This window comes from Aliikangiella aequoris (assembly GCF_053709105.1).
This window is the reverse complement of record NZ_CM132298.1, coordinates 665,001-722,671: the sequence shown is the minus strand read 5'-3', so window position 1 is coordinate 722,671 and position 57,671 is coordinate 665,001. Positions and strand designations below refer to the sequence as shown.

The 57,671-nt window shown below is 39.9% G+C and carries 43 protein-coding genes and 2 rRNA genes (2 of these 45 cut by a window edge); 18 read left to right on the top strand and 27 right to left on the bottom strand.

Annotated elements, in window-relative coordinates; translation table 11 throughout:
• A protein-coding gene (locus ACUR5C_RS03225; protein WP_454466912.1) for a M14 family metallopeptidase crosses the window boundary here: on the bottom strand, positions 1-754 show its beginning. 1,844 nt of this gene lie to the left of the window's left edge; only the first 754 of its 2,598 coding nucleotides appear in the window; its start codon is at positions 752-754; the stop codon falls past the left edge of the window.
• A gap of 398 nt (positions 755-1,152) precedes the next feature.
• Between ACUR5C_RS03225 and nfuA the strand changes: the two genes are divergently transcribed.
• From nfuA to ACUR5C_RS03205, 4 genes are all read left to right on the top strand, one after another.
• Positions 1,153-1,728 (top strand): Fe-S biogenesis protein NfuA, encoded by a 576-nt coding sequence (gene nfuA, locus ACUR5C_RS03220; protein WP_454466911.1) that lies wholly within the window; start codon positions 1,153-1,155, stop codon positions 1,726-1,728.
• 261 nt (positions 1,729-1,989) lie between these two features.
• Positions 1,990-2,244: a hypothetical protein gene (locus ACUR5C_RS03215; protein ID WP_454466910.1), complete on the top strand. Its 255-nt coding sequence runs from the start codon at positions 1,990-1,992 to the stop codon at positions 2,242-2,244.
• 58 nt (positions 2,245-2,302) lie between these two features.
• A complete protein-coding gene (locus tag ACUR5C_RS03210) occupies positions 2,303-3,268 on the top strand; it encodes a VanZ family protein (protein ID WP_454466909.1) in 966 nt (321 codons plus the stop codon).
• 54 nt (positions 3,269-3,322) lie between these two features.
• Positions 3,323-4,390 carry a mechanosensitive ion channel domain-containing protein gene (locus ACUR5C_RS03205; protein ID WP_454466908.1) on the top strand — a complete coding sequence of 356 codons (1,068 nt, stop codon included), beginning with the start codon at positions 3,323-3,325 and terminating at the stop codon, positions 4,388-4,390.
• Between the two features lie 22 nt (positions 4,391-4,412).
• Here the strand turns inward: ACUR5C_RS03205 and ACUR5C_RS03200 are convergent, their stop codons facing one another.
• The gene (locus ACUR5C_RS03200; RefSeq protein WP_454466907.1) at positions 4,413-5,324 is read right to left on the bottom strand and encodes a LysR family transcriptional regulator; all 912 of its coding nucleotides are present in this window, start codon (positions 5,322-5,324) and stop codon (positions 4,413-4,415) included.
• 232 nt (positions 5,325-5,556) lie between these two features.
• Between ACUR5C_RS03200 and ACUR5C_RS03195 the strand changes: the two genes are divergently transcribed.
• The 4 genes from ACUR5C_RS03195 to ACUR5C_RS03180 all read left to right on the top strand — a co-directional run bounded on the left by ACUR5C_RS03195 (position 5,557) and on the right by ACUR5C_RS03180 (position 8,585).
• Positions 5,557-5,949 carry a DoxX family protein gene (locus tag ACUR5C_RS03195; RefSeq protein WP_454466906.1) on the top strand — a complete coding sequence of 131 codons (393 nt, stop codon included), beginning with the start codon at positions 5,557-5,559 and terminating at the stop codon, positions 5,947-5,949.
• A gap of 42 nt (positions 5,950-5,991) precedes the next feature.
• Positions 5,992-6,573 (top strand): FMN-dependent NADH-azoreductase, encoded by a 582-nt coding sequence (locus ACUR5C_RS03190; protein ID WP_454466905.1) that lies wholly within the window; start codon positions 5,992-5,994, stop codon positions 6,571-6,573.
• 114 nt (positions 6,574-6,687) lie between these two features.
• Positions 6,688-7,560 carry a pirin family protein gene (locus ACUR5C_RS03185; protein WP_454466904.1) on the top strand — a complete coding sequence of 291 codons (873 nt, stop codon included), beginning with the start codon at positions 6,688-6,690 and terminating at the stop codon, positions 7,558-7,560.
• 38 nt (positions 7,561-7,598) lie between these two features.
• Entirely contained in the window at positions 7,599-8,585 is a 987-nt protein-coding gene (locus ACUR5C_RS03180; RefSeq protein ID WP_454466903.1) for a glutathione S-transferase family protein, read from the top strand.
• A 519-nt stretch (positions 8,586-9,104) separates the two neighbouring features.
• On the opposite strand, the gene ACUR5C_RS03175 is transcribed toward ACUR5C_RS03180, so the two are convergent.
• The 6 genes from ACUR5C_RS03175 to ACUR5C_RS03150 form a co-directional block, all read right to left on the bottom strand.
• A complete protein-coding gene (locus ACUR5C_RS03175; protein WP_454466902.1) occupies positions 9,105-11,270 on the bottom strand; it encodes a S46 family peptidase in 2,166 nt (721 codons plus the stop codon).
• A 199-nt stretch (positions 11,271-11,469) separates the two neighbouring features.
• Entirely contained in the window at positions 11,470-11,661 is a 192-nt protein-coding gene (locus tag ACUR5C_RS03170) for a DUF3185 family protein (RefSeq protein ID WP_454466901.1), read from the bottom strand.
• Between the two features lie 29 nt (positions 11,662-11,690).
• Positions 11,691-12,323, bottom strand: coding sequence for a PqiC family protein (locus ACUR5C_RS03165; protein WP_454466900.1), 633 nt, complete (start codon positions 12,321-12,323; stop codon positions 11,691-11,693).
• Between the two features lie 3 nt (positions 12,324-12,326).
• Positions 12,327-13,976 (bottom strand): intermembrane transport protein PqiB, encoded by a 1,650-nt coding sequence (pqiB, locus tag ACUR5C_RS03160; protein ID WP_454466899.1) that lies wholly within the window; start codon positions 13,974-13,976, stop codon positions 12,327-12,329.
• Between the two features lie 98 nt (positions 13,977-14,074).
• On the bottom strand, positions 14,075-14,683 hold the full coding sequence (locus tag ACUR5C_RS03155; RefSeq protein WP_454466898.1) for a paraquat-inducible protein A: 609 nt from the start codon (positions 14,681-14,683) through the stop codon (positions 14,075-14,077).
• Positions 14,671-15,360 carry a paraquat-inducible protein A gene (locus tag ACUR5C_RS03150; RefSeq protein ID WP_454466897.1) on the bottom strand — a complete coding sequence of 230 codons (690 nt, stop codon included), beginning with the start codon at positions 15,358-15,360 and terminating at the stop codon, positions 14,671-14,673. Before ACUR5C_RS03150 ends, ACUR5C_RS03155 begins: the two co-directional genes overlap by 13 nt.
• Before the next feature lie 97 nt (positions 15,361-15,457).
• Here ACUR5C_RS03150 and alkB point away from each other — a divergent pair, with 97 nt between their 5' ends.
• The 5 genes from alkB (at position 15,458) to ACUR5C_RS03125 (ending at position 21,434) form a co-directional block, all read left to right on the top strand.
• On the top strand, positions 15,458-16,093 hold the full coding sequence (gene alkB, locus ACUR5C_RS03145; protein ID WP_454466896.1) for a DNA oxidative demethylase AlkB: 636 nt from the start codon (positions 15,458-15,460) through the stop codon (positions 16,091-16,093).
• A 253-nt stretch (positions 16,094-16,346) separates the two neighbouring features.
• Positions 16,347-16,931 (top strand): hypothetical protein, encoded by a 585-nt coding sequence (locus ACUR5C_RS03140; RefSeq protein ID WP_454466895.1) that lies wholly within the window; start codon positions 16,347-16,349, stop codon positions 16,929-16,931.
• Positions 16,932-16,935: 4 nt separating this feature from the next.
• A complete protein-coding gene (locus tag ACUR5C_RS03135) occupies positions 16,936-18,711 on the top strand; it encodes an OmpA family protein (protein WP_454466894.1) in 1,776 nt (591 codons plus the stop codon).
• A complete protein-coding gene (locus ACUR5C_RS03130; RefSeq protein WP_454466893.1) occupies positions 18,704-19,210 on the top strand; it encodes a Rab family GTPase in 507 nt (168 codons plus the stop codon). Before ACUR5C_RS03135 ends, ACUR5C_RS03130 begins: the two co-directional genes overlap by 8 nt.
• A gap of 10 nt (positions 19,211-19,220) precedes the next feature.
• The gene (locus ACUR5C_RS03125; protein WP_454466892.1) at positions 19,221-21,434 is read left to right on the top strand and encodes a putative bifunctional diguanylate cyclase/phosphodiesterase; all 2,214 of its coding nucleotides are present in this window, start codon (positions 19,221-19,223) and stop codon (positions 21,432-21,434) included.
• A gap of 45 nt (positions 21,435-21,479) precedes the next feature.
• Here the strand turns inward: ACUR5C_RS03125 and nosR are convergent, their stop codons facing one another.
• The 3 genes from nosR to ACUR5C_RS03110 form a co-directional block, all read right to left on the bottom strand.
• Positions 21,480-22,802 carry a response regulator c-di-GMP phosphodiesterase, NosR family gene (nosR, locus tag ACUR5C_RS03120; protein ID WP_454466891.1) on the bottom strand — a complete coding sequence of 441 codons (1,323 nt, stop codon included), beginning with the start codon at positions 22,800-22,802 and terminating at the stop codon, positions 21,480-21,482.
• A gap of 93 nt (positions 22,803-22,895) precedes the next feature.
• Positions 22,896-23,315: an oxidoreductase gene (locus ACUR5C_RS03115; RefSeq protein WP_454466890.1), complete on the bottom strand. Its 420-nt coding sequence runs from the start codon at positions 23,313-23,315 to the stop codon at positions 22,896-22,898.
• 50 nt (positions 23,316-23,365) lie between these two features.
• The gene (locus ACUR5C_RS03110) at positions 23,366-24,805 is read right to left on the bottom strand and encodes a sensor histidine kinase (RefSeq protein WP_454466889.1); all 1,440 of its coding nucleotides are present in this window, start codon (positions 24,803-24,805) and stop codon (positions 23,366-23,368) included.
• Between the two features lie 231 nt (positions 24,806-25,036).
• On the opposite strand from ACUR5C_RS03110, the gene ACUR5C_RS03105 reads away from it, so the two are divergent.
• Positions 25,037-25,408 (top strand): group I truncated hemoglobin, encoded by a 372-nt coding sequence (locus tag ACUR5C_RS03105; RefSeq protein WP_454466887.1) that lies wholly within the window; start codon positions 25,037-25,039, stop codon positions 25,406-25,408.
• Between the two features lie 238 nt (positions 25,409-25,646).
• Positions 25,647-26,216 (top strand): HNH endonuclease, encoded by a 570-nt coding sequence (locus ACUR5C_RS03100; RefSeq protein WP_454466886.1) that lies wholly within the window; start codon positions 25,647-25,649, stop codon positions 26,214-26,216.
• A 50-nt stretch (positions 26,217-26,266) separates the two neighbouring features.
• Here ACUR5C_RS03100 and ACUR5C_RS03095 read toward each other — a convergent pair whose 3' ends face one another.
• Together ACUR5C_RS03095 and ACUR5C_RS03090 are read right to left on the bottom strand one after the other, a co-directional pair.
• Positions 26,267-27,724, bottom strand: a complete 1,458-nt coding sequence (locus ACUR5C_RS03095; protein WP_454466885.1) for a S8 family serine peptidase — start codon at positions 27,722-27,724, stop codon at positions 26,267-26,269.
• Between the two features lie 29 nt (positions 27,725-27,753).
• Complete coding sequence (locus tag ACUR5C_RS03090; protein ID WP_454466884.1) at positions 27,754-28,614, bottom strand: hypothetical protein; 861 nt, start codon at positions 28,612-28,614, stop codon at positions 27,754-27,756.
• A 343-nt stretch (positions 28,615-28,957) separates the two neighbouring features.
• Between ACUR5C_RS03090 and ACUR5C_RS03085 the strand changes: the two genes are divergently transcribed.
• Entirely contained in the window at positions 28,958-30,295 is a 1,338-nt protein-coding gene (locus ACUR5C_RS03085) for a S8/S53 family peptidase (RefSeq protein WP_454466883.1), read from the top strand.
• A 384-nt stretch (positions 30,296-30,679) separates the two neighbouring features.
• Here ACUR5C_RS03085 and ACUR5C_RS03080 read toward each other — a convergent pair whose 3' ends face one another.
• A complete protein-coding gene (locus ACUR5C_RS03080; RefSeq protein WP_454466882.1) occupies positions 30,680-32,647 on the bottom strand; it encodes a S8 family peptidase in 1,968 nt (655 codons plus the stop codon).
• 531 nt (positions 32,648-33,178) lie between these two features.
• Positions 33,179-33,385, bottom strand: a complete 207-nt coding sequence (locus ACUR5C_RS03075; RefSeq protein WP_454466881.1) for a cold-shock protein — start codon at positions 33,383-33,385, stop codon at positions 33,179-33,181.
• 443 nt (positions 33,386-33,828) lie between these two features.
• On the opposite strand from ACUR5C_RS03075, the gene ACUR5C_RS03070 reads away from it, so the two are divergent.
• Positions 33,829-35,169, top strand: coding sequence for an HD-GYP domain-containing protein (locus ACUR5C_RS03070; RefSeq protein WP_454466880.1), 1,341 nt, complete (start codon positions 33,829-33,831; stop codon positions 35,167-35,169).
• A 63-nt stretch (positions 35,170-35,232) separates the two neighbouring features.
• On the opposite strand, the gene ACUR5C_RS03065 is transcribed toward ACUR5C_RS03070, so the two are convergent.
• Both ACUR5C_RS03065 and proB read right to left on the bottom strand, forming a co-directional pair.
• Positions 35,233-36,480: a glutamate-5-semialdehyde dehydrogenase gene (locus tag ACUR5C_RS03065; RefSeq protein ID WP_454466879.1), complete on the bottom strand. Its 1,248-nt coding sequence runs from the start codon at positions 36,478-36,480 to the stop codon at positions 35,233-35,235.
• A 49-nt stretch (positions 36,481-36,529) separates the two neighbouring features.
• Positions 36,530-37,621, bottom strand: a complete 1,092-nt coding sequence (gene proB, locus ACUR5C_RS03060; protein WP_454466878.1) for a glutamate 5-kinase — start codon at positions 37,619-37,621, stop codon at positions 36,530-36,532.
• A gap of 787 nt (positions 37,622-38,408) precedes the next feature.
• Here proB and ACUR5C_RS03055 point away from each other — a divergent pair.
• Positions 38,409-39,215, top strand: coding sequence for an NlpC/P60 family protein (locus ACUR5C_RS03055; RefSeq protein ID WP_454466877.1), 807 nt, complete (start codon positions 38,409-38,411; stop codon positions 39,213-39,215).
• Between the two features lie 7 nt (positions 39,216-39,222).
• Here the strand turns inward: ACUR5C_RS03055 and ACUR5C_RS03050 are convergent, their stop codons facing one another.
• The 10 genes from ACUR5C_RS03050 to ACUR5C_RS03005 all read right to left on the bottom strand — a co-directional run.
• Positions 39,223-39,882, bottom strand: a complete 660-nt coding sequence (locus tag ACUR5C_RS03050; RefSeq protein WP_454466876.1) for a sortase — start codon at positions 39,880-39,882, stop codon at positions 39,223-39,225.
• A gap of 19 nt (positions 39,883-39,901) precedes the next feature.
• Positions 39,902-42,010, bottom strand: coding sequence for a marine proteobacterial sortase target protein (locus tag ACUR5C_RS03045; RefSeq protein ID WP_454466875.1), 2,109 nt, complete (start codon positions 42,008-42,010; stop codon positions 39,902-39,904).
• Between the two features lie 123 nt (positions 42,011-42,133).
• Complete coding sequence (ltaE, locus tag ACUR5C_RS03040; protein WP_454466874.1) at positions 42,134-43,153, bottom strand: low-specificity L-threonine aldolase; 1,020 nt, start codon at positions 43,151-43,153, stop codon at positions 42,134-42,136.
• Between the two features lie 40 nt (positions 43,154-43,193).
• Positions 43,194-44,192, bottom strand: a complete 999-nt coding sequence (locus ACUR5C_RS03035) for a cytochrome d ubiquinol oxidase subunit II (protein WP_454466873.1) — start codon at positions 44,190-44,192, stop codon at positions 43,194-43,196.
• A gap of 16 nt (positions 44,193-44,208) precedes the next feature.
• Positions 44,209-45,600: a cytochrome ubiquinol oxidase subunit I gene (locus ACUR5C_RS03030; protein ID WP_454466872.1), complete on the bottom strand. Its 1,392-nt coding sequence runs from the start codon at positions 45,598-45,600 to the stop codon at positions 44,209-44,211.
• 120 nt (positions 45,601-45,720) lie between these two features.
• Positions 45,721-46,260: a GbsR/MarR family transcriptional regulator gene (locus ACUR5C_RS03025; protein WP_454466871.1), complete on the bottom strand. Its 540-nt coding sequence runs from the start codon at positions 46,258-46,260 to the stop codon at positions 45,721-45,723.
• Positions 46,261-46,552: 292 nt separating this feature from the next.
• Positions 46,553-47,464 (bottom strand): GGDEF domain-containing response regulator, encoded by a 912-nt coding sequence (locus ACUR5C_RS03020; protein ID WP_454466870.1) that lies wholly within the window; start codon positions 47,462-47,464, stop codon positions 46,553-46,555.
• 52 nt (positions 47,465-47,516) lie between these two features.
• Positions 47,517-54,473 carry a PAS domain S-box protein gene (locus tag ACUR5C_RS03015; RefSeq protein WP_454466869.1) on the bottom strand — a complete coding sequence of 2,319 codons (6,957 nt, stop codon included), beginning with the start codon at positions 54,471-54,473 and terminating at the stop codon, positions 47,517-47,519.
• 462 nt (positions 54,474-54,935) lie between these two features.
• Positions 54,936-55,051: ribosomal RNA gene (gene rrf / locus ACUR5C_RS03010) — 5S ribosomal RNA — on the bottom strand.
• Positions 55,052-55,206: 155 nt separating this feature from the next.
• Positions 55,207-57,671, bottom strand: a 23S ribosomal RNA gene (locus ACUR5C_RS03005); it runs 427 nt beyond the window's last position.

Sequence of the window (57,671 nt, the reverse complement as noted above, 5' to 3'; positions counted from 1 at the left end):
TAGTGCCCATTTCATGAAAGTCAGTTAACACATGCGGGCGCCATCGATGAAACTGAGTAACTCGCGCTACCGATTCTGGGTGCTGCAACAACAACCAGTCTCGGTTTAAATCAAACCAATAATGGTTAGTTCTGCCGTAGGGCCAACTTTCATTATGTTCCGCATCTAATGGGTCTGGATTGGGGTTTTGGCTCTTATACATATTGGTCCAATGAGCAAAACGAGCTAGTCCATCGGGATTAAGCATAGGATCAATGATAATCACTTGGTTATTAAGCTGTGCCAGGGTCTTTTTATCTTGCGCAGCTGCTAAATGATAAGCAAATAGCAAAGAGGCATTGCTACCACTTGCTTCATTACCATGGACACTATACCCCATCCAAGTCACAATCGGTGAACTAGCGCTTGGCTCTCGCTCAAGGTGCCGCTGCCGAATTGACTCTAAGTTTTTAATGTTTTCCGGTGAAGAGATATAAACAAGCATGAGGGGGCGGTGCTCGTGGGTATAACCGGTAATTTCTACTTTCACCCGGCTAGATTCTTGCGCTAATCGCTGCATATACTGCTGGATTTGCTCTGGCCGTACATGCCAATCACCAACTTGATAGCCTAATACGGTTTCTGGCAGCGTAATTTTAGCGTCATATTGAGCCGAATGAGGTAAGTAGTAGGCAAGCTCGGTTTTAGCGTCCACAAGACTAGCTAAAAATAACTGCATTGAAACGGCAACTAAAACAATAATTCTTCGGTTCACATTAATCCCCTAAAACACAATATTTGGTAAAGCAATTCACTTTTTTTAGTTTTATTGACTTAAAATCAACAGACAAATCACACCATCTTATTATCACTCAGGCCTTGTCTGAAAGTTCAGACCACACCGATATCAAGCGACTAAGCGATTTATCCTTTAAATCTAAGCTGAGAATAAGTACTTCAACTACTAAAATCAATCACAGAAGGATTTTGTTACTAATTAACCGCAGGTAGGTCGATGGCAGAGTAAGCTTTATTGTTAAAGCCTATTTTAACAATCGCTAGAATCAATGGTTATGTATAACTTAGTAAAATAGTTGGGTATTCCCCCTTGAAATTCTGTTAAACTACACCCAATTCGTACAGTAACTCAAAGCCTTACAAACTATAAAATTTATGATTAATATTACTCCTTCAGCACAAGAGCACTTTCAAAAACTACTCGCAACTCAAGAAGCCGGTACAGGTATCCGCGTATTTGTGGTTAACCCAGGCACACCACATGCCGAGTGTGGCGTTTCTTATTGCCCTCCAGACGCTGTAGAGAAAGATGATCACAAATTTCAGTTTGGTGAATTAACCGCCTTTGTTGATGAAGAAAGTGGTCCTTACTTAGAAGAAGCTGAAATTGACTACCAAACCGATGATATGGGAGGTCAACTCACTTTAAGGGCTCCAAACGCCAAAGCAAGAAAAGTTGACGACGACGCTCCTGCGGTCGATAGAATCCGTTACATTATAGAGTCTGAAATAAATCCACAATTGGCCAACCATGGTGGCCAAGTTGCGCTTGCCGAGTTAACTAAAGAAGGCATAGCCGTACTCCAATTTGGTGGTGGCTGCCAAGGCTGCGGCATGGCGGACGTCACACTTAAAGATGGAATAGAAAAAACTCTACTTGAAAAAGTGCCGGAAGTAACCGGTGTCCGTGATGTAACTGAACACCAAAAAGGCGAGAATCCCTATTATTAATGCCTTAACGGGCAACTTTATTTAACTCCCATTGCCGTTATTTACGTTACAAAAGCTTTAGTCTCAGCAACGGCTAAAGCTTACTCTGTTGGCGAAGCATCACTTATATTTTTTAGCCTTGGCTACTCCAGCGGTTAAACAGCGTTAGTGATTTACATGCCCCCTCAAGGTCAGGCTTTATCTCTGCTGTAAAGAGGCGAGACTTAGTGCTAATATTCACCCAAGATAACTCGATTAAAGCCTAAATAATTTGTTGTGCCAATGAATTTACAGTCTATAAAAGCGCACTTTAGAAATATGGCATTAACGCCAATAACTCAATTAAAGCGATTAGCAATAGGCACTTTGTTATCATTGATTTTCAGCGCCACACTGATTTTATTTGCAGAAGCATTGACTGCTTGGCTTTTTTACAGTTTAGCGCTAGCACTTATATTAAGCGCTCTTTATGCGCTACCCGGCTATTTTGGGATTTGGCTATGGCGAATGCGAAAGTTTCTATTTGACTTAGATTAATATTCGCTCAAGCCGCTAGTAACACACTTAACACAAAGGATTGCGAGTTCACTAACTTATGGGAAATTTCAGCTCATTAAAGCCTGCATTTTTAGCCGCTCGTAACTACTGGGGGCTAATTTTAGTGACTTTTGCATCTCCCCTACTGCTGTTTAGTCGCCTGCCTAGTTCCGAAAATCGAATACTTAACCAAGTGCTTCAACTTGGACACTTTTTCTTATTTGCCGTGTTTTGCTATCTACTTTGCCAGCTTTTTGAGCGTCGCTCCAATCGCCCACAAATTATTTTTGTTGTTCTTGTCGGTAGTTTTTTAAGCTTGATCAGTGAGCTACTCCAACCACTTTTTCAAAGAAATTTTGAAATCCAAGATATTTTTAACGATTTGCTTGGCGTTTTTTGTGGGGTGTGTCTTTATTTGGCTAATAGCGCCCGCAAACAAAAACAAGCTTACCGACAGCTGGCATTTTGGCGAAGCGCAATTTTAGCCTTTGCTATTATGTTGATAGCCTCTCACTCGTTTATTTCACACAGTCTCGACCAATGGTATATAAATCAAACCCCCAACGTTATTGCTAGTTTTGAGCGCAATAGCGAAGCCTTACGCTGGGAAAATAACAGAACTCGCACTGAGCTAACGAAAATATCACAGCACTCAGTACTTAAAGTTGAATTTTTACCGGCTCATTACCCCACCGTTACTTTAAAATACTTTAATTCAAACTGGGAAAAATTTAGTGCTTTTAAATTTCGAATTTTCAATCCTAATCAAACTAAGGTTGAGTTGGTGACCAAAATTTACGATGAATTACATACCCAAAAAGGCTTTAAGTTTAGCGACCGCATGAATAAAAAAATAACCATCGTCCCTGGTTGGAATCAGTTCGAAATTCCCATAGCAGAAATAAAGAACTCCCCCCAACATAGATTAATGGCAATGGATAACATTGCGTCATTAAGTTTTTTTTTAGTAGACAACAAAGCCAGTCTATCATTATATTTTGATAGTTTAGAGCTAGCGCCGTAAGCACTAGACTAAAATGATTGGACTTACATTATAAAAATAACAGGAACCTATTCAATGTCGATAGACTCCCTTCATCATATCGCCGAAAAACTGCCATTTCAGTTTTTGGATTACACCGTTATTGGCTTAAACTTATTTGTTTTTCTGTTTGCTGGTTATATTATTCGGCGCTCAGCCAAAGCTTCAACCAGCGAAACCTTGCGCAACAGAATGCTCGGTTTACGCGCAATCAACTTAGCTCTTTTTTTAATTTACGCCATCGCGGGTATTGTAGAAAGTGTTTTTAGTATTGCCATAAGCCAGTTACAACAAATTTCACAAACCGGCTTAACTATTTTAGTTGGCTATATTGTTATGCACTATATTCAAGGCTGGATAGTAGTCCGCTTTGGTAAACAAAAAGAAATTGATGGCGAATTAGTCAATGGTGAATCATATGCCAGTGAAATCATTGGATTAATTGCCCTCATACTGGTTTCGTCAATTGCGTTTTTGGTCATTATTAACATTTGGGAGCTGAATAATTGGTTGCAAGCGACATCGGTGATCGGCGGCGTTTTACTACTACTCTTCGCCGCAAAAGACTATTTCTTAGGTGACATGATTTCTGGCTTGATCATGCACTATAACAGCTCGGTTGAGGCGGGAAGTGTTATCCGCGTAAAAGAACTCAACTTATTGGGTGTTGTTATGCAAATTACACTTTCACAAACCATTGTAAGAGACTTAGTTCAAAAGCACGAAATAACTATTCCTAACGATAAGTTGCGTAACTCAACCGTAGAAACTCTTTCTAATTGTGCAAAAAATGGCGTACGCGATTTTTTAGATTTTAAAATTGCATACGAACATTCACCTAAACAAGTAGAAGAGTTTCTTCTATTAGTTTGGAAAACAAGTGTTCAAAGTGAAAATGCTATAAACGCAGAAGCCAAGCCCAAGATTGCCGTAGTTGAAAACGGTGATCACGCGGTCACCTGGCGGCTGCTTTACTATGTAAGAAACCCTTATCGAATAGTAGATGCAAAATCGGCAATACAAACTTGTGCTTTGGCGATTAGCAAACAAAAATCCATTGGCTTAAATACGCCAGTAACGCATCAAATATTAAGCCAAGAATAGAGTGTGAAAACTTTTGCCGCAATTAACTGGAAACACGCCAGTAAGGTGTGTCACCAAAATAGTCGGCTAAATAATTAATGAATCGTCTTACCCTAAGCGATAAGTGACGGTTGTGTGGGTACACCGCATAAGCATTAATTTCATTGTCTATTAAATGATTTGCAAGTAATGTTTTTAACTGCCCAGACTTCACTGGTTGGTAACAGACAAAGTCGGGCGTTAGCGTAATGCCTTGCCCATCAATCGCAGCCTGACATAAAAAATCACCATTATTAGCCGCGATACTTGTAGCGACTTTTAGCAATAATGGTTCACCCTTGCTGTCTTTGAAACGCCAAGTTTCTGGCGCACCGGTATAGTGCAGCTTGACATGACCATGGCGTAAATCTTGCGGCTTCTCAGGTGTGCCATATTGGGCAAGATAGCTAGGGCTTGCGCACAACATGAGTTTTATACTCGTTATTTTTTTGGCAATAAAACTAGAGTCTTTTAAATTTGCGATTCTAATGGCAACGTCAAATCCTTCTTCTACAATGTCAACTTGGCGATCATTAAAATCGACTTCAAAGGTGATATCGGGATGAGCTTCTTTAAACTGACGTAAAGGCGCACTTAAATGCGCTAAGCCAAAAGATAATGGTGCTGCCACTTTTATTCTTCCGGCCAAGGCGCAACGCTCATTCTTTATTTCAGCTTCAACTTCAGCGACATCTTCAATAATGCGTAAACACTGCAAGTAATAGCTTCGCCCTGCTTCCGTTAATACTTGTTGACGAGTTGTTCTGGTTAAAAGAGAGGTTCCTAGTCTTTGCTCAAGCTGATTTAGGCGTCGACTAACTGCTGACTTAACCATGTTAAGTTGCTCAGCAGCTTTGGTAATGCTACCAGCCTCGACAATCCGCACAAAAGCTTGCATATCTTCAAACTGGTTCATTCTATGACTAGCTCCTTTAACCGCTTAGTAAACCTAACATGATTCGCATTGAGTGGCGTCATAGCTGAATGAGAGCTCCGCCTTAACTCGAATAATCGCCCACGCAGCTTATTGTTCTAATAAAGTGAACAGTGATTTCAAATTCTGCCTGTTTATCTAATTTTAATCAAGCTTATAATCAATTCATCAATTCAATTAAATAATTTTAGAAAATAACCGACTGGAAATGACGATGAACCGATTCAATCAATACAGCGCTTTAACTGGCCGAATTCTGATTAGTAGTATCTTTTTAAGTGCCGGCATCAACAAAATTGTTCATTACTCTGCGACTGCGACTTATATGGAGTCAATGGGTGTTCCCGCTCAATTACTGCCCGCGACAATTGGGTTAGAAGTTTTTGGCTCGCTAGCACTTATTTTGGGCTACTACACAAGATTTTCTGCTTTTCTGTTAGCTGGCTTTAGCATTTTATCTGGACTGCTATTTCACTTTGATTTGAGTAATTCAATGCAAACTTCGATGCTACTTAAAAACTTTGCCATTGCTGGTGGCTTTTTATTTTTAGTTGCGCGCGGTCCAGGTGAAATATCTCTTGACCATCGTTTAACTAAAGCCGAGTAACCCTAACACTTAAACTTAGCCAATCCTAGGCGAGGAGTTTTTATGTCACAATCTATATTGTTAATTAATTCAAGCGGCCGCTATGCTAATTCTGTTACTAGAAATGTGGCGCAACAAGTAAGCGAAACTTTAAGCTTACAAAATCCAAACGCTACGCTTGTTAAAAGAGACACAGCAGCAGGATTACCTTTTGTCAACGAGCAATGGATAAGCGCTAACTTTACCCCACAACAAGAACGCACTGAGCAAGACTTACAAACACTGTCACTTTCTGATCAGTTAGTCACCGAACTGAAGAGTGCGCAGCATCTTATAATCGCGTCTCCTATTTATAATTTTAGCATTCCAGCCTCGCTTAAATCTTGGATAGATTTAATTGCGCGTGCACGGCTAACTTTTCGCTATACTGAAAATGGTCCCGAGGGTTTACTTAAAGGTAAAAAAGCCTATTTGGTCATGGCGTCTGGCGGCGTTCCAATTGAAAGTTCGTTAGACTTTGCAACGAATTACTTAAAGCAAATTATGAACTTTATAGGAATTGAAGATGTTACCGTCATTGACGCAAATCAATTTAATGCAGAGCAATTTGCAAACCAAGAACCAGAGTCAAGCCTAACCAATTAAACAAAACGCAAAAAACAGGCGGGAACGGTAAAAGCATTGACGATTTTACCGTCTTACAATACTTTGCCTTCACTAAAACTGAAGTTGTTATAAAAAATGTTTAAGGTGGTCAACATGAAGCAATTTAGACAAATTGAGAAAGTCATTAAAGGCAATTTAGCCTCAGATGGCGATGGTGTAAAGTTAACTCGATTGATTGGCTCACCGCAACTCAATCAGCTAGATCCTTTTTTACTTTTTGATGCATTCGGTTCCGATAATGCAGCTGATTATATTGGCGGATTTCCAGCGCACCCCCACCGAGGTTTTGAAACAGTGACTTATATGCTGGCAGGAAAAATGCGCCACCAAGACAGTACAGGCAATGAAGGGGTTATTGGTCCTGGCGGCATTCAGTGGATGACAGCAGGTAAAGGTATTATTCATTCAGAAATGCCAGAACAAGAAGCAGGCTTGCTAGCAGGTTTTCAACTTTGGGTTAACCTACCTGCATCACACAAGTTGACAGCCCCCAAATATCAAGAGTTAGATCAATCAAAAATTCCTGTAGAGATATTGGCTGAAGGCGGAAGCATTAAAGTTATTGCCGGACAGACTCAAGCTGGGACACAGGGCGTTATTGAAAACCTTTTAGTCTCACCAACATACTGGGACGTAACGCTACCACCAAATGGAATACTGAGTGAAAGCCTAAACGAAGCTCACAATGCATTTATGTATTTGATCGAAGGCGAAATTAGCACGCTTTCTGCCATACCGATTTCTGCAGCGCCGCAGGCTCACAACAAATTACTTGCAGGCGAACTTGGGGTACTAACCAAAGGTGCAAACATTGCCATTCAAGCACAACAAAAGAGTCGCTTTTTAGTCATAGCAGGTAAACCTTTAAATGAATCCGTTGCGCGTGCGGGACCTTTTGTTATGAACACTCGCGAAGAAATCAATCAAGCTTTTAGCGACTATCAAAACGGCCGCTTAACTGATTAATTGGAATATACACTAGGCCAAGCATTATAGGAGGCAAAATGGGTTTATTAGTAAACGGTGAATGGCAAGATAAATGGTACGATACAAAGCAAAACGGCGGTCATTTTAAACGCTCAGAATCGCAGTTTAGAAACTTTATTACGGCAGACGGCTCTGCTGGCCCTACAGGTAAAGCAGGTTTTAAAGCAGAAAAAGATCGTTATCACCTGTATGTTTCACTCGCTTGCCCTTGGGCTCACCGTACCCTAATAATGAGGCAGCTAAAAAAGCTCAACGAGTTTATTAGTGTTTCGGTGGTTCACTATGCGATGAAAGAAAACGGTTGGGAATTTCGGCCCGCTAACCAACAACTTAAAGATCACCTTTTTAATTTTGACTATTTATATCAGGTTTATACCCAAGCCGATCCAAACTATAGCGGCCGCGTTACAGTACCGACTTTATGGGACAAGAAAAATGCCACCATTGTAAGCAATGAATCGGCAGATATTATGCGAATGTTTAATAGCGCCTTTGATAGTTTAGGGGCCGAGCCGGTAGACTTCTACCCAGAACAGTTACAATCAGAAATTAACCAAATCAATCAGCGTGTTTATAACGACATTAATAATGGAGTTTACAAGGCAGGTTTTGCCACGACTCAATCGGCCTATCAAGATAGTGTTTACCGTCTTTTTGAAGCGCTTGAATGGGTAGAAAAAATTCTAGCTCAACAGCGATATTTAACCGGCAGCAGTATTACTGAAGCTGATTGGCGATTATTTACAACTTTGATCAGGTTTGACGCCGTTTATGTAGGACATTTTAAATGCAACTTAAAACGAATCGAGGACTTTCCTCATATTGCCAGTTACTTGCGCGATTTATTTCAACAGCCTGGAATATCGGAAACCGTTAATATGGAACATATAAAGTCACACTACTATATGAGCCACCCAACAATTAACCCTAACGGCATTGTCGCTGCGGGCCCAGAGATCAATTTTCTTGCCCCTCACGATAGAAACAGAACCAATAAAGATTAATCTAGCAAGGCTTGAACTAAACTAACTCAAAAGTTTTGCTGCATAACATTTAGCCCCTGCTCTTAATACAATAGTTGTGGGGGTTTTGATAATGCTATGGCTTATATGTCACTTGAATTATAGCGATATTGGAGACTAATTTGGTAACATAGCAAGATAGTGATCACATCGAAAATAGATCTCTAAATCGTTAGAGAAATATACACTTGTGATTCTTCCGTTTAAATCTTCCTACAATTCTTTTGATCGCTCTTCGATATTCAGACAATTAACAGCTCATTCTAGGCAGTAAATCTCATATGCAAAAAAGGCTTTTGCGTCAAAAATAAATAATTTAAATCAGCCACTTAAAAAAGCGAAAGTTTCACGTTCAAACCCTGCTGATTAATTAAACCTGCCATCTGTAGACTAGAACTTATTGATTCCCCCCTTTATAAGGGGGGATGTTAGCGTTTTGAGTAGTTTATGATTGATTTGAGTACTTTATGATTAATACTCAAACTTATTTGGCAAGCTTTATTATTTTACGATATCCATTTCTTTAATTAAGTTGCTCGCGCCGTCAATATGCTCCATCACCCAAAGCATATAACGAGAGTCAACATGGATTGAGCGGTTCAACGAAGGATCATAATCCCAGTCACCAATAATACTTTCGTAAACGCCGTCAAAGACTAAACCAACTAGCTCGGCCTTGTTGTTTAAAGTAGGTGAACCAGAGTTTCCACCGGTTATATCTAGAGTGCCTAAGTAATTAACCGGAACTGAGCCCAACTTTTTATCGGCATACTTGCCGTACTTCTTTTGCTGAATTAATTCGAGCTGCTTTTTAGGTGAATTAAATGGCCAAACCCCAGTGTCTTTTTGAGTAATACCTTCTAAAGTAGTAAATGGTACAGCTTGCATTCCATCAACTGGAGAATATCCTTTTACGTTACCGTAAGTGATCCTTAAAGTACTGTTAGCGTCGGCATAAACTGGCAGGTTTTTCGACTGGTTATAAGCAATAATCGCTTCCATGTATTGTGGTCTTACCGCGTTAAACTGACCTGACTCTTCTTTTGCTTGTTTCTCAAGCTCTTGACGCGCTTCAAAAGTTTTCACAGCGTACTGAATAAAAGGATCACTGCTGTTTTCAAACGCTTCAACCGATTTATTCATCCAAGCTAAACGAACCGACTCATCATCTAAGTCAGTCTTCTCATACATAGTCACTAGTTTAGATTTAAGTTGCTTAGGGTTGTAACCATCGTCAAAACCAAAAAAACGATCAATTTCTGCGATACGCTGCTCACTAGGTAACTGCGCATAACGGTCTACCAAGTTAAATAGCATGGCTACTTCAACTTTCGCATCAAAACGTCGGTTAATCCGCTTCATTCCTTGAGTAAAGCGATTCATATCACGTTCTTGATAACCACTTTCTCGCTGCATGTCATCTTTTTGTTTTTCAATAGCTAAACGGTGCAGGCGCGTCGCAGTAGTCATCATTTGCGAAGCATATGCCATATAACTAAGCAGTGTGTCTCGCTTAGCGGTTATTTGTGACTGCTTAACTAGCGCATCAAGTTTTTCGACAGCATCGCCATACTGCGCTTTACGCGCTGGGTTAACATTAATCCATTCTCGCAGATCATTACTCAGCTTTAATTTACGCGCTTCGGTAGTTCCCTTATGGTAACTTTCCATCATACTGCCACGGTTTTTTTCGTAATTGGCGAGACCCGCAAGCATGCTTTCATATTTAATTCTGGCATCACTTCCTTCGGCAGAGTTATCTTTAATATTTTGAATCATTGACCCCATTAATTCCTTTGATAAAGGATAGCTTTGGGTAAATGAGTGAATGACTTCTGCTGCGGTGCGGTATCGGTTAGTGCTTCCGGGATACCCCAAAACCATAATATAGTCGCCTTCATTAACGCCTTTCGCATTAACTTTTAAGTGATGCTTAGGCTCATAAGGTACATTATCTTCACTATAATCAGCAGGTTTGCCATCTTTGCCAACATAAGCTCTATAAAAAGCGTAGTCTCCAGTATGGCGTGGCCACATCCAGTTATCTATATCACCTCCATATTTACCTACGCTTTTTGCTGGTGCATGAACTAAGCGGACATCACGAATGGTTAGCTGCTTAAAAAGATAGTACTCAAGTCCACCATGAAAATTAACGACTGAACAACGATATGCTTTGTCACTTTCACATTCAGCGACTAATTTTTTAGACTGAAGATCAAGCTGTTGATAGCGCTGATTTCCGGTCATTTGGGCAGTTAACCCAGACTTCATTTGTTTGGTCACGTCGCTAATACTTTCGGTCACATAAACTCTGCTACCTGGTGCAGCCTGAAGCTCTTCTGGATAGGCTTTAGCTAAAAAGCCATTTTCTAGCAAATTGTTGTCTTCCGTTGAGTTATATTGAATTGAGCCATAAGCACAGTGATGGTTAGTGACGACCAGTCCTTTGTCCGATACAAAAGATGCCGTACAACCCCCTAAAGAAACAATTGCTCCCATAGGAAACCCGGTTAGCTGAGTTAGGTCCTTAGGATCTAGCTTTAGCCCAGCTTTTTTAAGCTGTTTAGCAATGCTAGGTAACTGATGAGGCTGCCACATCCCCTCGTCGGCAAAAGACAGAGTACTCACAAGAGCAGCTGCTAGTAGACTAAGTAGTTTTTTCATAATAGGTTCTTCTGTTATTTAAATTATTTTAGCAAAAAGGCAACTATAAAAGTTGCCTCAAGTTTCGTGCATTGGCTTAATGCAAAAAGTGTCGCCACAAAGGATATTTGAACATATGTATTGACTTTTTTTGGGGATTAAATTGTAACATCTTGCTATCAAAATTTTAACTCATAGCAATATTAAGCTTTAAGTTAGCTTACTTTAATTTAAATAAACCAACGATAATGACAATAGCTCCACCAACCAGCCCAACCCAAGCTTCTATTGGCGTACTGCCGCTCAATGCCCTTTCTATCTGTGACATAGCCGCATCATAAACATTATAACCCCACCAAGCCAAAGCAACACCCACTACAATTAACATAACGCCAATAATTTTATTACTCACAAGCTCTCTCACTTTTTAATTTTCATATTTTATTGCTTAGTTTCAAACGCTGGCTCTGCGGCAATTGACTTAACCACCTGAGCAAGCCCAAAGTTTAACTTTTCTACCGTATGTAAATATCCATCTTGGGTTAATTCATTCGCCAAGTGAAAAGACTGCTTTGTTACCAATTGCTGCTCTCGGTCAAAAATCCAATAAGTGCCGCTAACTAAGGCTTGATTGGCATGATTTGCTTGAAAGCCGTCAATCGCCAACTCAATTCGGTAAAACGCGTGTTGCTCCCCATATGCTGTCGCATTTTCAACCAACCAATTAACCGAGCTCGACTCTGCCAAGCTAGCTTGCAGTAAGGCTTGAAATGCACGATTTATATTTTGCTCAAGTGGCTCTGCCCATAAGTGCTGTTGTGAAATAAAGTATTGATAAGGCGCAGTTTGAAGCACCAAACCTTTTTTTCGCAAAAACTCAGCTAGCTTAACTGGCGCGATATAGATGACAGGACGATCTTTAGCAAGGTCGGCTTTTATCTCAGCAAATGAGTGCACTACTGCACTTTGTAGCCCGTAAAATTGAATTAATTTAGGCTCGCTAACGCACCCATTTATAAGCAAGCAAATAAAGACAGATAAACTAAAACCTAAAAGGCTATTTCTTGGTGGCATTTATCACTCCTTATTTTTAGCTTTGGGTTGTGGCTCTTGTTTTTTAGAACCACTAAAGATCAAACTATTGGGTTGCGATTGCAACTGATGTAAAACTGGCGAAAGGTCTTTCAACGCTTGCTCTAAAGCATTCAACATATTGCCTAAGTCTTGTTGAGTTTTTGAGCCATGGGCGTAGTCCTCTGCAACCTGAGATAACTTTTGCAGTGCTTGGTTAATATTTCTAATTAAGTGCTGAGATTCTGGCTGATGCAACATTTGGCTTAAGCCTTCTCCAGCTCCAGCAAATGAGTCTGCGGTAGAACCAATTTTTTGCAAGGTTTGCGAGGCATTTTCGAGTAACTCGTTTAACGGCAATTTTTCTAGTTTGCTCAACACATTATTCATACTTACAAGTAAATTATCGAGTTCGCTAGCAGCCGTTGGTATTACGCTTATATCACCAAAGGTTTGTAAACTGTTTACCGCCCCATCGACAAATTGAAGCTCGATATATTTACTGCCCGTCAATAAACTTCCAGTGCTTAAAAACCCATGTAGGCCTTTACCTATTGATGATTCAATTTGGGTAATAACTTTACTCAATTCCTCGCTACTATCTTTTAAGCCGAGGCGCGCAGGTTCAAGTTTGATTTGCACAGGAATTAAAGCATTCTGATCTAATAGATCACCCATTTCTGGATAATTAATATCCGTGCGTACGACACTGCCTAAACGAATCCCTTTATATTCCACTGGAGCACCAGGTTTTAGCCCTCGAATAGACTGTTTAAATAGTAAAATAAAGGGTTGTGCATTTCGATACTGCTGCTCTCTAACGGCGTCTTTATTCGGGTAAATTGTAAAATAAGCTCGCTCTGTAACAACCTCTCCTCGCGGCAAATTTGCTGGCACATCAAATGCCACCCCGCCACCTAGCATTGTCTCTAAAGTGCCGGTTTGCATTTTAAAACCATCGGCCGACATATCTAGTTCAACACCATTTATTTCCCAAAACCTTGTATTCTTAGTAATCAGTTTGTCATACGGGCTTTCTATAAAGGTATCGTAATAAACGACTCTTTCCTCTGGATTAAAGTGCACATATTCAATTTGACCAACTTGGATCCCTTTAAAAAGAATAGGGTCACCTACGTCCATAGCTCTTAGCCCGTCGCTGTCTAAAGTAATATGCAAACCAGGCGTTCCTGCTGGCGTGACTGGTGGGTGCTCCAGCCCTTTAAATATTGTTTGGTACTCACCTTCAGTGCCTGGCGTTAATTCAATATAAGCGCCAGAAAGTATGGTAGTTAGTCCAGATATTCCCCCTCTTGCGACTCTTGGCTTAACCACCCAAAACTGCGTATCAGACTTTAATAACTTGTCAGTGTCTTTATTTAATCGAGCGGTTAAAATAATTTGGTTAAGATCAGGGGCTAGCTCTAAATCGGTTACTTTGCCTACCGTAATATCTCTTAGTTTAATTTTAGTTGTGTCTATTTCAATTCCTTCGGCTGTATCAAAAGTAATTTTTATTTCAGCGCCTCGAGTTGCAATGTTATACCAGAACATCCAGCTACCAATCAGTACGGCAACAAGTGGCACCAGCCAAATAGCAGATAGCTTGCTATCTTCTGACTCCTCTGCTGCCTCTATATTATTTTCTATTTGCATAATTTTTCACTACGGCCTTTTATTATTTAAATAGTCTCTAGTTTTAACAAACATTTGTGGTTACCTTTTTATAATCTTAATGTGCTTGGCTATAAAAATTATTCACTCTTATTATTTTTCCAAATGAGCCGACTGTCAAAGCTTAATGCCGCCAGCATGCTCGCAATAACTAGCCCTGCAAATGCTAACGCAGCTGGCCCAGGATAAATGCTCATCATTTGTCCCATTTGAATGAGAGTCACTAAAATCGCCACGACAAACACATCGACCATCGACCATTTACCGATAAGCTCAGTAGTTCGGTAAAGCTTTTGATGGCGAAGCCTATCCACATGACGGTTATTATTAACTGAAAATAGCAGCCAAGCTAAAGTCAGAATTTTACCAACGGGTACTACCACACTTGCGATAAAAATAATCACTGCAATAGGGTATGACCCTTGCATCCATAAAGTCGCCACCCCGCCAATGATGGTACTAAAGGTCACTTCACCCAAAAAGTTAGTTTGCATTATCGGGTAGAGATTTGCAGGAAAATAAAGAATAATCGCGGTCAAAAGCCAAGCAGCGCTCGTTTGAAGGCTCTTTGACCTAATTTTATGCCGTTTTTTCGCACAAAAAGGGCAGCTTGCCTGCTCGTTAGGATATAACTGTGAGCAGTTTTCACAGCAAGCAAGCCCAACTGATGCTGCGGTTATTCGCTGCATTGATTTTCCTTTAAATCGATAGAGTCTTTCAGCCAACGCCAAAACTGATGTTTATCAAGAAAGTAGATAACAAAAGTTAAGCATAGAATAAAGCAACTAAATGCATAAAAAGAAAGCCCTATCTTAATTTGAGCCATCGAGGTGATTTTAACCAAGCTGACTAAAATTCCAACTAAAAATATTTCTGCCATATTCCACGGACTGAGCAAAAAAATTATTTTTGACATTGAAGCTAAGGGCCAATGGGCTTTGCCCATTTTTAAAGCCGCTATCACGCCCACAATTAACATCAAAAAGATACAGGGTATCACTGTGATGGTTGCAAACATTAACAGAGACACACTTTCAAACTGGAATTCACCAATACTTTTTAAGCTATCGAGCAAACTCACTGTGCGCTCGCTGCCACGGCTAATAAAAGTTAAAAATGGAAAACAAAAAGACAAAAATAAAGCCACTAAAGCAGCAATACTCATACTCAATAGTTTATCTTGTCCGTGCTTAAAAAAACGGCTAATAACATGAGCACAACGCGGACACTGAAGCTTGCTATACGACTCTGGTTCTGGCAAGCGTAGTAACAAATCACATTCATGGCAGGCCGTAAAAAGCTCAGGCTTGTTCAAAACTTGATTGCGCAAGTCATTATAACGGCTAATCGCCTCTCCCCCATTCATTGTAGCCTTCTTCTATTGGCTTTGTTCTTGGTTGCATAAGCATATGAGATCCGACAAAATAAAACAATCAACCTGACTTTGTTCGTTACCTCTTATTATGTCTGACTTATTCCAAAGCGCCCGTCCGGAAATTGAAGAAATTTATCCGCAGACCTTTGTTTTGAGCAAATTTGCTGACAGTGAGCAACTTTTGGCGCTTATTCCGCCAATAATAGCCCAATCTAAGTTTCGTCAAATGCAAACCCCAATGGGGCATTTAACCAACATCCCAGTGTCCAATTGCGGAGAGTGGGGATGGATTTCAGACATTAACGGCTATCGCTACTCGAAAACAGATCCACTAAGCCAGCGAGCTTGGCCAGCAATGCCCAAAGCGTTTTCAGAAATTGCTAATCGAGCAGCTAAGCGAGCTGGCTTTGCAGACTTTGTACCCGACGCTTGTTTAATTAATCATTATCAAGTTGGCTCAAAACTCGGAAGTCATCAAGACAAAAACGAAAGTGACTTTAATTGGCCAATTGTTTCTGTTTCACTGGGCCTACAAGCGGTGTTTCAAATTTATGGGCAAGAGCGCGCAGGTGTCCAAAAAAGCTATCTCCTGCTCGATGGCGACGTTATGGTTTGGGGCGGAAAATCTCGATTAATTTATCACGGTATAAAAACACTTAAAGCCGACCCGCTAAACCCTCAATTAACTTCTCGTATAAATTTAACCTTTAGAAAAGCCGCTTAAATTTGAAAAGTATTTGCTATCAAGTCACCTAAATCAAAACCTGAATTGCCCATAAAAACAAAGCCATTATTGATGTAACTACTGGATTTATATAATAAATAGGAGTACATTTAAATACTACTACTCGTAGTAACTCAATTAAAAATAAAGCTTTACCTATTACTTTTTGACAAGGCTTACAATCAACTCAAGCTGTGTTTATTGTTCCGGCCACTTGCAAGGCATAAAGCTTACGGATTTATAGGGATGTGTTATGAGCCAAAAGAACTCAAATGAATCAAAGGCAAAATCGAAAAGCACTAAAGCCAATAGTAAAAAAAGCACACCACCAACTCAATCACCGACTAGCGACTCCAGCCAATTAAACTCAATACGAGATTTATTGTTTGGTGAACAAGTTCAAAGCTTACACAAAATGATCGCAGAGAATCATGAGAGTGTTATAACAAAGCTCAATAACTTAGAAGACAAGCTCAATAAAGAAAACCACTCATTGCAACAAGCTCTCACAGAAAGTCATCAAAGCCTTTCAGAACTAATCGAATCTAACCGTGTAGAACACGTTGCGCAAGAAGGTATATTAGAGGACAACATTAACCAACTAAGCAAAGCGCTTAATCAGTATCAACAAGAAACCCAAACCGAACTGCATGAAACCCATCAACAAATAAAAACCAATACCCAACAGCTTTTAGCTAGCCTTGCCAAAGATGTGTCTGACTTGACCCAAAAGATCAATCATACCGCTGCAGAGCTAAGTCAAAATAAGGCTGATCGAAAAACTTTAGCTCATTTATTAGAAGGTATGGCGAATAACCTTACGAGTAATGAGGACTAATTAAATGTCCGCAGATACGGCAGACAATGAAGAATCAACTGTCGATGATGAGTATCTGCAGTTACGCAGTTTACTGCTAGGCAGTGATTACGAAGCTGCCATTCTTGAGCAAATAAAGAAATCACAAAAAGAGCGCGTTAGTGATGTGCTTGCCGATGCTTTTACCGAAAGCGCACGAAGAGATAGTTCTCTGAGTGAAGCAATGGCTCCGGTAATTGAGTCCTCGATAGATGCTTCTATTAAGTCAAATCCGGAAAAAATCACCAATGTCATTTTTCCAGTGATTGGGCCTGCCGTGCGTAAAGCAGTAAGTCGCGCTTTTGCCGATTTACTAAAAACACTTAACTCGGTACTTCAACAAAGCTTGAGTGTTCGCTCTCTATTTTGGCGAATTAAAGCTTGGAGATTAGGCATTAGCTATGCAGAATTTGTTTTAATTCAAACTATCGAGTATCGAGTAGAACAAGTCTTTTTTATTCACAGTGAAACAGGCGTGTTGCTTCATAGTGAAATTAGCGATGGAATTTATCATCAAGATCCAGATCTTGTTTCTGCCATGTTAACCGCTATCACTGACTTTGTTTCTGACTCATTTAATAGCCAAGATCAGAATCTTAACGTTATTCAATTTGGCGACTTAAGCATTTTAATTTCAAGCGGCCCATTAGCAATTCTAGCATTAGTTGTCAGAGGTACACCGCCAACCAAAATTCAGCAAAGTATGGATGTCGCTTTAGAAGAGTTACACCAAGATTACGCGACTTCGTTAAACCAATTTGAGGGCGATACCGCTGAATTTAAATCTAGCTCGACTAGCTTACGCAAACTTTTAGTGGCTAAGCACAAAGCAATTAAGCAATCTAAACCCTGGCTCGCGATAGCGCTTATCAGCGCATTATTTTTAACTGGTGGCTATTTTTCGTGGCAGAAGTGGCAGATTCAACAACAAGCCAAAAAAGCCGTGCAGTACATTAATCAAAGCGCGGGCTACCAGGTGATAAATTACACCATCAAAGGCAATCAACTGTTTGTTGAAGCTTTACGAAGTCCAGGCGCTTTGCCTCAGCAACACTTAGAAAAGTCACTTTCTAGTCAGCTAATTAACCTTAAGCTTGCATCTAAAAGTACTAGTTTAGATGACCCACGAGTTTATCTTGGCTATTTAGGAAACCAATTTAACGCCCAGTTTAAGGTAGTGACTAACAATGGGCTGCCCTCTCTAAAGGTAATCGGAAGTCTAACCCAAGAAGAAATATTAGAGTTAAAGTCTGATCCTCTAGTGGTTTCACTATTTAGCGAGTTAGACGACTCACAGCTCAGTATCAAACCACCAATATCAAAAGTTGAAGCGATTAAGTCACAATTTAATCAAAAGCTTCAAATGGTACAAAATACCAGTCTTTATTTTGAGAGTGGCCAATCTACGCTTAACTCGCAAAGCGCAGCAAAGCTAAATCAAATGATAGCCGCGCTTAAGTGGTGCTTTGATAATCAGGAGTTAGCTCAAACTCAAATACTTCAAATAAGCGTTATGGGCTTTGCTGACAATGATGGAAACAAACTAGCTAACCTTGAGTTAAGTAAAAATAGAGCACGGCTAGTCCAGCAAATTTTGCTCGAAAACGGAATAGAAAAAGATGTCGTGATTAGTTGGGGTTATGGTGATCGCTCTTCCCCCTTAGTGCCTAATGAATTGCAACGCAGAGTGAGCTTACAAGTATTTCATGCTGCACCAGAACTTGCTCCCCAAAATCAACACTTAGAGTCAAACGATGATTAGTAAAAAAATTTGTTTAATTGGCGCTTTCGCCGTAGGTAAAACGAGTTTAGTTAAGCAATTTGTGGAAAGTATTTTTGAAGAAAAATACCATACCACTATTGGGGTAAAAATTGACAAAAAATCAATTACTCTAAATGATGAGCTAGTTCAATTGCTTATTTGGGACATAGAAGGCGTTGACGTGTTTACCGAGCTAAAGCAATCCTATTTAAGAGGTGCATCGGGAATTGCACTTGTAGTTGATGGCACCCGACCTCAGTCACTCAATGAGGCATTAAAAATTTTAAAACAGCTACCTGCGACTTTACAAGACGTTGAAGTGGTTTTAATGGTTAACAAAACCGATTTAACTGAAAAATGGCAATTAGCAGACGCCGATATCGATCAATTTAAACTTCCTAATCAAAATGTATTTTATACCAGTGCAAAGTCTGGAAAAAACGTAGATAATGCCTTTTTGCAGCTAGCTAAAAATTTAACCGTAAAGTCTAAACTGTAAAGGGTATTACATGACTGAATTAAGCGATCTAGAAATAAGCCAGGCGCTTAACAATAACAAAGGCATGGTATTAAGCGAACTGCTTAACTTGCTTCAATATGCCGCTTTTTGTTGGACCAAGGAAGGCTACTTCACTCCCGTTTACCAACCACCGCAATGGTTTGAAGAAGCTTATAGAGAGAAATATCACACCTCTAGCGATAACACTAACGCCTTTTACCTAGGTGTAGCATTTCCATTTATAGAAAATTTTTTATTTGACGCCGAAGAAATTTGGGCCTTAACAGAAAACGCGCAGCGTCGCTCAGGGCTATGGACAGAAGTGCTCGATAGTGGATTAGAAATTCATTTAGAAGCAATTGCAGTTAGCGTTAACCAGTTACCTTTACTGTTAATCGCCAACGAAACCCACAACTTTGATGTTCGCCATAAAATATTTCAGAACGCGCGCAACCTTGCGTTAAAAAATGAGCAACTTGAAGAGTCAATTCAACGCCATCAACGGGAACTTCACCAACAATTAGAACAATTTTATGCAAAACATGTTTCCAATGCCGATATTAGCAGCGGGCTGAAAAACGAAAGCTCGGCGGTGCTTATCTGTAAACAAAACGGGCGGGTTGAAGTATTTAACCAAGCACTCGTTGACATTTATGCAATTGAAGACAATAACCAGCTCAATCGTCAATCGCTCCTCGAAAAATGGGTGAAAGAAGCTGAGTCGCAATACCCAGAAATACATCGAGTTTTAAAGATTGGCAAACAGTGGGAAGGTGAATTTGAAACTGCTGACAACTTAGACAATAAAAAGTGGGTGCGATTAATGATTGCGCCATTGCTCGATGAGCATAACAAGATTAGTCGCTATATTTGTATTGCAAATGATATTAGCAAAATAAAATTGTCGGTAGACGAAATTCAAAAAGTCACTCAAATAGATCCAACCACTCACCTACCGAATAGGCAAAATTTTTGGCAGTTTTTAACAAGCCAAATAGAAGACAAACAAACGAATAACGGGAGTTTAGCGCTTATTTATATTGACTTAGATCACTTTAAACAAGTCAATGACGATCTCGGCCCACAGCAAGCAGATTTTTTATTAAATACTGTCGCTAGCCGATTAAAGCGCTGCTTAAAAAAGCAAGATTATGTCGCCCATTTAGGTGGAGATGAGTTTGCCATTATCGTCAGTAAGTTTCAGGGGCACGATGCTCTAAAGGGAATTGCACAGCGAGTAAAGGAGCACATTTATCGCGATGTTTCCTTTCAAGAAATCACTCTAAACATTACCAGCAGTATCGGAATTGCTATTTACCCAGAACACGGAATTAAAGCCCGTCAACTGGTTAAAAGTGCCGATTATGCCATGTACCATGCCAAAGAAATGGGAAGAAATCAGTTTCAGTTTTCTGGCCCTTACAGCAAAAAAAGAATTCAACAAAAACTGCATATTGAGCAAGGTTTAAAAAGCGCCTTATCGAAGGGCGAGCTCAACTTAATGTTCCAACCTCAGATTTGTATCGGTAAAAAACACGAACACCGTGTAGAGGCGCTTATTCGATGGCAACACCCTATTCAAGGCATGCTTTCTCCAGCCAGCTTTATTTCTATTGCAGAAGAGTCTGGCATTATTTTAGAAATAGGCGAATGGGTATTAAAAACAGGCTGCGAGTTAGCCAAACAATTAAACCAAGATAATATTCCCGTCATTGTTTGCATCAATGTATCACCCAAGCAGTTTAAGTATTCTAATTTCCCTAATGTAGTTGAACAAATTTTAACTCAAACCGGTGTGGCAGCTAGTCAGCTAGAACTAGAAGTTACCGAAAGCGTATTTCTTGAAGATATGGAAAACGTTGTTGTGCAATTAAAGGCGCTTCAAGCCATAGGCGTTTCTATATCCTTAGACGATTTTGGAACCGGCTACTCTTCTTTAAGTTATTTAAAACGCCTGCCGGTAGATATTTTAAAAATAGATCGTAGTTTTATCAGTGAACTACCGTATAACAGGCAAAGTAAAACCATTGTTGAATCACTCATTAATATGGCACACGAACTTTCCATAGAAGTTATAGCAGAAGGGGTCGAAAACAACTCTCAACTGGATTATTTAAAGCAAATTAATTGTGACTATGTGCAAGGTTTTCTGTTTCATGCGCCGCTTGCCAGTGCAGATTTAGTTAGGCTTTATCAGTCATTTCAGCCTAACCAACGACTTTAAGTTGAACACGAGAGAGCTGGCGACATTATTTGTTGGCTTTCTAGTTTAGCTTTTCATCCAAACAAAAACATTGAGAGGCATGTCGTAAACATTTTCGACGCTAATTAATTTTTGAATCGTTAGCTCACTCAGCACTGTACCTTTTTTTAGCAACATAAGACCTTGGTTATTGGTACAGTCTCTACTCAACTTCATGCCGGGCATGAGTTTCATGGTAGTTAAGCGCGCTTCTTCTTTTATTTGATTATTTTTTTCATGCTCTTTAGACACATTGATAAATAAGTCGAGCAATTCGGGGTCATATAGTACCCCTCTGTTTTCAACTAAAAATTTACGCGCGTCTAATGCGCTGTAATTAATGCCGTCGTATTTGCCCGACTGCAATAAAAAGTAGTCTTTTACAATCCCAAGAACTCTACAGCCAATAGGAATATCATTTTCTTTCAAGGCATCAGGCGCGCCGCTGCCGTTATAGTACTCATAATGGTGCTCAATGATTCTGGCAGTGTCCGTAAAATTAGCAATATCTTTTAGTACTGAAGAGCCAATCTCAGGGTAGTTCATAAACTGCTCATAGTCTTCTACGTCTAACATTTTAATTGGGGTAACCAAAAGTTTTTCAGGCAACGCTAATTTGCCCAACTCAAACAGCAGACTCGCATAATAAATTTGCTTTAATATATACTCACTCAGCCCTGCCGCTTTTCCGAGGTCCACAGCAAGTAAAGGTAAGTCATGGTAGTCTCTACCAAAAATATGTTCTCTTGCACAAATAGCATGAGAAAGCAGTTTAATAACCGCTTCGTAACTTGCCGAGAGCTCTTCATAGGCTTTATCGAGCATACACTCGGCTTCTTTTAAATCTCTCACCCGACGCTGAATCGTATTTTCTAAATCTTTATTCCACTCTTTAAGCTTTTTATTTTGCTGGTGAGTGAGCAATAATAAGCGTTCTTTTTCTCGCTCTAGCTGGTTAATCTTAAATACTGACTGGACTTTAAGCTTTATGTCATTATCATCCCATGGTTTACTGACATAGGAGCTTATTTTGCCTTCGTTAATTGCACGAATCGTCGATTCTTGGTCTGAAAAACCAGTTAACAGAATGCTCGGAATTTTAGGTTTGATCTCTTTAACCTTGCCAAGAAACTCAGCGCCATCCATATTCGGCATTCGCATATCAGAAATAATTAAGTCAACCTTCTGACTTTTCACTATTTCGAGCCCTTCTTGACCGCTTTCTGCGGTTAATATCTCATAGCCTTCCTTTCGAAATAATCGCTTTAAAGAAACAAGAATATTTTTCTCATCGTCAACGCAAAGCAAGCGGAGTTTATCTTTATTTTCCGCAGTGTCTAATTCGCTCATATAACTTTATCTTCCTCTGCCTCAAATGCTTTATCGTTTGAAGAGGCCACAGCCGTGACATAATTAACTTTTTGACTACTATCTCTACTAAGTTTAGATCTTTTTACTACCTTTTGCTTTAAAAACACCTAACTTTTCAAATAATTCGCTCTTTTTATGGCGCATATAATATTTTAGTTCACTTCTGCCCTCTTCGCGCTCTATTCCTAATTCAACTAAGTGCTCTAAGACAGTGTCAAACGCTTTGCGTCTTTTTAAACCTTTTTCGGTAACATCTCTTCTATCTGCAAAAAAATCGAGTAAAGTTGAGCCGCAAGGACAATTACGATACAACTCTAACACCGTTGAGCCGTCATCATCTTCCGAGGCCTTTAAACCAGTAGTGCCTCTAATCTCCACCGTTTCAGCGGTATACTCCTCGACTGAATTAAAAACTTTGCCGCAGGTTTGGCACTTTTTAGGAAAAGCACAGCTTTCTAGCGCAACAAGCTCCTCAAATAAATCACCACTCATTCTACAACTGCCTTTTCCTATCTAATAGCATCTACTTTGTCCAAGTCCTTTTAATTCGCCTGGTCTTCGAGCTCTTCATCTTCAAGCTCGGTAATAATGGGAAGCTTAATAATAAAGCAAGTCCCAGCACCAACCTCACTTTCAACTTGAATAGTTCCTTGATGGTTTTCAATAATTCCATAGGAGATTGAAAGGCCCAAGCCGGTTCCTTCACCTACCGGCTTAGTAGTAAAAAAAGGATTAAACAATTGAGATAAGTTCTTTTTATCTATGCCAGAACCGTTGTCTTGAAAGCGAATTGTAATCCAGTCTTCATCCGCTTCGGTTGAGACCTTAATTAAACCATTTTCTTTAATTGCATGCCCCGCATTGATCATTAAGTTCATAAAGACCTGGTTTAATTGGCTTGGGTAACAATAAATTTCAGGAACTTCACCAAACTGTTTATCAATCTCACAATGATATTTAATTTCATTCCAAACAATACGAATGGTTTCATCAATACATTGATTTATATCTGTAAGCTGTTTCATTTCTTCACCAGCATGGGTGAAATTTTTCAGGCTTTGAATTATCTTTTTAACTTTATCCATTCCAAAGATACTTTCAGAAACTAGCTCATCGGTGTCTGTTAAAATGAACTCTATATCATGCTTTTCTTTTAAACTTGATAGTAGCTTAACACTGGTCTCTTCTGCTTGTTCTATAATTCCCGCTTCTAACTCTCTAATAAAAATCCCTAAATCTTTAACATACTCTTTTAGCGAATTTAAATTACTATTGACATAGCCCAGAGGATTATTTATTTCATGAGCAACACCTGCGGCCAGCTGCCCTACTGAGGCCATTTTTTCAGAGTGTACAAGTTGGCTTTGCGCAGCCTTTAACTCTTCGAATTGTTGCTTAATTTTTTGTTTAGAGTTATAAGCTGATAAAAAATTGCCAATATGCATAGTGACATAGGTCAAGATTGACATATCACTGTAACTATAAGACTCGGTTCTAGAGTAGCTTTGCGCCACAATACCGCCCTCAATACTTGGCGAGTAATAAGGAATAAAGACCCACTGCTTAGGTAGCTTACCTAAAGCTTTGAACTTGCCCTCCTGCTGCAACTTTAACACGTCTTTTTCGGTAAGAGTTAACGCTTTACCCTGCTTTAACGCATAGGCAGTTAAGCTATAACGCAACTCAGGATTGGTTTTTTCGTTTCGAACACTTTCGGGTATGTCATCTTGCTCGTCCACAATAAAGGGAATACAAATATTATTATCTTGGACAAAGCATATATAAAAATTTTCTATACGCACAATTTCTGACAATAGCGTAAAAATACGCTTATAAATCATATCGATATCGTCGTCTTTACTTTGAAAGCGAGAAATTTCAGAAATGACATTTTTAACTGCTAACTCTTTTTGGAGTAGTCGCTTGTCGTTTTCAAGCTCAATAAGCTTGGCATTTAGCTCATCGTTAGTGGCATTTGACATTGGCTTCCAGATACACTTATTTGGTTCTATACACAGTATGGAACATAAACTGAAAAACGCAAATAAGGCTTGCTTAAGGTGCGACTAATACTCTTTTTCTAGCCATAAAGCGTTACCATGTCGCAAACTATCAATTCAATGAATTTTAACCCTTTAAATAACAAAATTGCCCACAAAACCACAGTCTTTCGACTAAACTTACTAAAGTACTAGGTAATAAAAGAGAGAACTTTGGCTGATCTTACGTTATACAACAAAATTGGTGGCGCTTCTGCGGTAGAAGCAGCCGTGCATATTTTTTATCAAAAGTTCTTAGAGCATCCCGAGATTACTGCCTACTTCGAAGATATCGACATGTTTAGGCAGGAACAAAAGTTACGTGACTTTTTAACCATGGTACTTAAAAACGTTAACAGTTACAGTCCGCAAAGAATTAGAGATGCACATGCTCCTTCAGTAGGTAAAGGCTTAAATGATAAGCACTTTGATATTTTTATTAACATTATGGAAGAAACACTTTTAGAGCTAAATATCCCAGAAATATATGTTGAAGAGTTTACCTATATTGCAGAGTCCTTTAGAAAAGACGTTTTGCTAAAATAAATCATGCTCTCGCATAAAACTGTTTGGTTTGCGCTTTATAACGTAAAGCTCTCAATTTTATACTTTTCATACCTTGCAACAATTAAAAACAGCTTGCCTCAACCTACCTAAAAACTAATGTGCTTACTTTTAGTTATAACGCAAGTAAACAAAAGCTAGCCTAAAGCAACAGATTCTATTAACCTTAATTGAAGTGCTTTTCCTTTTAGCCGTTTAACAACAGAAAAAGGTGGTTAGTTTGCGAATTCTTAGACTTAATAAAGCAGGTCATGCAATCCAGTGGATAGGGCCAGAAGCGGCCGCTTGTTTAATGGCTAACCAACGAGTGATTTGGTCTTTTGGCAAAACCTGCTTACGTTTGCATGGCGGAATTTCACAAAAGCTACAACGCCAATCTATTTTAGATATCCCACCAATAATTGCTACCCTTGGCGATATTTCTAGCAAAACGAGACAGTCACCTAAGCTCACAAACCTTACACTATTTCAAAGAGATCAATTTATCTGCCTTTATTGTGGAATAAAATTTTCTGGTAGTGAACTTACTCGAGATCATGTGATACCAAAAGGGAATGGTGGTAGCGATACTTGGAGTAATTGCGTTTCGGCGTGCAAGCCTTGCAATCATTTTAAAGGCTGCCGCAGTCCTGAAGAAGCCAACATGAAATTAATAGCAATCCCTTTTAAACCCAATATTTGCGATTACCTTGCACTAGCTAACCGACATATTTTAGCTGACCAGATGGAGTTTTTAGTGAAAGGCTTTAGTCAACAAATGCAGACAAGGCAAAGAGCAAAAGCGAACTAAAAATGGAGCACCTAGGTGCTCCATTTATTTCTATTTAACGCTGTGGCTAACTAGTCTTGCAAAAATCTAACATTGAGAATACCTTCTTCATGTGGAAAGTCTTGAGGATTGCCATCGTCATCAGGTTCGGTAGTATAAAATGCTGGAATACTAGCGTTATCCACTAACAGCTGACGAACATTTTGAAGTGCTGAAAAATCGAGACTTTGCGGATATTTCTCCATCACTAAAGCAGCAGCACCGGCGGTAGCAGGTGAAGCCATCGAAGTGCCACTCATCACGCGATTAGCGTGAGTTCGATTTAACGACATGATCAAATTGCCGGGTGCTGCAATCGTAATAACGCCTGACTTTCTGTCACTCCAACTATTCTCACCGTCACCGTAGTTACTAAAGCCGGTATAAAGCGCTTCGCCACTAAAGGAGTCATATTCGGTATATGAGCTAACCGTAATGGTCGAATTAAAACCAGCTGGAGAGTAGCCCGCAGCGTCAGCCGAGGAGTTGCCCGCAGCAACAACGATAACCATGCCTTGATGCGCTGCGTTACAATAAGACTCGGCAACAAAATTATCTCCTTCGTAACCTAATTCATTGCAGTTACCAGCCTCTAATTCTGTCGCACCGCCAATACTTAAGTTAGCGACCGCAGACTCTCCGCGTCCTAACATGTCAAATACAGCCCAATTGAGCCCAGCTAAAATTGACGAACTAGGACATGAACCTTCTTTAGTACAAATTTTAACAGGATGAATGGTCGCTGCTGGCGCCATTCCAAGTGAATTAATGGCATTGTCTTGCGCTGCAATGGTTCCCGCAACATGAGTGCCATGACCATGGTCGTCAGAGTAAGGCATTGGACATAGTTTATTATCGGCAGGCCAATGACAAAACTCTGGCGCATAACCTAAACCAAGGTTTTCCTTAATATCATTTTGGCGCGTATCAACGCCAGTATCTAAAACATAAACATGCTGCCCTGCACCTCGATAGCTCAGCTCAGCGGCACCTGAATCTGCAGGACCTTGGGGTGTCACTTGCGGCCAGTCTATTAACTTACGTTTACGCTTTACCGTGCGTTGAGGTTTATTTTTAGACTTGTGCTTGTTGGAACTTGTAAGGTTGTTACTATCGTTTATATAAAAAATTTCATCGCGATAAATAGCGGCAACATTTGGGTTAGCTTTTAGTTCATCAATTTCTGATTGACTAAGATGGGTAGAAAACCCATTGTAAACATTACTATAAATATGCTTTGCTTTTAAATTATTGAGGTTAACAAATTGCTGTAATTTTTGTTGGCGCTGTTGCGCTTGCAATAAATGAATCTGTTTGGCTGAATAATTGGTCGATTTTGCCAAATGACTTTTCTGCAATGAAAAAGGCGTAGCGATATCTTTTAATTTTACAATCACACTAATTTTTTCATCCGCAGAAGCAGCCCCAGCAACAAGCAAGCTACTAGAAATTAACGTCGCAATTAGACTTTTCTTGTTTCTTAGTTTCATATTCATTCTCCTTAACTTTTAAAGTCCAATTATTTAGCTAACTTAGCTAGAACGTTGTGGTTAAACATTATCGACATTGACTGAGGTAGCCCAACGACCATGCCATTTTGAAAATGAAGCTTTAGATCAACTTTTTTCATATTTTCTGTATTTTGAATAATAGTATTCAAAACGCTTTTCACTGATTTTTGATTAGTTAATGTTACCTGACTATGCCCTGCAGTATTGGCTTGAAATCCTAGTTGATAAGGCTCAACTCTATGCGTCACTCCATTAATTTGCAATGCAGCGATGCTCAAATTTAATTGATCTAATTTGCCACCATTTTGAATAAGCTGACTTAAAATTTGAGTCGCAGATTGAGCCGTAGACTGTAAGTCCCAATCGACACTGTCAACTTCTTGAGCAGGCTCATTCATTACTAAAATTAAGCCTGGCGCAATCCAATTCCCGTCACTGTCTAAGGGTTGAGATTGATCAAAGTTGGCAAGGCCACCTTCACTATTCGCATCGGTGTCGTTGGCAATCCAGTATTTAGCAAATTCACCACCAGAAAATCCTGTAGCGCGATTAAAACCATCGGCGTCTGGAAATATATTGGGTCGATGGGGATATGAGTCGGTCACATTGTTTTTGTAGCTGGTTATTTTCACGCTAAAATTAAAGTCATCACTCATCCAGTTTCTATTATTGTATTTAACTGAGTACACATAGGTCCCATCATACTCATCGCCAAATCCAGAAATAACGGTACTCATCGATGGGACATAAGCCTCATTCTGAGTTTTGTGTCCAGGGTGGCCTGGATAATCAGAATAGCCGCAACCTGCAATTACTAAAACTGCGGTTAACGAAAGCGTCCTAATCATTTTGCTTTTAATTTTTGACATTGCCAATCTCCTATTGATTTGCTCAACTTAAGTTAAGCTCCTGACTGTCATGGTAATTTTAAGGTAACATCATGACTGCTTACTATGACGAAAAAAGTTTGCTAAGAACTGCCGAGAAATGAATAGAAAAATAAAGCTTGGTGCTTTCAAGTCTAATACCGACAACAAACTAGAAAAAAATCTATCACAGCATTTTTTATTTAACTAAGGTAATATTCACATAGGTTTTGAGATAAACATTGTGGCTATAGGGTAATTCATTTTAGCTGCGCGCGTATTTATTGAGCTTGAACTATTGTATATCTCAATTCTGTATTATTCATGACGAGAGAAAAAATAATCTATGAAATCTCAGTTTAAAATAATTAATGACTTTTATTTGGTGTTCGTCTATTTCGTTGTTTCACTGGCGCTTGCCGGCTGTACGCTCACTCAGTTAACAAGCTCACAATCAAACTCAATAAGCCAGCCAAATTTAATTAGCGCGTCAGAACCAAATAAGTCATACGCAGCACTAAAGAACTTTACCATTATTGAATCCAACCAAGAGTTTGCCTATATCGATTTTAATGAAAAATTAGATCTTCAATCGCTCTATACCAATAACCAGCCAAACAACAAACTTTCAAGAAATGATATCCAACAGCTAGCAAAAAAGCTCAGCGCAGAGTCAGTTAATTTGTTTTTGAATCAGGCAAGCGATATTAATGGAAGAGCAATTAAACAGGTTCAACCGGTCATCATAAATAACGCTGCTATCGTCTACTTTACAGATAACTCAAAACTAAACTCAGATTTTTTACAGCAACCTAGCTTCCTATCGTCTGACAATACAGGTCGCTTTAGGTCAAACAAAATTCAAGTTGCCTTGATAGACTCTGGAGTGTCACAACACCATCAAGACTTTCAAAACTTAACCATTACACAGTACAATCCACGACAATTATCTTGGGATAAAGTCGATACTGGGTTAGGGCACGGAAGTGGTGTGCTTAGCGTGTTTTTGCAAACCCTTCAAAGTCAAAACATCCAACCAGATCAATTTGACTATTTGGTTTGTAACGGCTTAGAACAAGGCCAATATATTGAGCCTTACCTGCTGCAATGTTTAGATTGGCTTTTTCTAAGCTCAACTCCTAGCATTATTATTAACGCTTGGTTAGTTAACCAGCCAGGCTGTAATGACCGTTTAAGTTACCCTTTGGGCATGCTTTGGCTAAGCAATTCTGTCACGTTTTTTGCTGCGGGAAATTACGCCAACAGTGATAATATGAACTATGCTCCAGCCAATCTCCCTCCCTTATTTGGCAAGGTGCCGCTGGTCACCGTAGGCGCTCTAAACAACAAAAAACAGAGACTTCCTAGTTCAAGTTTTGGTAGATCAATCTGTGGCGATGGTTCCAATCAATCCATGTTTTATGAAACTGCGCAAGACCTTAAAGCCGCAGTTCCTTTCGGCTTTAGCAGCTACCAAGTGGTTTCGGGAACTTCCTATGCCGTTGCAAAAGCTGCAGCAAAATTTGCTCTCTTAAAGCTAGAATTCTCACTTATTTCAAACCAGAAAATACTCAATGTCATACTCGAAACGGCTAACCGCTTAACATTAGATGCGGACGAAAAACCGGCCTTAAAAATTGATTTAAAAGCAGCACGTAAAGCGCTAGCTAAGATGAATAATTAATTGGCTTTTCTTATTGCCACATGCATACCATCAACTAGCCAATGTCTCTTGACTTGATTATAGAGCACTCTCGCTGTAAGCATTTGAGAAGAGTTGTCACTATAGATTACTTGCATTTCACAAAAATGATCATGAACATATTGAAAATCATTCAGATAGATTTCTTGAATAGTTTTAACTGCGTCGAGTTTGCGACGTTTAGACCACGACCGAACAACCAGTTCAAATTTTACGGTTGTTTGGCCAACTTTTATATTGAAGTACCGAATAGATAATTCCTTTTTTTATCAACCTTAGTATTTGCTATTCAACTTAAAAGCTGATTTTAGAGCACAAAAAAAGCCGGTTGAAGTTCAACCGGCTTTAATGCAACTAATGTATTTACTAGTTAGCTTTTACATTCAAAGTTACGCCACTAGCAGCGGTATAACCACGAATGTCGATATGCCAACGACCACTTTGTGGGTTGTTGAATGTGCAAGTTTCGCTGTTTCCATATTTATATGGACGGCAATCATAACTTGAAGTTGTAGATTGCGAACCAAAGTTAACATAGAGATCTGCGTCACCGCTTCCACCTGAAATGCTAACATCTAAATTAGAGTAGCCAGGAGTTAAATCAACATAGTAGCGAGCCCATCCGCCTGAACCAACGGAAATATTATTTACGGTTGAGTCAATTGGTGTAGGACCTGTGCCGCCAGCGGTATAGCTACCAGTTAATGTCACACCTGAGAATGTGCTATAAGCTTTAACGCGCACATAGTATGTACCGCCAGTGTTGCTCATATTACAAGTCTCATTGTTGCCATTTCTGTAAGGACGGCAGTCATAAGAGCTATCGGTTGGTGCAGAGCCAAATTTAACGTAAAGATCTGCATCACCAGAACCGCCACTAATGTTAAAGCTAATATCAGTCGCATTGGCAGGAACATCCATTGTGTAAACAATGTCGTTACCACGAGAAGCCGCTAAACCAGTCACAGGTACGTTGTTACTTAGCTCGTTACCACTTGGAGGAGGAGGTGGTGGTGGTGGTGGAGTTGAACCAGACGCTACTTGTAACAATAAGTTTGGTGAACCTTTAGCATCGCTAATTTTATTAGCCACTGCTGCACCTTCAATCGCGCTTTCAACCTGAGATGGTGACGCACTTGGGTTTGATTGAAGATAAAGTGCTACTGCGCCTGCAACATGTGGCGCTGCCATTGAAGTACCACTAATAGTATTAGTGCCACCATTGCTCCACGCCGACTTAATGCTTGAACCTGGTGCAAATAAATCAATACAAGAACCATAGTTAGAGAAGCTTGAACGTGCATCACTGCTTGTAGAAGAAGCAATAGTTAACGCAGCTGGTACTTTGTTTGGAGAACCAGTACATGCACTGCGATTATCGTTACCTGCAGCAACAACAAAAGTAATGCCAGAGTTGATCGCGCCATTAACTGCATTATCTAATGCAGTAGAATCACCGCCACCTAAGCTCATATTGGCTACTGATGGACCCGATGCATTTTGCGCAACCCAATCAACACCTGCAATTACACCAGAGTTAGTTCCGCTACCATTACAACCAAGTACACGAACCGGTACTAAAGCAACATTTTTTGCCATACCCCAAGTTTGACCACCGACGGTTCCAGCAACATGAGTACCGTGACCGTTACAGTCATTAGTGCCATTTCCGTCGTTAATCGCAGTGTAGCCACCAGAAACGCGGCCACCAAAATCACTATGAGAACTTAATACACCGGTATCAACAACATAAGCAGTTACGCCACTACCTGTATTGGTATAAGTATAGGTGCCGCTTAAAGGTAAATTTGCTTGGTCTGTTCTATCAAGACCCCAAGTTGCATTGTACTGAGTCTCATTAGCATGCATCATTTGATCTTGCTCTACATAAGCGACACGGCTATCGTTCAATAGCGCTTGCATTGATTTTGCATCCATTTTTGCTACAAAACCAGAAAGTGCCGCATGGTAGCTATTAAGAAGCTTGCCATTGCTTGAGCTAACTAATTCGTTTGCAGTGTTTTGTACTACTTGGCGGCGAAAATCCATAGCATTAGAAGATGTTAAAGCGTTAACATTTTCACCAGCTAAATTGCTTGCCTGCTGAGTAACATACTGATCTTTTAGCACAACAATATATTGTCCAGGAATCGCATTGACAGCAGCAGGAAGGTAGCTAGCTGTAACAGCTTGCTCAGCGTTCAATGCTTTTATAACGTTTTCTTCTGCATTGATTGCTGCTGAGCTTGATATTGCAAGCATAGCAGCTGATACCGCTAAAGCTTGCTTTGACTTAGCAAACAAACCTTGCGATGTTTTGTTGTTATATTTCATATTTATCTCCAGTAAGAAAATATTTAGCTAGTGCGCAAAACCGCTTGATTATTTTTGTCCACTTTAGTTAGAAGTGACTTATTATTAAAATCAAATTCACGCTAAATAAACGTTCTCATCAATCCTCGCTCAGTTTAAGCAAGACATAACAATGATTCTTGGTGATTCATAATAAAATGTGAAGGTCACGTAAAATTGATAATGTATGTCTTTCTTATTATGAGTATCTGAGATACGCCTCGAGAAGATTACTCGCTGTACAAAAATAATTCAATAGCCAATGAAGAATTTATCTCAATATGATAAATTCCACACATTTAAATTGTGTAAAATTTACTAAATAATTGGCATTAGAGATGCTTGAAAACAGCTAAAACAAAAGGCTTAAAATAATTACGCGTAATTATTATTTAGATGATTTATCGTTGCTAACTGAAGAAGAGTTAAGCGTGAATTAAAAGTGACATGTAAAAAAAACACTTAGCAATTATTAATCACTAAGTGTCTTTCTTAAAAATCGTTTAAGCTTGATTATAGCCCAACAATATTTTCGGCTTGAGGACCTTTTTGGCCTTGAGTCACAGTGAACTCTACTTTTTGACCTTCAGTCAAAGTTTTGAAGCCAGAACCAGTGATTGCGCTAAAATGAGCAAAGACGTCTGGACCAGACTCTTGAGAAATAAAGCCAAAACCTTTCGCTTCGTTAAACCACTTAACTGTACCTGTAATAGTCGACATATTTATAACCTATTAAAAAATGAATAAAATAATTGCGCGCTCTACACCAAGCGAACACGCCAGTTTGCTAGAAATGTTGCCATTATTTATAAAATACAGGACGAGCTACTACTACAATAGATAAAACTAATGGTAAAACATCGAAATCAATGTATTAAATCTGAACTAACTTTCAAGCTAGAAAAAGTATACACCGCTTTTTTTAAATTTAAAATTTTTTTCAATAAAAACATAACTTTTATCTCAAAACACTTTAAAAGCATAAATATCAATAACCTAGCTCTATTAAACAAAGGCTTTACAAGCCATGTTAAACTCGAAAAGGCTTAAACATCGCCAGCATTGCAAGGTGGTCTAATTAGCCTTCTATCATTTTGACTTCTAGTGACAATGCACTAGACTTAAAGCACCAATAATTCATTTTAAATCAATCGATTGACTCAGTGGACAAAATACCAGACAAGCTAAAAACAGCAGACGAATATGCCGAACATATGACGGCTTTAAGTGAGTTTGTTGAAGTCATTGCAGAAGAAGACATTCGAAATGAATTTGGGGTGCTGTTAATTCCAAAAGGTACACCGATTAAAAAGTCTATCGCCGATAAACTTAACGGTCACCAAATGGAAAAAACTTTAGATGAATTAGTTTCTGTTGAGCACATATTAGATAACCAACAAATTCTTGATGACATAATCAAGCTAATTGAAAACAGTGAAGAATTTCAACTGATCCAGAAACACCAACAATTCGAAAATAAACTAAGGCACTTAGCAAGCGTCAATAACATACCGCGCGTTCTACGCCAAAAACTCACCGTGTTAAAAGAGCGCTTAAATCCTATTTATGAGCGCTCTTTATTTTGCGCTTGGTTTGGCTCGCTGATAGCGACTAAAATGGAGCTTGAACTTACCCAAGTTCATACTGTTTTCTTAGCAGGTTTATTCCATGACCTGGGCATGCTTCATATACCTGCAGAGTTTAGTGAAACAACAGCATTTAAAAAAGATCAGTGGCGGATTATGGAAACTCACGTTTTTTTAAGTAAAGAAATTGTAAAAGCTGCCCACCTTTATCCAAATGAATTATTACGAGCAATTCAACAACACCATGAACGTTGTGATGGTACAGGCTACCCAAAAAACTTAGAAGGAAAAAAGCTTTCTAAGTTAAGCCAAATTATCAGCTTATGTGACACTATTTATAACATCAAGCGACGTGAACTAGATAATAACAATAAAACGCTACTCGATCTTAAGGCTTACCTTCAAGTTAATACCGACACTTACTTTTTTGAAACCTACAAAGCCACCTATGCAATTATTACTCAGTCAGAGCTACCCTTGCCGCAACAGCTAAGCAAAGAAAACTTCTTAAGTGCTAAAAATAAAATCATACAACGCAATGAAAATTTTCAGAAGATAAAGCAACTTTCAGAAAAATTTGCAGCCTTTATTCGTCAAGAAAAATTGGGGAAAAATGGCGTCGCACTACTTGCAGGTATTGACAATATTACCCGCATAGTAGAACGCTCTGGCTTAATTGGTGCAGATACTCAAGCTTGGCTAGAGAGCATCCAAATAGAAGATTACACAGACAACGCCTGCGAAATTGCCGAAATAGAGGCTTTGCAAACTGAGTTATTATGGCTTTCAAAAAAATCAGCGCGACTCTTACCGATTTTTTATCATACTGAGTTAACCCCAGAGATAGCCGCCAATCAAGATTTTATCAATACCTCGAAAGCGATTGATGAACTGTTAAAAGCCTCTTGGAACAATTAATTTAAGCATAAAAAAGCCCTTATAAAAAGGGCTAATCGAGAATAGTCTAACAATTGAGTGAGGCTAGCTACGAATCTGTCCTTGGCCAATAACTACAAATTTTTCTGTGGTAAGTGACTCAACGCCCATTGGCCCATATGCATGCAACTTACTCGTTGAAATGCCAATTTCGGCGCCAAGACCTAGCTCTCCGCCGTCTGAAAAGCGACTTGATGCATTGACCATAACAACCGCTGAATTAATCATTTTAACAAAGTCTTCACAATGCTTTTTGTTATCACTCACGATAACCTCAGTATGACCTGAGCTATATTGTTGAATATGTGAAACGCCAGCTTCAAAATCATCAACAACTTTAATAGCAATTTCTAAAGCTAGGTACTCTTTATCAAAATCTTCTGCGGTTGCTGCTTCGGCAGACTCAAAGTACTGAATAGACCGCTTACAAGCATGAACTTTTACTTGGCTCTCATCAAATGCTCGCGCAACTAACGGTAAAAATGCATCGGCAATATTTTTATGTACGACTAAAGTCTCTAAAGCATTGCACACGCCTGGTCGTTGAACCTTACCATTAAGTAACAAGCTAAGTGCTTTTTCTAAATCTGCAGAGTCGTCAACATAAAGGTGGCAAACGCCTTTATAATGTTGAATCACAGGAATTTGGCTATGCTTGGTTACAAAATGAATCAGCCCTTCTCCCCCTCTAGGAATAACTAAGTCTATTTGTTGGGTCAAAGTGAGCATTTCATTCATGTGCTTTCTATCTGGATCAGACACAACACTTATCGCACCACGGTCAATTTTGTTTTTATCAAGCGCGATATGTAGCGCTCTGGCAATTGCAAGGTTAGAATTAATTGCTTCCTTGCCGCCTCTTAATATGACTGCATTACCGGCTTTCAAACAAAGTGCTGCGGCATCGGCGGTAACATTGGGTCTTGCCTCATACACCATCGCAATAACCCCTAATGGAATTGACATTTTTGCCACTTCGAGGCCGTTTTCCAATTTACGTTGTTTGCTGAGCTGGCCTACCGGATCGGCGAAGGCTGCAATTTGCTCAATGGCTTTAGCGATAGACTCAACTCGCTGCGCATTTAACATCAGTCGATCAAGCATAGCCGCGTCCAGTTGATTATTCTTAGCAGCCTCAATGTCCTTTTGATTTTCCTCAATTATTTGTGCTTGGTTTTCTCTTATTGATAAAGCCATGTCGAGCAGCGCTTGCTTTTTTTGTTGCTCGGTAAGCATGGCGGTTTGTAGTGAAGCATTTTTGGCTTGTTGTGCGCATTCAAGCATAGAAAACATAAAGTCTGTGGTACCCTCTTGTTAGTTAAAATAAAAATAAAAATAAAAGTTAAAGTAAAACAAAATTATCGCGGTGAATTATCACATGCTGATTTGCATCGGTTTGCAACTGGGCTTTTTTACTCATTTTCTTTAAATCTAAATGACTAAATTCAACAATCCCCCGAGCGATTGGGCTTTGCGTATGCTGACAATAAACATCAACCGCTTCGCCTTTTTCAAACTCTCCATTAATTGATTTTATTCCCGCACTCATTAACGATGCCTGACTTTGAAGTAAGTTGTTAATCGCACTCAATTCTAACTCTAAACGGCCTTTTGGTGTATGTGACTCGTTCAACCAATGTTTGCGTGCAGGTAGTGTTTCTTTATGTGCTTGAAACCAAGTTCCGGTTGGTTTAGCTACAATAAGCTTTTCAAACTCTTCGCCTTTAAAACCATTAATGATAAGTGTTTCTATGCCATTCGACGTGGCAATTTCAGCAGCTTCAAGTTTTGTTTGCATGCCGCCAGTGCCAATACTATTCGCGGTACCGCCGGCCATTGCGTAAATTTCGGGCGTGATTTTTTCAACATGATTGATTAAAGTAGCATCAGGATTAGAATTAGGATCGGCAGTAAATAAGCCGTCAATATCAGAACAAATCATTAATAAATCAGCTTCACATACCACCGCCACCATGGCTGCTAGGCTATCATTGTTACCAACCTTTAGCTCTTCAGTCGCTACCGAATCATTTTCGTTAACCACGGGAAGAATTTGATTTGCGAGCAGCTCCGAAATAGTATTTTGAATATTCTGATAGCGATTACGATCGCGTAAGTCGTCATGGGTAACTAGAATTTGTGCACAGGGAAAATCAAATAAACGCCCCCAATTGGCCATCATATCGGTTTGACCTACCGCGGCCATGGCTTGTTTTTTTGCGGTTGAAGGAATTTTATCTTGATGCTCAATGTGAGCTCTACCGGCAGCTACACTGCCAGATGAAACCAAAACGACTAGCTTTCCATCTTCGTGGCATTGATGAATAAAGCGTGCTATTGCTAATAAATATTTTGAACTAGAGTTTTCGCCATCTGGCGCAATGAGTGCCGAACCGACTTTAATAACAATTCTATTACAGTTTTGGTAATTCATTTTTACTTTAATGACCCTTTTTAAGCTACAACGAGTTAAATAATATCTCAATAGCCAAACGCACTTACTCATTCTGCATGAATTGCAAAATAACAAGTTGACGAGTGACAAAAAAACCTAAAAATTTAACTTAGACAATTTGTAGTTGAATATAAAATTCATATATAGATTAAAATTTTTATTAAATAATATTTTAATATCGAGTAAAAAAACTTGCATTAAAATTGTTGAATGCAAATTGAGGTGTAAATCGCATTTTTAAGTTGCGAGTAACTTATTTATGTTGCTTACGTAAAAAATATAAATTGATTTACGTGATGAACGCGGCATTATAACCTAAACTGAGTCTAATTAAAACCCAGGGCACTTTTAGGTTAAATTATTCCGAGTGGATGTTTAGAAAAAAGATAGTTTCTCGCTCTATACGTAAGCTCCTAGGACATCAATATATCTTAAAAAATACGCTAACAGGGTTACCAATTCAGGCCTTTAATAAATCGCTAGATTAATTAGCACTCGCCAAATAAACAAACGATGGTTAACAGCAAACGAATAGCACAAACTCATTGAATGAAGTTGTGATTAGCCAATAATTAGGATTAAATTGCGGCTTACCCCAGTAAAAATTATATCAACTATCGAATATTTGAGAACTCACAATAATAACAGTCTTATTTTTAATACTAAGTTAGCTTTGTTGTCAGCTTTTTCTTTAGTTTAGTGTTTGCCGTGTTAAATTCTGTTTAAGTTATCCATTTAACAAGGAAAGCCAGACAAGGAGACTGTCATGAAAAAAGCGCTTAATACGTTACGTAAAGCAGAAATCAACCCTGAAGTTTCAACTCTACAAAACTTACTTTCAGCACATGGATACTTTCAAGATAGCCGCCCCTCTGAAGGCATTTTTTGTGATATTACCGACATAGAAGTAAAGCTTTTTCAAAGCCAACACTTTAGCCAAGATAAAACCCCCTTAAGCATTGACGGCGTTGTTGGAGAGCAAACATGGTGGGCGCTACAAAATCCTTCTGGCGAAGCTCAAAAAAATCATCTGCTTAGCCAAATACCACAAGGCTTAACTCAATCTCGGGAACGGCTACTTGAAATTATTTTTCAAGAGCATGCCAAAAATGTCCATGAAGTACCAGACGGTTCTAACTCAAGTGTCGACATTGACCAATATTGGGGAACAACAGGACTCAAGTCGCTCCCCTGGTGCTGCGCTTTTGTTTCATGGTCTTTGCAGGAGTGCCTAGGCTCACTTCCTATTAATGGGCGTCACCATGTAGGCGTAATTTCAATGTGGCGAGCAGCTAGACAACTAAACCTGCAAACTAAATCCCCTAAGCCAGCCGATATTTTTATACTCGATTTGGGGCGTGGAAAAGGACACACGGGGTTTGTTGTGAGTTTATCTAATGATGGTCAGTCTCTGTATACTTGCGAAGGAAATACTGGCAACCGTCTAAAAATTGGCAAGCGAGATAAGTCGAATATTAATTTTTTTATTGATGCACTTCAAGACAACCAAGACAATGACTTTAAACGCAAAGATTTTGATGTAAAAGCGGTAGCGCACCTAAACACTCGCTAAAGTTTATTTATAATACCAAGCTAGCATGAACTAAATAACGTAAACTCGTATATTCGGCGTTTTCAGAAAATGGATAGCAAGTAACTAACGTTAATCGAGATTCCCAGTGCTGTATCACCGGGAAAGACTCTTCGCTATCCACGATTCTTATTTCATTTATTCTAAAAAAATATTCGCGTTGGTCGGCACGTACCACACTAATTAGATCACCTAACTTTAGTTGATTGATCGAACTAAAGTGAGTGTTTTTGTGAGCCGCTATAATACTGTTACCTCGATCGCCTGGTAAAATATTCTGTGTGAGCAAGCCGGGAGCAAAAGCGAGACTTTCACCACTAGTATTAGCCAAAACAATATAGCTTTCAGGCTTTTCAATCGGTTCTTGAGAGTAGTGCAAACTAACTTTTAACGTTGGCCAGGTATCAGCCCAAGGCCAAGGTCGAAATAAAACTTTATCAGCGTGGCTTTGTTGCTTGCTGCTTTGTATCGTTTTTTGCCAGGCCTCATTTAATAAGATCTGCGCTAGCTGTGCTTTTCCCTGATAGTAAACCCACTGCGCTCCTATGCCTAAAATTAAAGCTAAACTGCTTACCCAGGCTATTTTAGCTAAGTGAAGTAACCCGCGCTGCTTAAACAGCGACAAACCTATATAATGTTTAAATTCCATTAATTTTGTATTCACCAGATTAGTGCCGGTTAAACTTGCGGTAAGCGCCACTGACAGATAAAAGCAACTTGTGTGCTAATCCAATGATGATTAATCCAATCAGTCCAAAGAGCATTACTCGTGGTGAAGCCCACAGACTTATTCCGGTGCGCGGATAGCGTAAACTGCCCTTTGGCGCTAAAGACGGAATTGCAGCAGGTGACACGCCCTCCCCAGCTGCTCTACTCGGCTGCTTCTCAACCGCCACCAAGCTGGTAAATCGAGTAACTAATTGATAATCAATTCCTAACTCAGTGATTAGCTGTCTTGTTTTTGCTGACACTTTCCCATGAGATGCAGCATTCATTAAGGCCGCAATTTTCTCTCGAGCCCATAACTTAGCTATTCCAGATTTGCTAGCTAGTCCTGAATTGTTAGCTAGACGCGTGGCAGTATTGCCACTCAAGGTAGGAGTTATCGCTAAATTCGCCTCCCATTGTTGGGTCGGTAAATCCCCGCTGACTCTAACGGTATAATTTGCTTGTTCAGATAAGCCATTCGCTTCACTTCGAACGACCTTAGCCTTAATCCATAGTGGGTCGCCACTGTGTAAATCAGGTATTTTGTGTGGCCACATTTCAACAGTTAAATTGTCGGGCCAATGAACCTGCAAGTTAGTTAACAATGGCCTACTGATGTGTTTAAAAAGATTTTCAAGCTTTTCCTTCGATTCTGCTATCGAAGCAATAAATGTCGCTTTACCTCGACCAAACTGGGCCGCTCTGCGCATAAAAAATTCATTGGGTGCAGAACCTATTCCAACAGGAAAAAGCCGAGCGTGACCAATGTGAGCTTTTATCATTGAAAACAACTCTGCCTCATTTGATATCGCGCCGTCGGTTAAAAAAACCACTTGCTTTACTAGCTTTTCCGATACCGAACTTTGCAAGGCGCTAGCCACAGGCTTGAACATATTAGTACCGCCACCAGCACTCAAATTAATTACAAAGCGCTGCGCTAATGCTATGTTAGAAGGTGTGGCTTGCTTTGAGCCATTAAATAGCTCACTAAAGTCAGAATTAAACTCAATAATATTAAAATAGTCATTGCGCGATAATGTTGATAGTGCATAAAGTAACGCCTGCTTAGCTTGACGAATCGACTCTCCCCCCATTGAACCAGAAGTATCTATAACAAAGCTGACTTCTCGCGGTAATGATTGAGATGCTTCCGACTGACTAGGCGGCAATAGCATAATGCTTAAATAATCACTTTGATCTAGCTGCTCTTGAAATACAGCAGCTTTAGGATAGTTCTGCGATTGAGGCTTCCAGTTTAATATAAAATCACGGTCGGCTTGGTAGTCGCCGTTTAATCTAATAAGGTACGTAGTTTGGGTTAATTGCTGTTTAGTGATTTGATGTGATGGACTAGACACCTCTGCCATTTCAAAGCCTGCGTCTAAGTTGATATCCAGTGTCATAGAGTTACGTTGATTTAATTCAGGATCTAGATCAACTGAATTGACACTAACAGGAAAACTAAACTGCTGCTGACTTGAAAATTCATTAGATTGATAGTTTTCGATAATTTTCGACTGTGGTGTATATCTTGGCGTCATTGTCATCGGTAATACGATTTTCATCCCACTATCATGCTGGTAATGAATATCTTGCTGATAACTAATTTCTACTTTGATAGTAGCAAGCGGTGGAATGTTTGCGATCTGGTTAGAAAATACATTAGGACGATGCTGTTCAACAAGTGAAGCTTTTTTACCGGCTTTTAATGCTCGGTTAAAAATACGTTTTGCTTCTTGCTTTTCTTTAATCACCCCCTCAATGACTCTTTCTCCAATGCGAATTTTAAGCCCATCGACTGCAGACTTTTCAGGCAAAGGAAAAAAGTAGGTTCCATTCACCCACTCATTAGAATCATTTTTGAACTCTTGCGAAAGCTTTACTCGCGCAGTAAGGCCCGAGATTTTAATGTTTGCATGAGTTGCAACTTGAATGGCTTGGCTTGCTTGTTGGTTTGTATTGAATAAAGCTAAACCTAAAGGAGGTTCCGTTAACTCATTCGCTTGATTAGTTTGAGCGTAACTAACGGTTAGGAATACAGCGATAAATAGTGATATTTTAAATTGCATTGCAGGTGCCAGAAATTAAATTTTAAGTGTATTAATTTAATCACTGACTCCTGCTCAACGCATGTTCTAAGTCTGACAATAAGCGGCTTAATCATGTCAAAATTATGTCGAAATCAAAACAAGTTAAGACTTAACTAACGCCTGCTTCAAGCTTGCTACAAATCGATAAACCGCTTTTTCGTCAATACCCAAATGCGTGACTAAGCGCGTTCTTTTCGCGCCAGAAAAAATAATTCCCTGAGCTTTTAATTGCGACTCAACATCTTTAGCAACTTGCTCACTCGCAAAATTGATGTACAGCATATTAGTATGAACCGCCTCAACGGCAAGTTCTTCAATGGGTGCTAACAAGGAGCCTAATAATTGAGCATGGTTATGATCTTGGCTTAAACGCTCAAAATTATGTTCTATCGCATAGTCTATTGCAGCCGCGATTACACCTGCTTGACGCATGCCACCGCCAAGCATTTTCCGCCACCGTTTGGCTTGTTCAATAAAGGCTTTACTACCGCACAACAAACTGCCTATTGGCGCACCTAAGCCTTTAGAACAACAAACCGACACAGAGTCGAAGCTCGCGGTTATTGTCGCTACGTCAACGGCTTGCGCAACGGCAGCATTAAAGACCCTAGCACCATCTAAATGCGCCAACATGCGGTTTTGGTGAGCTAGCTCTATCGCTTGTTTTAAGTAATGCTGCTCAATCACTTGGCCTGAATGAGTGTTTTCTAATGCAAGCAGCTTAGTTTTGGCGAAATGTACGTCATCTGGCTTTATTCTTTGCGCCACCTTGTTGAGATTTAGTGTTCCATCATCGCTTACTTCAATTGGCTGAGGCTGAATTCCACCAAGGCAGGCTGCACCGCCGGCCTCATAAAGGTAAGTATGATAGTCTTGCCCCACGATATATTCATCACCACGCCCACAGTGCGTTAACAGCGCAATTAAATTACTTTGAGTACCACTTGGTACCAATAATGCAGCCTCATGTCCTGTGAGCTCGGCTACTTTATTTTGCAGCCGGTTAACGCTAGGATCGTCACCATAAACATCATCGCCAACTTCTGCGCTCGCCATTGCTTGGCGCATCGCATCACTTGGTTGAGTGACTGTGTCACTTCGAAAATCAATTACTTTACTCAAGGCTCATTTGCTCCATTCATGTTAATTTTTAAGCCTACCACTAATAGTATTCTAGTTCAGTGGTTTTACCTTTAAAAACGCGATACGAGAACAAGGTATACGCAAAAATCACCGGCAAAACTATCGCTACACCGTAAAAAATAAATGCTAATGATTTAGGAGAGCTAGCGGCATCAACTGCGAGTATTTTATTAGGTACAATATAGGGATAAAAACTAAACGCCAAACCAACAATACAAAGAAAAAACAGCGTTGCCACACAGCTAAAGGGAACCCAACAAGCAAAATCATTTTTAAGCGGTGCATGCTTTAAGTAGATATCGGTCGCTATCATTAGCGCGCCACTCACTAAAGGAATTAGCATTAATAAAAAAGCCTCTGGTAAACTAAACCATCGTGCCGCTACCTCTGGGTTAATTAACGGATTAGCAATACAAATACTGATAATTCCAACCCCCGTAATCCAGCCAGCAATTCGAGTTTTTCGCGCCGCTATTTTTTGCAATTCGTGTTCCGTTTTCATGACTAGCCACGCACCGCCAATATAAGCGTAAGCGCTAGTAACACAAACGCTACTTAAGATTGCAAAGCTAACTGAAACGCTATGATATTCAAATCCCATAACGTACATGCCCAACATAAACCCTTGCGATGCCGACGCTAAAATAGAACCAAACTTAAACACTTTGTCCCATAAATGTTGCAATCCAGTCACCGCTTTAGCTCTAAAATCAAAAGCTACACCGCGCAAAACTAGCCCAATTAAAAGAAATAGTGCCGGGATGTATAGTTCCCTTAAAATTAAACTATGGGCTTGTGGAAACGCGATTAACAAAATACCCACAGCTAAAACTAACCAAGTTTCATTGGCGTCCCAAAACGGCCCTATGGACGCAATCATTTGATTACGATGCTCAACTTTGTCATTCGGTAGCAGTATTCCAACCCCTAAATCGAACCCGTCTAGCATGGCGTAAACTAATACAGCTACTCCCATTAGCAATAAAAAAATATAGGGCAATGATTCTTCAAAAGTCATAATAAATTCCCCGCTGTTATGGATTACTGGCCGACTGACGCAACCGCTTCACTCTCTCTTGATGATGATACGGCTTAGACATAGAAACATCTTTGGTTTCAAACTCTTCAACTTGAGAAGATTTTTTGGCCATATAAAATATAGTGTGTAAATAAGCCACAAGTAACAGCCCATACACAATGGCGTAGACACTTAGCGAGAAAACAACATTTTCTGCGGCAATCGTAGTTGCGGCTTCAGCAACCGTTAACACACCACTAACTAAGTAGGGTTGGCGACCAATTTCAGTGACATACCAGCCTGCTAGATTCGCAACCCACCCAGAGAAGCTCATAAAATACAGTAACTTTAAAAGGTTATTTGAAAGTGCTTTACGCCTTAATAACTTAAAGCCAACAAACCAGCTCACCACAAGCATTAACATTCCAACCCCCAGCATAATTCTAAAGCCGTAAAATACCGGCTTTACCGGTGGGTGCTCGCCTTTATATTCATTTAATCCTTTTATTTCGCCATCTAAGTCGTGAGTTAAAATTAGACTGGCTAGTTTGGGCACTTTGACTTCCCAATAATTTTCTCGCTTATTTTCATCAGGTATTGCAAATAACAAAAAGGGAACCGACTTTTGAGTTTCCCAAACACCTTCCATTGCAGCAATTTTTTGTGGTTGATGCTTCAGCGTGTTGAGCCCATGTAAGTCTCCAACCAGAATTTGTAAAGGCATTAAAATCGCTGCACTATAAATAGCAGTACGCAATGCGATTTTAGGTGCTAATTTCTCATCACCTTTTAACATTCGGTAGGCAGAAATACCCGCGATTAAAAAGGCAGCAGTTAATCCAGACGCTAATAGCGTATGCGCTAATCGATAGGGGAAAGAAGGGTTAAAAATAATCGCTAACCAGTCTACTGGCTCTACCACTCCATTGATGACTTCATAGCCTTGCGGTGTATGCATCCAGGAGTTTAATGCGATAATCCAAAATGCAGACATCGATGTGCCAATAGCAACCAGCAAGGTTGAGGTTGTATGCATCCAGTTGGGCAACTTTTTCATTCCAAACAACATGGCACCAAGAAAAGTAGCTTCCATAAAAAATGCGGTCAGCACTTCATAACCCAGTAAAGGACCTGCAACATTGCCCGCTTTTTCCATAAAGCCAGGCCAGTTAGTGCCAAACTGAAATGACATGGTAATGCCACTCACAACCCCTAAAGCAAACGACAAAGCAAATATTTTTACCCAAAACCGATAAATTCTCATCCATACGGGGTGGCCTGATAAATCGTGTCTTAGCTTAAAATAAAAGAGGAACCAAGCGAGCGCAATTGTGATGCTAGGAAAAAGGTAGTGAAAACTAATATTTAACGCAAACTGTATTCTAGACAGCATTAAAGTTTCTAACATCGACTCACTCCTTGCAGTGAACTGATTATTGGAATCATTAAATTACCACCACGGCAAAAACTTTAGCTGTTGCAGTGGTTGGCTTGAATTTTTAAATACCGAAAACTGCCAGTTCGGAGACTATTTAAAGTTAAACTTATCTTTAAAATCTAGCACTTTACCAACCCCTGAACCTAGCTTTAACAATGTCACTAAGTTTTCAGGGCTCATGCGTTGGATATCATCAAACCAACAATTAAAAAGCTCAAGCAAGTCGTGTATTTCTTTCACTTTTTCAGTAGCAAACGGATTACTTGCAGCGCTTTCTTGCATTAACTGCCCACGCAGAAGAGAAAGGGTAGGTTCCACTTCTCGTTTACGCCTTTCTGCCATCACTTGTAAGGCTAAATCCCAAATACTTCCCGCTGGCTTAAAGTAGTCTTTTCGATCTCCAGGTTTATGGTGAACTCGAATTAACTGCCAAGACTGCAACTCTTTAATGCCCATGCTTACGTTTCCTCTAGAAATACTCAGCATGGCTGCTATTTGCTCGGCATTCAGCGGCTCTTCGGTAAATACGATAACTGCTAACATTTGACCTACGGTGCGATTAAACCCCCACCGGCTGCCCATTTCGCCAAAATGAACGACAAATGACTCTAGCTCTGCTGGCAACTCCATACAACACCTGTAGTTTCAGAAATTTCTGAAATTATAGAATAGTGGTGGATTTTAGCAAGTAAAAATTATGATTTTAAAATTACGGCTCATTTAAGCAGTGATGGTTACTAGTGAGTTACTGATTAAAAATAACTTTTTTATTCGGTCTAAAAGTTAGTGTTATCCGAGCGACTTAGCTGCATCTCATCAACGGCAGTAGATTAGGGTTAGCCCAGACACGCTAGCTAGTATGAATTGATTTAGGTTTGCTAATACTTGCTTAAAATGACTAGCTCAGAAATATTGCTATGATTTAGCCGGCAGGTTTCTCGTTTTGGAGAGAATGGACTTCAATCCGGTTACGACCTTTTTCTTTGGCAAGATAGAGTGCATCATCGGCGTTTTTAAGTAGTTGTTCAAAGTCAGACTCAAAGTCACTTAATGTGGCTAACCCACAACTTATCGTTAGATCAATATCTGCAGGTTTTAAACTTGCTAACTTTTGACGAATTTCTTCGGCTTTAACAATTGCATTGTCTGTATCACAGTATTCTAATAATACAACAAACTCTTCACCGCCAAAACGCGCAACGATATCTTCTTCTCGACTAATTAACTTGAGTGCAGCCGCAACTTCTTGGAGTACTTGATCACCTATTGGATGCCCATGAATATCATTTATCTTTTTAAAGTGATCAATATCAATCATTAAAACACTGAGCTTATGACCATGTCGTTTGGCTCTTGATACTTTATGTGCCGCTATCTCAAACAAATACCAACGGTTGTACAAATCCGTTAACTGATCAAATAATGCCATTTTTTGCAACTGATCTCTTTGTTGTTTTAGTGCTACATGAGTGCTAACTCGCGCTCTAACAATCGCGGGGCTAATTGGCTTGGTAATATAATCGACAGCACCTACTTCTAATCCAAACTCTTCTTCCTGCTCAGTATCTTTTGCCGTCACAAACACCACTGGAATATCGTTAGTTTTGGCATTCGTTTTTAATTGTCGACAAACTTCATAACCGTCTAAATCAGGCATGTCCACGTCAAGTAAGATTAGGTCTGGCAGTGGGGTAGACTTAACCATTTCAAGGCACTTAGCACCACTATTAGCGACTTTAATGCGATACTGATCTTTTATGCAATAAGCTAGCATTTGTACATTCGCAGGCATATCATCAACAATAAGAATAAGAGGCTTCAGCTCGCTAGACATAACGACTCTCACTTACCGTTTTAGGCTGTATCACTTTAACGACCATTAAAATTTACTTATCCCCTAACTGCTCTACCAAGCCTAATGCTTGCTCTAACGCTTCTATCGCTTGCTCAAACTCAAGTATAGCTACTTTTCCAGAAACTGCTGTAAAGCATTCATTTAGCTCGTTAATACTTGTTTTCTGCTTTAAAAAATCTAACTCTTGTTCGTCAATAAAATCACCAGCTTGAAGCTTTACCTTAAGTTTATCTAAATGACTTTTAAGCTGGTTAGCATTTAACTGCTCGGCTGCATTAACAGTGCCCTCCGAAATATCTTCAAGTAGAAGTTTTTTGAGCTGCTCAAATTCTTTAATTAGCCGAGAATAAAGAGACTTTAAGTTCGTCAGCTTGTCTGCTTTGGCTAGCTTTTCCATTTCAACCGTGGTTTGCGATAATTCTGCCGCGCTAATATTTAATGAAACCCCTTTTATTGCATGGCAAGTTTTGGCTATTTCCGCCGCATTATTTTCGTCAATAACAGTCTTTAGCTGCTCCAGCTGAGTTGGCATATCTTCAATATAAATTTTAACCAGTTTTTTAACCAGCGACTCTTTGCCCATTACTCGACGTAACATTGCCTCTTTATCCCACACAGGCAAGTTGGTCGAGGTTTCACTTTGTATAGCGTCAGCTACCGGCGCATCGCTTGTATAGGCAGCGTTTGTTTCAGTTTCACTTTGCTCAGGCGCTTCTGGCTTACCATGAGAAATAGTGGGTGGGAAATATCGCGCCAATTGCTCAAACAACAAACTCGCATCTACGGGTTTAGCAATATATTCGTTCATTCCCGCAGCTATACAAGCCTCACGGTCGCCTTTCATTGCGTTGGCGGTCATGGCGATAATAATTTTATCGGTATTATTTTCTCCCGCCGTCCCTAGTCTAATTTGCTTAGTCGCTTCAAAGCCATCCATTTTGGGCATTTGGCAATCCATTAATATTACGGAAAACTCACTTTGTTGTAAGCGCTCTAGTGCTTCAACTCCATTATTGGCAATTCTCGCGGTAAGATTAAACTCTTCTAAAATGCCGAGAGCTACTTCTTGGTTAACCAGATTGTCTTCTACCAATAATATATTTAACCCATCTGGCCATTTAATTTTAGAGTCTTTTGTAAGCTCAGAAAAATTCACTTCTAGCTCATTTGCATCACCACGTAAGGAATTTAAGTAATGCCGAGTGACTAGAGGCTGGGCTTGATTCAAAGCTTTACCACTATCAAGAACTACCGCTAAAGCGTCAAATAAATCAGAGGCAGAAGTTGGCTTAGGGAAATACCCTTTAAAACCTTGCTGAGCAAAATAAGCCGCATCTCCTCGTGAGCTAATTGAGCTCATCATGATTAGCTGAATTGATTTGAAACGCGCATCATTTAATAAAATTTTGCCTAACTCTGCCCCATCAATATCCGGCATTTGCATGTCAAGAATTCCAACTTTAAAAAATGCTTTAGTATCGTCTTGGGCTCGCTTTTCGCAAATTTCAATTGCTTCATTGGCGCTAGTTGCTAAGGTCACAATAGCTCCCCATCGTTCTAAGTAATCCTGTACAATTTCTCGGTTAGATTGACTATCATCAACAACTAATATTTCACATCCTTCTAAGTCGACTCGCGGAATAACATTTTGCTCATCATGACCTTGCTCTAAATAAATATAAAAGCTAAAGGTACTACCAAAGCCGGCTTGCGAAGTAACCGATATTTCTCCCCCCATAATTTCGCAAAGTTTTTTAACAATAGACAAACCTAACCCCGTACCACCAAACTTTCTTGTGGTGGATGCGTCAGCTTGAATAAATGGATCAAATAGTTTACTTAACGCTTCTTCAGGAATACCAATGCCGCTATCGATTATTGAGCAATCAAAACGCACTTTTCCACCAGCTTCACTGCGCAAGCTAGCATCTATAAGTATCTCTCCTTGCTCGGTAAACTTAATTGCATTAGAAACTAAATTATTTAGAATTTGTCGAATACGGCCCGGGTCACCTCTGACCATACTAATATCCATTTCACTAATATCTAGGATAAGTTCTAGACTTTTTTCGCTCGCTCTAAAGGACATTGCTTCAGTAAACTCGTTTAGCATTCGGCCTAAATCAAAGTCGATAATTTCAAGCTCCATTTTGCCTGCATCAACTTTAGAAAAGTCTAAAATATCATTAATAATACTTAGAAGTGACTTAGCACTCGACTGTGCTAATTTGGCTTTATGCAGCTGCTCTTTATTTAGCGAAGTGTTCATTAATAAGCTTAACATACCAATCACGCCATTCATTGGCGTTCTTATTTCATGGCTCATGCTCGCTAAAAATTCACTTTTTAATTGATTAGATTCTTCTGCTTTTACTCGCGCCAATTCAAGCTGCCGATTAATCTGGTCGTTAAGTATTTTTAGCGCCATATTGTCCGCGACATCTGCAAGTAAATTTAATCGCTCACTGCTAGTATCTGGGTAGAGGTCACTTAGCAATATCATTACGCCTAGTACTTCTCGTTGATTGGCTACCTGACATATCATTGGGATTAAATAGGCGCTAGACTGAGAGAACTCTGGCAACTTAGAAGTAAAACGCGGGTCGCTATCTGTATCGTTAATTACAATAGGCGTTTTACTTTTTACGACCTGACCACTTAAACTGGTTTCGATTCTAATTTGGCTATGTGTCTTATAGAATTCATCACTAAAATCGCCTTGGCAAAGCATTAAATCTAAGTGAGTTTTGTCTTCATTTACTCGATAGATAGATGCCATTCTGCGCTCCCCAATGCCTTCTAACTCAAATAACTCTTTTAAAGACTCTCTAAAGCGCACCTCTAAATCGTCGGTACGGTTCATTATATGACTAATGGCTAATTTAACTTGGGTTGCTTCAAGTTGTTTTTGCTGAATACGCGATGCAAGTACCAAGTTAGAAATATCACGAAACGCCCATACTCGATAGCTGCCTTTGCCTTTTATTCTAAATGCTTTACTAAACACTTCTAAAACTCGGCCGTCAACAAAATCAATAGATTCATTCCACTCAAGTCGACTATCTTTAGCAATGCGATCGGCTGTTGCAATAAACTTTTTAGGATCTTTTAATTGCTCAAGCGCTCTTTGCAATAATTCTTTACTGCTAAGGTTTACAAAGTCTTTTGCTTCTAAGTTCCATAGCTCTCTAAATTTTTCATTGGTTTGCACAACAACGCTTAGCTCTTTAGTTACCATAATACCGTTATCAGAAGACTCTAAAATTGCTTGCTGAATAGCGGAAGATTCATTTTTTTCTAATTCGGCATTTTTACGCAAGTTAATATCGGTAACAAAACCATCTAAGTACTCCACCTGACCATCATCTCCAAATACGGCCTTACCTCTTTCATTCACCCAAGAAATAGAGCCATCTTTTTTGACTACGCGATATTCAATTTCCCATCCAGAATTTTCTTTTACTGCAGTTCTAATCGCTTGTTTTAAATCATCAATATCAAAACGATGTACAAGATCCATATAACTTATAGCATCGCTCCCCATAAATTCAGCTTGACTATACTGGGTTATTTCTTCAACTTGCTCACTAATAAATTGCATTTGATGCATTTCATTATGCAAACAGCGATAAGTTATTCCCGGGATATTGGCAACTAAAGAGGCAAAACGATCTCGACTATGCTCTACCTCTTGCTCAATTAATTTTCTTTGGGTAATATCTAAATGAGTACCAGCCATCCTTTTAGGCGTTTCATCTCTATTCCACTCAATCACCTTCCCATTAGCTAGCACCCAAACCCAACGGTCACTGCGATGCTTCATTCTAATCTCGCAAGAATAATATTCAGTTTTTCCTTGCCAATGTTTTTCTAGTTCAAGCTTTGCTTTTGCTACGTCTTCAGGGTGCGTGTACCTTTCCCAGGTTGTAATGTCCAGTGGAATCAACTCGTGAAGTTTATAGCCAATAATTTCTGCCCAACGTTCATTATATACAACCTCACCAGTAAGAATATTCCAATCCCAAACTCCCACTGAAGTAGCGTTTATCACTAACTCTAACTGACTGCTTTTCTCAGCTAGGGCACGTTGAGTTTGCTGGCGCTCGGTTAAATCTTTCGCAATGCCTAAATAGCCAATTATTTTGCCATTTGAATCAACTAAAGCAGTAATAGTTAAAATGACCGGTACGCGTGCACCGCTTTTATTTAAATAAGTCCATGTTCGCTCGTCTATTGACTCTTTCCGCGCTCTAGCAACAAATGTTTCAAACCCGGGCTCAACTTTAATATCATATTTATCACTTAATTCTTTGGTGTAATCCAAAACTTCTTGTTGCTCGTGAAAAATTGCAGGCGTTTTCTTACCAACAATTTCTGCTGCCTGGTAACCAAGTAATTGTTCTGCTCGCTTATTAAAGGTTTGAATTAAACCATTAGTATCCGTAGAAATAATGCATAAATTAGCGGCGTCTAAAATAGAGTTAAGAATAGTATTTGTTTCGGATAAATGCGCCTTCGACTCTAATTTATCGGTAATTTCTGTGCTGATAGAGACAAATCTTTCAATTTCGCCTTGCAAGTTTTTAATGGGAACAATGGTTGTGTCTACCCAGTAATTATCGCCAGTCTTAGCTTTATTACATATGATAGAGTGCCATACTTCACCTCGATGGATTTGCTGATACATGGCTTGGAAAAATTCACGTAGGTGAATTCCCGAGTTAAGCACTCTTAAGTCGGCGCCTAAAAGCTCATTTGCAGTATACCCACTGACTTGAGTAAACTTATTATTTACATATTCGATATTCCCTTGAACATTGGTGATAACGACAATAGAGTGCTGATCTAATGCATATTTTTGTTGCAGTAATTCCTTGTCTTTCTCTAAATTAGTGAGCACCATATTATAAAAACTTCGAGCTAGCACTCCTGACTCATCTTTAGCATTGATAGGAAGGCGCTTTAATATTTGATCTCCATGATCACTTTGAACTGCGAGTGTCATTTTTCGAAGCGAGCCTACTAAGCGACGAGATAAGTAAATGGCAATGGCTAGTGCAATAAAGGCAAAAGAAAAGCCAAGCAACATGCTTTTGTTTTTAAAGTCACGCAATGTATTATTTAATTTATCATACGGCTTGGCTAAAATAAGCTGGTATGTAATACCGGATAGATTCTGTGGCAACATTAACTGCCTATAACTGGCGTAAACCGCTTCAATCGATTGTTTACTCATGCCACTATAAAAATCACTCTCTTGAAAGGCACCTTGGCTATTTTTAATAAAATCATCTAAGTTAATGGAGGGGAAAATATCTACTATATTAGCAAACTCTGCTTGTTTGTTCGTATAGGTCGATGTAATTACATTACCTAAATTGTCGACTACAAAGGCAAAATTATCGTCACTAATAATAGTGCTTAATTTGGTGAATATATTATCAATACTTAAAGTTAAACTTATAACCGCTTCCGCCTCTTGCTCATTAGAAGAACCATAAATAGGCGCGGTAATATTCATTACATTAAAGAAATCATTGCCACCATTAATGCGATAGTTAGCTATGATTGGTGATACCAAATAGGCACCATTAGGGCTACTTTTAGCTCTAATTTCCAAAGCAGATGCGCTTGATTCGCCTTCGCTTGTTTGTATATTCGTATAAACGTTTCCATCTATTTTATAAAAATGAGCCGATACGTTAGAACCGCTTTTATCTAATAACAATTTGACTTCCAATAATTCATCATTAGTGGCTAAAATGCGGTAAACAAGTTTTTCAAATGACACAGCCTGAGTACTTAAGTTGTCTCTAGGTTGCTCAAAAATGTTCATATACTCACGAGCGAAAGGTGTTAACAGTGCCAGATTCTTTTGAGCATTGTTAATTTCATATTTAAACTGCTGTTGAGTGCTAAACAATTGCTCTAATAAGCGATTTTTTTCCTCTTTTTCTATTAAAGTTTTACTATCTAAAAAATAAGAAGTTCCCACAGTAAATGTAATTAAGCTACAAACGACAAATATAATTAGTGGCAAACTAAAGGACTGCGGATACTTAGGATAGCCAACAACTTGACGCTTGTTACTGTTAGTTAGAACCGATTTATTGGTTCGTTTATTCTTATAGATAGTCGTGTAGTTCGAGCGAGCTGTTAGCGATAAAATTAGACTTAAAAATATCACTAGGTAAGCTGAAAGTTTTAAAAAGTGAGAAATATTGAATGCTGCGTCATAAAGGTGCTCAGATCCAAATGCCATATAACATTGGGCTGCAGTTTGTAACACCGAATAGCCAACTAAGCCGATAGCGACAATTGATTTAGACCATTTAGCCCAATACCAAGCCAAAGAAAACTCAAGTATAAATAATGCCAAAGGTAAAATATCATAAGGCCGACTAATTAAAGCACCTTCAAATTGTGTTTCAGGTAACCGCTCAGCTGAAATTGCGTAATAAATTAAACTAATTGTAGCTGCTACTAGTAATGAAATAAGAAGTAAAACAATTGAAATCAGCCTTTTTCTTGTAAGATTTTGCGATAGGTTAATATTACTGCGCATAAACATAATGAGCAGTAGACCAACAGTTAGTGTGCTTGCACTCACTAGTCGGGAAATGGCCCAGGTGAAAGGAATGAAGTTACTATCATTTGAACTACTAATAATTAAATTAGTTGATGCGGCTATATGAAAGAAATCTACAATGCCTGAAAAGAAGATCGCAATTGATATAATCACGATGGTAATGCGTTTAAATGCAACGTAATACAGGCATCCGATAACACAAATTAAAAACGCAAAGCTTACCGCACTCCATTCAATCAGAGCATGAACTAAAGCACCTTTATTATGCTGCAGTATATCCTTGTTGTGGCTACTTTCCAGCGAAAGATCAACGCCAACCCAGATAAGTATTAGAGGCAATAAACATAGTAATGCTAAGCTTTTTGCTGTGTTCTTTTTATTAATCCACTCAAACAGCATTTCCAATCTCTTTTAAATTTTTAACCAGCTTGCTTAACTATAGTCTAATTTGCCATTAAATACGTAAATCTTGTTTAAATATCAACTAGATAGGTTAAAAATAGAAATTCCCACAAGCCAAGCTAAGTACTAGCTTAAATGCACAGAGATACTAAAAATTTTTTAAGACAAAAAAAGCCCTACCTTTCGGCTGGGCTTTTTCTTAAATAAGTGCCTGGCGTTGACCTACTTTCACATGGGCGGTGCGACGACTCGCAAAACCCACACAAAATAAACAATCAGGGGTTTCCCAAACAAAAAAGCCCAACCTTTCGGCTGGGCTTTTTCTTAAATAAATGCCTGGCGTTGACCTACTTTCACATGGGCGGTGCGACGACTCGCAAAACCCACACAAAATAAACAATCAGGGGTTTCCCAAACAAAAAAGCCCAACCTTTCGGCTGGGCTTTTTCTTAAATAAATGCCTGGCGTTGACCTACTTTCACATGGGGAAACCCCACACTATCATCGGCGCTGAACGTTTTCACTTCTGAGTTCGAGATGGGATCAGGTGGTTCCCGTTCGCTAATGTCACCAGGCAAAACTGTTGTGGTTATCGCTACGCGATAAACCAAATGCTTTGCAATTTAAAATAAAACGAGTCAAGCAATAAAGGTTTCTTTAGTCACTATCAATTCTTCAATTCGTGTATCAACACACCTCAATTTGCCTTAGCAAACCGCTTGGGTGTTATATGGTCAAGCCTCTCGGATCATTAGTACTAGTTAGCTCAATACATCACTGCACTTACACACCTAGCCTATCAACGTCGTAGTCTTCAACGTTCCTTATGAGAGCTTAAAGCTCTAGGGAAATCTTATCTTGGAGGGGGCTTCCCGCTTAGATGCTTTCAGCGGTTATCCTGTCCGAACATAGCTACCGGGCAATGCCACTGGCGTGACAACCCGAACACCAGAGGTTCGTCCACTTCGGTCCTCTCGTACTAGAAGCAGCTCTCCTCAAATTTCCAACGCCCACGGCAGATAGGGACCGAACTGTCTCACGACGTTCTAAACCCAGCTCGCGTACCACTTTAAATGGCGAACAGCCATACCCTTGGGACCGGCTACAGCCCCAGGATGTGATGAGCCGACATCGAGGTGCCAAACACCGCCGTCGATATGAACTCTTGGGCGGTATCAGCCTGTTATCCCCGGAGTACCTTTTATCCGTTGAGCGATGGCCCTTCCATACAGAACCACCGGATCACTATGACCTGCTTTCGCACCTGCTCGACGTGTCTGTCTCGCAGTTAAGCACCCTTATACCATTGCACTAAACTCCCGATTTCCGACCGGGATTAGGGTACCTTCGTGCTCCTCCGTTACTCTTTGGGAGGAGACCGCCCCAGTCAAACTACCCACCACACACTGTCCTCGTCCCAGATAATGGGACTGAGTTAGAACTCAAAACATACCAGGCTGGTATTTCAAGGTTGGCTCCACGATGACTGGCGTCACCGCTTCAAAGCCTCCCAGCTATCCTACACAAGCAGGTTCTAAGTCCAGTGTGAAGCTATAGTAAAGGTTCACGGGGTCTTTCCGTCTAGCCGCGGGTATACGGCATCTTCACCGCAATTTCAATTTCACTGAGTCTCAGCTGGAGACAGTATGGCCATCGTTACGCCATTCGTGCAGGTCGGAACTTACCCGACAAGGAATTTCGCTACCTTAGGACCGTTATAGTTACGGCCGCCGTTTACCGGGGCTTCGATCAAGAGCTTCTCCGAAGATAACCCCATCAATTAACCTTCCGGCACCGGGCAGGCGTCACACCCTATACGTCCACTTTCGTGTTTGCAGAGTGCTATGTTTTTAATAAACAGTCGCAGCCATCTGGTTTCTTAGACCACCAGCAGCTTAAGTCGCGAGGACTATCACCACCAGCGGTGTACCTTCTCCCGAAGTTACGGTACCATTTTGCCTAGTTCCTTCAGCTGAGTTCTCTCAAGCGCCTTGGTATTCTCTACCTACCCACCTGTGTCGGTTTGGGGTACGGTCTCACATTGTCTGAAGCTTAGAAGTTTTTCCTGGAAGCCGGGCATCAACTACTTCCGAACCGTAGTTCGTCGTCATCAGCTCTCAGCCTTAAGGACCCGGATTTGCCTAAGTCCTCAGCCTACCACCTTAAACATGGACAACCATCGCCATGCTAGTTTAGCCTTCTCCGTCACTCCATCGCAACAATGTCAGGTACAGGAATATTAACCTGTTTCCCATCGACTACGCATTTCTGCCTCGCCTTAGGGGCCGACTCACCCTGCTCTGATTAGCATAGAACAGGAAACCTTGGGTTTCCGGCGGGGAAGTTTTTCACTCCCCTTATCGTTACTCATGTCAGCATTCGCACTTCTGATACCTCCAGCAAACCTCCCGGTTTACCTTCGACGGCTTACAGAACGCTCCTCTACCATGCGTGTAAACACGCATCCGCAGCTTCGGTGTATGGTTTTAGCCCCGGTACATCTTCCGCGCAGGCCGACTCGACTAGTGAGCTATTACGCTTTCTTTAAAGGGTGGCTGCTTCTAAGCCAACCTCCTAGCTGTCTGGGCCTTCCCACATCGTTTCCCACTTAACCATAACTTTGGGACCTTAGCTGGCGGTCTGGGTTGTTTCCCTTTCCACGACGGACGTTAGCACCCGCCGTGTGTCTCCCATGATTGCACTCACTGGTATTCGGAGTTTGCATCGGGTTGGTAAGTCGGGATGACCCCCTAGCCGAAACAGTGCTCTACCCCCAGTGGTGATACATGAGGCACTACCTAAATAGTTTTCGAGGAGAACCAGCTATCTCCGGGCTTGATTAGCCTTTCACTCCGAGCCACAGCTCATCCCCGCATTTTTCAACATACGTGGGTTCGGTCCTCCAGTTGGTGTTACCCAACCTTCAACCTGGCCATGGCTAGATCGCCCGGTTTCGGGTCTACTGCCTGAGACTGAACGCCCTATTAAGACTCGCTTTCGCTACGGCTCCCCTAAACGGTTAGCCTTGCCACAGACAAGTAAGTCGCTGACCCATTATACAAAAGGTACGCAGTCACATGACTAAATCATGCTCCCACTGCTTGTATGCATACAGTTTCAGGTTCTATTTCACTCCCCTCACAGGGGTTCTTTTCGCCTTTCCCTCACGGTACTGGTTCACTATCGGTCGGTAGA

Bases quoted from the DNA above. Each gene is read 5' to 3' on its own strand.
- ACUR5C_RS03185 (WP_454466904.1), top strand. From the start codon at position 6,688: ATGAAGCAATTTAGACAAATTGAGAAAGTCATTAAAGGCAATTTAGCC.
- ACUR5C_RS03080 (WP_454466882.1), bottom strand. From the start codon at position 32,647: ATGAAATATAACAACAAAACATCGCAAGGTTTGTTTGCTAAGTCAAAG.
- pqiB (WP_454466899.1), bottom strand. From the start codon at position 13,976: ATGCAAATAGAAAATAATATAGAGGCAGCAGAGGAGTCAGAAGATAGC.
- ACUR5C_RS03030 (WP_454466872.1), bottom strand. From the start codon at position 45,600: ATGTTAGAAACTTTAATGCTGTCTAGAATACAGTTTGCGTTAAATATT.
- ACUR5C_RS03115 (WP_454466890.1), bottom strand. From the start codon at position 23,315: ATGAGTGGTGATTTATTTGAGGAGCTTGTTGCGCTAGAAAGCTGTGCT.
- ACUR5C_RS03130 (WP_454466893.1), top strand. From the start codon at position 18,704: ATGATTAGTAAAAAAATTTGTTTAATTGGCGCTTTCGCCGTAGGTAAA.
- ACUR5C_RS03165 (WP_454466900.1), bottom strand. From the start codon at position 12,323: ATGCCACCAAGAAATAGCCTTTTAGGTTTTAGTTTATCTGTCTTTATT.
- nosR (WP_454466891.1), bottom strand. From the start codon at position 22,802: ATGAGCGAATTAGACACTGCGGAAAATAAAGATAAACTCCGCTTGCTT.
- ACUR5C_RS03085 (WP_454466883.1), top strand. From the start codon at position 28,958: ATGAAATCTCAGTTTAAAATAATTAATGACTTTTATTTGGTGTTCGTC.
- ACUR5C_RS03015 (WP_454466869.1), bottom strand. From the start codon at position 54,473: ATGCTGTTTGAGTGGATTAATAAAAAGAACACAGCAAAAAGCTTAGCA.
- proB (WP_454466878.1), bottom strand. From the start codon at position 37,621: ATGAATTACCAAAACTGTAATAGAATTGTTATTAAAGTCGGTTCGGCA.
- ACUR5C_RS03175 (WP_454466902.1), bottom strand. From the start codon at position 11,270: ATGAAAAAACTACTTAGTCTACTAGCAGCTGCTCTTGTGAGTACTCTG.
- nfuA (WP_454466911.1), top strand. From the start codon at position 1,153: ATGATTAATATTACTCCTTCAGCACAAGAGCACTTTCAAAAACTACTC.
- ACUR5C_RS03205 (WP_454466908.1), top strand. From the start codon at position 3,323: ATGTCGATAGACTCCCTTCATCATATCGCCGAAAAACTGCCATTTCAG.
- ACUR5C_RS03190 (WP_454466905.1), top strand. From the start codon at position 5,992: ATGTCACAATCTATATTGTTAATTAATTCAAGCGGCCGCTATGCTAAT.
- ACUR5C_RS03025 (WP_454466871.1), bottom strand. From the start codon at position 46,260: ATGGAGTTGCCAGCAGAGCTAGAGTCATTTGTCGTTCATTTTGGCGAA.
- ACUR5C_RS03140 (WP_454466895.1), top strand. From the start codon at position 16,347: ATGAGCCAAAAGAACTCAAATGAATCAAAGGCAAAATCGAAAAGCACT.
- ACUR5C_RS03155 (WP_454466898.1), bottom strand. From the start codon at position 14,683: ATGCAGCGAATAACCGCAGCATCAGTTGGGCTTGCTTGCTGTGAAAAC.
- ACUR5C_RS03075 (WP_454466881.1), bottom strand. From the start codon at position 33,385: ATGTCGACTATTACAGGTACAGTTAAGTGGTTTAACGAAGCGAAAGGT.
- ACUR5C_RS03045 (WP_454466875.1), bottom strand. From the start codon at position 42,010: ATGCAATTTAAAATATCACTATTTATCGCTGTATTCCTAACCGTTAGT.
- ACUR5C_RS03110 (WP_454466889.1), bottom strand. From the start codon at position 24,805: ATGTCAAATGCCACTAACGATGAGCTAAATGCCAAGCTTATTGAGCTT.
- ACUR5C_RS03200 (WP_454466907.1), bottom strand. From the start codon at position 5,324: ATGAACCAGTTTGAAGATATGCAAGCTTTTGTGCGGATTGTCGAGGCT.
- ACUR5C_RS03020 (WP_454466870.1), bottom strand. From the start codon at position 47,464: ATGTCTAGCGAGCTGAAGCCTCTTATTCTTATTGTTGATGATATGCCT.
- ACUR5C_RS03050 (WP_454466876.1), bottom strand. From the start codon at position 39,882: ATGGAATTTAAACATTATATAGGTTTGTCGCTGTTTAAGCAGCGCGGG.
- ACUR5C_RS03035 (WP_454466873.1), bottom strand. From the start codon at position 44,192: ATGACTTTTGAAGAATCATTGCCCTATATTTTTTTATTGCTAATGGGA.
- ACUR5C_RS03180 (WP_454466903.1), top strand. From the start codon at position 7,599: ATGGGTTTATTAGTAAACGGTGAATGGCAAGATAAATGGTACGATACA.
- alkB (WP_454466896.1), top strand. From the start codon at position 15,458: ATGTCTGACTTATTCCAAAGCGCCCGTCCGGAAATTGAAGAAATTTAT.
- ACUR5C_RS03095 (WP_454466885.1), bottom strand. From the start codon at position 27,724: ATGAAACTAAGAAACAAGAAAAGTCTAATTGCGACGTTAATTTCTAGT.
- ACUR5C_RS03065 (WP_454466879.1), bottom strand. From the start codon at position 36,480: ATGTTTTCTATGCTTGAATGCGCACAACAAGCCAAAAATGCTTCACTA.
- ACUR5C_RS03135 (WP_454466894.1), top strand. From the start codon at position 16,936: ATGTCCGCAGATACGGCAGACAATGAAGAATCAACTGTCGATGATGAG.
- ACUR5C_RS03215 (WP_454466910.1), top strand. From the start codon at position 1,990: ATGAATTTACAGTCTATAAAAGCGCACTTTAGAAATATGGCATTAACG.
- ACUR5C_RS03150 (WP_454466897.1), bottom strand. From the start codon at position 15,360: ATGAATGGGGGAGAGGCGATTAGCCGTTATAATGACTTGCGCAATCAA.
- ACUR5C_RS03090 (WP_454466884.1), bottom strand. From the start codon at position 28,614: ATGTCAAAAATTAAAAGCAAAATGATTAGGACGCTTTCGTTAACCGCA.
- ACUR5C_RS03210 (WP_454466909.1), top strand. From the start codon at position 2,303: ATGGGAAATTTCAGCTCATTAAAGCCTGCATTTTTAGCCGCTCGTAAC.
- ACUR5C_RS03125 (WP_454466892.1), top strand. From the start codon at position 19,221: ATGACTGAATTAAGCGATCTAGAAATAAGCCAGGCGCTTAACAATAAC.
- ACUR5C_RS03195 (WP_454466906.1), top strand. From the start codon at position 5,557: ATGAACCGATTCAATCAATACAGCGCTTTAACTGGCCGAATTCTGATT.
- ACUR5C_RS03055 (WP_454466877.1), top strand. From the start codon at position 38,409: ATGAAAAAAGCGCTTAATACGTTACGTAAAGCAGAAATCAACCCTGAA.